The organism is Nocardia amikacinitolerans (assembly GCF_900215415.1).
Taxonomy (GTDB): domain Bacteria; phylum Actinomycetota; class Actinomycetes; order Mycobacteriales; family Mycobacteriaceae; genus Nocardia; species Nocardia amikacinitolerans.
Genome location: NZ_OBEG01000004.1, coordinates 750,252 through 807,922, shown reverse-complemented (window position 1 = coordinate 807,922; position 57,671 = coordinate 750,252). Strand labels below are relative to the sequence as shown.

General features: G+C 68.7%; 52 protein-coding genes (2 of these 52 cut by a window edge). 24 read left to right on the top strand and 28 right to left on the bottom strand.

Going from position 1 to position 57,671, the window contains the following annotated elements; translation table 11 throughout:
* Window positions 1-309, bottom strand: the 5' portion of a protein-coding gene (locus tag CRP45_RS22010) for a DUF456 domain-containing protein (RefSeq protein WP_097246610.1). The gene continues 174 nt to the left of window position 1, outside the view; 309 of the gene's 483 nt are visible here — the first part of the coding sequence; it begins with the start codon at window positions 307-309; its stop codon lies off the left edge, out of view.
* Between the two features lie 868 nt (window positions 310-1,177).
* Between CRP45_RS22010 and CRP45_RS22005 the strand changes: the two genes are divergently transcribed.
* Window positions 1,178-2,278: a CaiB/BaiF CoA transferase family protein gene (locus tag CRP45_RS22005; protein WP_097246609.1), complete on the top strand. Its 1,101-nt coding sequence runs from the start codon at window positions 1,178-1,180 to the stop codon at window positions 2,276-2,278.
* 352 nt (window positions 2,279-2,630) lie between these two features.
* Here CRP45_RS22005 and yczR read toward each other — a convergent pair whose 3' ends face one another.
* On the bottom strand, window positions 2,631-4,127 hold the full coding sequence (gene yczR, locus CRP45_RS22000) for a MocR-like transcription factor YczR (protein ID WP_097246607.1): 1,497 nt from the start codon (window positions 4,125-4,127) through the stop codon (window positions 2,631-2,633).
* Window positions 4,128-4,138: 11 nt separating this feature from the next.
* Between yczR and CRP45_RS21995 the strand changes: the two genes are divergently transcribed.
* From CRP45_RS21995 to CRP45_RS21985, 3 genes are all read left to right on the top strand, one after another.
* Window positions 4,139-4,549, top strand: coding sequence for a hypothetical protein (locus tag CRP45_RS21995; RefSeq protein WP_143861520.1), 411 nt, complete (start codon window positions 4,139-4,141; stop codon window positions 4,547-4,549).
* A gap of 48 nt (window positions 4,550-4,597) precedes the next feature.
* A complete protein-coding gene (locus CRP45_RS21990) occupies window positions 4,598-5,155 on the top strand; it encodes a methylated-DNA--[protein]-cysteine S-methyltransferase (RefSeq protein WP_097246732.1) in 558 nt (185 codons plus the stop codon).
* 654 nt (window positions 5,156-5,809) lie between these two features.
* Window positions 5,810-6,637, top strand: a complete 828-nt coding sequence (locus CRP45_RS21985) for an alpha/beta fold hydrolase (protein WP_097246605.1) — start codon at window positions 5,810-5,812, stop codon at window positions 6,635-6,637.
* A gap of 264 nt (window positions 6,638-6,901) precedes the next feature.
* Here CRP45_RS21985 and CRP45_RS21980 read toward each other — a convergent pair whose 3' ends face one another.
* From CRP45_RS21980 to CRP45_RS21970, 3 genes are all read right to left on the bottom strand, one after another.
* On the bottom strand, window positions 6,902-7,177 hold the full coding sequence (locus tag CRP45_RS21980) for a hypothetical protein (RefSeq protein ID WP_143861519.1): 276 nt from the start codon (window positions 7,175-7,177) through the stop codon (window positions 6,902-6,904).
* Window positions 7,178-7,977: 800 nt separating this feature from the next.
* Window positions 7,978-10,578, bottom strand: a complete 2,601-nt coding sequence (locus tag CRP45_RS21975) for a helix-turn-helix transcriptional regulator (protein ID WP_097246602.1) — start codon at window positions 10,576-10,578, stop codon at window positions 7,978-7,980.
* Between the two features lie 93 nt (window positions 10,579-10,671).
* A complete protein-coding gene (locus CRP45_RS21970) occupies window positions 10,672-11,961 on the bottom strand; it encodes an adenylosuccinate synthase (RefSeq protein WP_097246601.1) in 1,290 nt (429 codons plus the stop codon).
* 271 nt (window positions 11,962-12,232) lie between these two features.
* Between CRP45_RS21970 and CRP45_RS21965 the strand changes: the two genes are divergently transcribed.
* Window positions 12,233-12,892, top strand: coding sequence for a hypothetical protein (locus CRP45_RS21965; RefSeq protein ID WP_067791722.1), 660 nt, complete (start codon window positions 12,233-12,235; stop codon window positions 12,890-12,892).
* Complete coding sequence (locus CRP45_RS21960) at window positions 12,889-13,674, top strand: site-2 protease family protein (protein ID WP_097246599.1); 786 nt, start codon at window positions 12,889-12,891, stop codon at window positions 13,672-13,674. The genes CRP45_RS21965 and CRP45_RS21960 overlap by 4 nt, the downstream gene beginning before the upstream one ends.
* Window positions 13,675-13,963: 289 nt before the next feature.
* Here the strand turns inward: CRP45_RS21960 and CRP45_RS21955 are convergent, their stop codons facing one another.
* Both CRP45_RS21955 and CRP45_RS21950 read right to left on the bottom strand, forming a co-directional pair.
* Window positions 13,964-15,112 carry an FUSC family protein gene (locus CRP45_RS21955; protein WP_084483425.1) on the bottom strand — a complete coding sequence of 383 codons (1,149 nt, stop codon included), beginning with the start codon at window positions 15,110-15,112 and terminating at the stop codon, window positions 13,964-13,966.
* A gap of 7 nt (window positions 15,113-15,119) precedes the next feature.
* Complete coding sequence (locus tag CRP45_RS21950) at window positions 15,120-15,569, bottom strand: DUF3151 domain-containing protein (RefSeq protein WP_067791727.1); 450 nt, start codon at window positions 15,567-15,569, stop codon at window positions 15,120-15,122.
* Between the two features lie 2,900 nt (window positions 15,570-18,469).
* Between CRP45_RS21950 and CRP45_RS21945 the strand changes: the two genes are divergently transcribed.
* Window positions 18,470-19,930 carry an Rv0361 family membrane protein gene (locus CRP45_RS21945; RefSeq protein WP_143861518.1) on the top strand — a complete coding sequence of 487 codons (1,461 nt, stop codon included), beginning with the start codon at window positions 18,470-18,472 and terminating at the stop codon, window positions 19,928-19,930.
* 98 nt (window positions 19,931-20,028) lie between these two features.
* A complete protein-coding gene (locus CRP45_RS21940) occupies window positions 20,029-21,066 on the top strand; it encodes a fused (3R)-hydroxyacyl-ACP dehydratase subunits HadA/HadB (protein WP_245910285.1) in 1,038 nt (345 codons plus the stop codon).
* Window position 21,067: 1 nt separating this feature from the next.
* On the opposite strand, the gene CRP45_RS21935 is transcribed toward CRP45_RS21940, so the two are convergent.
* A complete protein-coding gene (locus CRP45_RS21935) occupies window positions 21,068-22,543 on the bottom strand; it encodes a DUF4185 domain-containing protein (protein WP_097246596.1) in 1,476 nt (491 codons plus the stop codon).
* Between the two features lie 158 nt (window positions 22,544-22,701).
* Here CRP45_RS21935 and CRP45_RS21930 point away from each other — a divergent pair, with 158 nt between their 5' ends.
* The gene (locus CRP45_RS21930) at window positions 22,702-23,010 is read left to right on the top strand and encodes an excalibur calcium-binding domain-containing protein (RefSeq protein ID WP_245910284.1); all 309 of its coding nucleotides are present in this window, start codon (window positions 22,702-22,704) and stop codon (window positions 23,008-23,010) included.
* A gap of 84 nt (window positions 23,011-23,094) precedes the next feature.
* Here CRP45_RS21930 and CRP45_RS21925 read toward each other — a convergent pair whose 3' ends face one another.
* Both CRP45_RS21925 and fbaA read right to left on the bottom strand, forming a co-directional pair.
* Complete coding sequence (locus CRP45_RS21925; protein ID WP_067791737.1) at window positions 23,095-24,213, bottom strand: BTAD domain-containing putative transcriptional regulator; 1,119 nt, start codon at window positions 24,211-24,213, stop codon at window positions 23,095-23,097.
* A gap of 28 nt (window positions 24,214-24,241) precedes the next feature.
* Window positions 24,242-25,276, bottom strand: a complete 1,035-nt coding sequence (gene fbaA, locus CRP45_RS21920; protein WP_067791738.1) for a class II fructose-bisphosphate aldolase — start codon at window positions 25,274-25,276, stop codon at window positions 24,242-24,244.
* Between the two features lie 374 nt (window positions 25,277-25,650).
* Between fbaA and CRP45_RS21915 the strand changes: the two genes are divergently transcribed.
* Both CRP45_RS21915 and CRP45_RS21910 read left to right on the top strand, forming a co-directional pair.
* A complete protein-coding gene (locus CRP45_RS21915) occupies window positions 25,651-26,373 on the top strand; it encodes a DedA family protein (protein WP_372508017.1) in 723 nt (240 codons plus the stop codon).
* A 5-nt stretch (window positions 26,374-26,378) separates the two neighbouring features.
* Window positions 26,379-27,083 carry a DedA family protein gene (locus CRP45_RS21910; protein ID WP_097246595.1) on the top strand — a complete coding sequence of 235 codons (705 nt, stop codon included), beginning with the start codon at window positions 26,379-26,381 and terminating at the stop codon, window positions 27,081-27,083.
* A gap of 61 nt (window positions 27,084-27,144) precedes the next feature.
* Here CRP45_RS21910 and CRP45_RS21905 read toward each other — a convergent pair whose 3' ends face one another.
* The 3 genes from CRP45_RS21905 to CRP45_RS21895 all read right to left on the bottom strand — a co-directional run bounded on the left by CRP45_RS21905 (window position 27,145) and on the right by CRP45_RS21895 (window position 29,783).
* Entirely contained in the window at window positions 27,145-28,233 is a 1,089-nt protein-coding gene (locus tag CRP45_RS21905; protein WP_097246594.1) for a glycoside hydrolase family 76 protein, read from the bottom strand.
* A gap of 154 nt (window positions 28,234-28,387) precedes the next feature.
* Complete coding sequence (locus tag CRP45_RS21900) at window positions 28,388-29,059, bottom strand: TrmH family RNA methyltransferase (RefSeq protein WP_067791742.1); 672 nt, start codon at window positions 29,057-29,059, stop codon at window positions 28,388-28,390.
* A gap of 391 nt (window positions 29,060-29,450) precedes the next feature.
* Window positions 29,451-29,783 carry a hypothetical protein gene (locus CRP45_RS21895; protein WP_097246593.1) on the bottom strand — a complete coding sequence of 111 codons (333 nt, stop codon included), beginning with the start codon at window positions 29,781-29,783 and terminating at the stop codon, window positions 29,451-29,453.
* Window positions 29,784-29,900: 117 nt separating this feature from the next.
* Between CRP45_RS21895 and CRP45_RS21890 the strand changes: the two genes are divergently transcribed.
* Together CRP45_RS21890 and CRP45_RS21885 are read left to right on the top strand one after the other, a co-directional pair.
* Window positions 29,901-31,265 (top strand): sensor histidine kinase, encoded by a 1,365-nt coding sequence (locus tag CRP45_RS21890; RefSeq protein WP_097246727.1) that lies wholly within the window; start codon window positions 29,901-29,903, stop codon window positions 31,263-31,265.
* Window positions 31,262-31,915, top strand: coding sequence for a LuxR C-terminal-related transcriptional regulator (locus CRP45_RS21885; protein WP_218018483.1), 654 nt, complete (start codon window positions 31,262-31,264; stop codon window positions 31,913-31,915). The genes CRP45_RS21890 and CRP45_RS21885 overlap by 4 nt, the downstream gene beginning before the upstream one ends.
* Before the next feature lie 126 nt (window positions 31,916-32,041).
* Here the strand turns inward: CRP45_RS21885 and CRP45_RS21880 are convergent, their stop codons facing one another.
* Window positions 32,042-32,488, bottom strand: a complete 447-nt coding sequence (locus CRP45_RS21880) for a nuclear transport factor 2 family protein (RefSeq protein ID WP_097246592.1) — start codon at window positions 32,486-32,488, stop codon at window positions 32,042-32,044.
* A 436-nt stretch (window positions 32,489-32,924) separates the two neighbouring features.
* On the opposite strand from CRP45_RS21880, the gene CRP45_RS21875 reads away from it, so the two are divergent.
* Window positions 32,925-33,371: a hypothetical protein gene (locus tag CRP45_RS21875; protein ID WP_067791815.1), complete on the top strand. Its 447-nt coding sequence runs from the start codon at window positions 32,925-32,927 to the stop codon at window positions 33,369-33,371.
* A 77-nt stretch (window positions 33,372-33,448) separates the two neighbouring features.
* On the opposite strand, the gene CRP45_RS21870 is transcribed toward CRP45_RS21875, so the two are convergent.
* From CRP45_RS21870 to clpB, 7 genes are all read right to left on the bottom strand, one after another.
* Window positions 33,449-34,186: a lysoplasmalogenase gene (locus CRP45_RS21870; RefSeq protein WP_097246591.1), complete on the bottom strand. Its 738-nt coding sequence runs from the start codon at window positions 34,184-34,186 to the stop codon at window positions 33,449-33,451.
* Window position 34,187: 1 nt separating this feature from the next.
* Entirely contained in the window at window positions 34,188-35,246 is a 1,059-nt protein-coding gene (locus tag CRP45_RS21865) for a beta-ketoacyl-ACP synthase 3 (protein ID WP_097246590.1), read from the bottom strand.
* Between the two features lie 50 nt (window positions 35,247-35,296).
* Complete coding sequence (gene pyrE, locus CRP45_RS21860) at window positions 35,297-35,884, bottom strand: orotate phosphoribosyltransferase (protein WP_067791751.1); 588 nt, start codon at window positions 35,882-35,884, stop codon at window positions 35,297-35,299.
* Window positions 35,885-35,886: 2 nt separating this feature from the next.
* Entirely contained in the window at window positions 35,887-36,699 is an 813-nt protein-coding gene (locus CRP45_RS21855; protein WP_097246589.1) for an SDR family NAD(P)-dependent oxidoreductase, read from the bottom strand.
* 25 nt (window positions 36,700-36,724) lie between these two features.
* On the bottom strand, window positions 36,725-37,762 hold the full coding sequence (locus tag CRP45_RS21850; RefSeq protein ID WP_425436953.1) for a type III secretion system chaperone family protein: 1,038 nt from the start codon (window positions 37,760-37,762) through the stop codon (window positions 36,725-36,727).
* A 121-nt stretch (window positions 37,763-37,883) separates the two neighbouring features.
* Window positions 37,884-38,651, bottom strand: a complete 768-nt coding sequence (locus CRP45_RS21845; protein ID WP_097246587.1) for a DUF5666 domain-containing protein — start codon at window positions 38,649-38,651, stop codon at window positions 37,884-37,886.
* Window positions 38,652-38,764: 113 nt separating this feature from the next.
* A complete protein-coding gene (clpB, locus tag CRP45_RS21840) occupies window positions 38,765-41,320 on the bottom strand; it encodes an ATP-dependent chaperone ClpB (protein WP_067791759.1) in 2,556 nt (851 codons plus the stop codon).
* Between the two features lie 287 nt (window positions 41,321-41,607).
* Here clpB and CRP45_RS21835 point away from each other — a divergent pair, with 287 nt between their 5' ends.
* The 4 genes from CRP45_RS21835 to CRP45_RS21820 all read left to right on the top strand — a co-directional run bounded on the left by CRP45_RS21835 (window position 41,608) and on the right by CRP45_RS21820 (window position 45,731).
* Complete coding sequence (locus tag CRP45_RS21835; RefSeq protein ID WP_097246586.1) at window positions 41,608-42,543, top strand: NADP-dependent oxidoreductase; 936 nt, start codon at window positions 41,608-41,610, stop codon at window positions 42,541-42,543.
* A 28-nt stretch (window positions 42,544-42,571) separates the two neighbouring features.
* Complete coding sequence (locus CRP45_RS21830; RefSeq protein WP_097246585.1) at window positions 42,572-43,438, top strand: LLM class flavin-dependent oxidoreductase; 867 nt, start codon at window positions 42,572-42,574, stop codon at window positions 43,436-43,438.
* Window positions 43,439-43,755: 317 nt separating this feature from the next.
* Complete coding sequence (locus CRP45_RS21825; protein ID WP_067791765.1) at window positions 43,756-44,913, top strand: FAD-binding oxidoreductase; 1,158 nt, start codon at window positions 43,756-43,758, stop codon at window positions 44,911-44,913.
* Between the two features lie 41 nt (window positions 44,914-44,954).
* Window positions 44,955-45,731: an FAD-binding oxidoreductase gene (locus CRP45_RS21820; protein WP_097246584.1), complete on the top strand. Its 777-nt coding sequence runs from the start codon at window positions 44,955-44,957 to the stop codon at window positions 45,729-45,731.
* A gap of 91 nt (window positions 45,732-45,822) precedes the next feature.
* Here the strand turns inward: CRP45_RS21820 and CRP45_RS21815 are convergent, their stop codons facing one another.
* The 5 genes from CRP45_RS21815 to dnaK form a co-directional block, all read right to left on the bottom strand.
* A complete protein-coding gene (locus tag CRP45_RS21815; RefSeq protein ID WP_097246583.1) occupies window positions 45,823-46,992 on the bottom strand; it encodes an FAD-binding oxidoreductase in 1,170 nt (389 codons plus the stop codon).
* Between the two features lie 580 nt (window positions 46,993-47,572).
* Window positions 47,573-47,971, bottom strand: a complete 399-nt coding sequence (locus tag CRP45_RS21810; RefSeq protein ID WP_097246582.1) for a heat shock protein transcriptional repressor HspR — start codon at window positions 47,969-47,971, stop codon at window positions 47,573-47,575.
* Window positions 47,971-49,128, bottom strand: a complete 1,158-nt coding sequence (gene dnaJ / locus CRP45_RS21805; protein ID WP_097246581.1) for a molecular chaperone DnaJ — start codon at window positions 49,126-49,128, stop codon at window positions 47,971-47,973. The genes CRP45_RS21810 and dnaJ overlap by 1 nt, the downstream gene beginning before the upstream one ends.
* A gap of 24 nt (window positions 49,129-49,152) precedes the next feature.
* Window positions 49,153-49,815 carry a nucleotide exchange factor GrpE gene (gene grpE / locus CRP45_RS21800; protein ID WP_097246580.1) on the bottom strand — a complete coding sequence of 221 codons (663 nt, stop codon included), beginning with the start codon at window positions 49,813-49,815 and terminating at the stop codon, window positions 49,153-49,155.
* Entirely contained in the window at window positions 49,812-51,659 is a 1,848-nt protein-coding gene (gene dnaK, locus CRP45_RS21795) for a molecular chaperone DnaK (RefSeq protein ID WP_067791776.1), read from the bottom strand. Before dnaK ends, grpE begins: the two co-directional genes overlap by 4 nt.
* Before the next feature lie 293 nt (window positions 51,660-51,952).
* On the opposite strand from dnaK, the gene CRP45_RS21790 reads away from it, so the two are divergent.
* The 4 genes from CRP45_RS21790 to CRP45_RS21770 all read left to right on the top strand — a co-directional run bounded on the left by CRP45_RS21790 (window position 51,953) and on the right by CRP45_RS21770 (window position 54,955).
* On the top strand, window positions 51,953-52,531 hold the full coding sequence (locus CRP45_RS21790) for a TetR/AcrR family transcriptional regulator (RefSeq protein WP_067791778.1): 579 nt from the start codon (window positions 51,953-51,955) through the stop codon (window positions 52,529-52,531).
* 56 nt (window positions 52,532-52,587) lie between these two features.
* Window positions 52,588-53,382, top strand: coding sequence for an oxidoreductase (locus CRP45_RS21785; protein ID WP_425436952.1), 795 nt, complete (start codon window positions 52,588-52,590; stop codon window positions 53,380-53,382).
* A gap of 265 nt (window positions 53,383-53,647) precedes the next feature.
* Window positions 53,648-53,902: a hypothetical protein gene (locus tag CRP45_RS21775; protein WP_097246579.1), complete on the top strand. Its 255-nt coding sequence runs from the start codon at window positions 53,648-53,650 to the stop codon at window positions 53,900-53,902.
* Window positions 53,903-53,983: 81 nt separating this feature from the next.
* The gene (locus CRP45_RS21770; protein ID WP_218841183.1) at window positions 53,984-54,955 is read left to right on the top strand and encodes an aldo/keto reductase; all 972 of its coding nucleotides are present in this window, start codon (window positions 53,984-53,986) and stop codon (window positions 54,953-54,955) included.
* Window positions 54,956-55,201: 246 nt separating this feature from the next.
* On the opposite strand, the gene CRP45_RS21765 is transcribed toward CRP45_RS21770, so the two are convergent.
* Both CRP45_RS21765 and CRP45_RS21760 read right to left on the bottom strand, forming a co-directional pair.
* Window positions 55,202-55,741: a hypothetical protein gene (locus tag CRP45_RS21765; protein ID WP_143861517.1), complete on the bottom strand. Its 540-nt coding sequence runs from the start codon at window positions 55,739-55,741 to the stop codon at window positions 55,202-55,204.
* Window positions 55,738-56,016: a hypothetical protein gene (locus CRP45_RS21760; RefSeq protein WP_143861516.1), complete on the bottom strand. Its 279-nt coding sequence runs from the start codon at window positions 56,014-56,016 to the stop codon at window positions 55,738-55,740. Before CRP45_RS21760 ends, CRP45_RS21765 begins: the two co-directional genes overlap by 4 nt.
* Window positions 56,017-56,643: 627 nt before the next feature.
* Between CRP45_RS21760 and CRP45_RS21755 the strand changes: the two genes are divergently transcribed.
* A complete protein-coding gene (locus CRP45_RS21755; protein WP_097246575.1) occupies window positions 56,644-57,522 on the top strand; it encodes a helix-turn-helix domain-containing protein in 879 nt (292 codons plus the stop codon).
* Window positions 57,519-57,671, top strand: the 5' portion of a protein-coding gene (locus CRP45_RS21750; protein WP_097246574.1) for a DUF397 domain-containing protein. The gene runs 54 nt beyond the window's last position; only the first 153 of its 207 coding nucleotides appear in the window; the start codon lies at window positions 57,519-57,521; its stop codon lies off the right edge, out of view. Before CRP45_RS21755 ends, CRP45_RS21750 begins: the two co-directional genes overlap by 4 nt.

Here is a 57,671-nt window from a genome sequence, read left to right as displayed (position 1 = left end):
GAACAGGCCGACGACCGGGATGACGAAGAAGCCGACGATGCCGAGTACCGCGCCGAGGAACAGGGCGCGGTTGGAGACGCCCGCGTCCTTCATCTTGCGGCCGGGCCAGGTGTACTTGATGACTCCGGAGAGCACCAGGAAGACCGTGCTTATCGCGAAAATGGTCCACGCCGTCGCGCCGCCGGTCATGATCGCCCAGGCCAGGATGGCGCCGAAGATCAGGATCACGCCGGGCAGGATCGGGATGATGATGCCGAGCAGGCCGACCAGGATCAGCAGGCCGATGAGGACCTCGCCCCCGGCGCTCACGCCCGTGCCTCACTGACGGTCAGCCCCAGCGGCCCTCGGGCACGCCGACACACGATTCGCTCACTCATACCCACACCCCGCTGACATTCAGCCTCAGCGGCCCTCAGGCGCGCCGACACACGATTCGCTCTCATGCGCCCGCACCCGCCGACGCTCGGCCTCAGTGGTCCCGCGGCGCGCCGACACACGATTCGCTCCCTCATACCCACACCCCGCTGACATTCAGCCCCAGCGGCCCTCGGGCGCGCCGACACACGATCCGCTCCCTCATACCCACACCCCGCTGACATTCAGCCCCAGCGGCTTCGAGGCGCGCCGACACACCATTCGCTCACTCATACCCACACCCCGCTGACGCTCGGCCCCACCGGCCCCGAGGCGCACCGACACACGATTCGCTCACTCATGCCCGCACCCCGCTGACATTCAGCTCCAGCGGCCCTCGGGCGCGCCGACGCACGATTCGCTCTCATACGCCACACCCGCCGACGCTCGGCCTCAGCGGCCCCGCGGCGCGCCGACACACGATTCGCTCCCTCATACCCACACCCCGCTGACGCTCGGCCCCACCGGCCCCGGGGCGCGCCGACACACGATTCGCTCGCTCATGCCCGCACCCCGCTGACGTTCAACTCCAGCATGCCCTCGGCGCGCCCGTACACGGTTCTCGCTCACTGATGCTTCCTCCCGTTTCCGCGCATCGGCGCGCTGCTGGGATTCTCACCTACGCCGCGGTCCGGTGCACGACGGAGGGTTCCGATAGAAGGTGGCGGCGTTATTGTCATACTGTCAATACATCCGCGGGCGCTGCCCGGGGGACCGCACCGCCCGGCGGTGCGCAGGGATCAACGACGAACCGAGGTAGGGCGTGACCACACCATCCACCGCCACCAAGCAGGGCCCGCTCGCGGGCATCAAAGTTGTCGAGCTGGCCGGTATCGGCCCCGGTCCGCATGCCGCGCTGTTGCTGGCCGATCTCGGCGCCGACGTGGTGCGGGTGCAGCGGCCGAACATGCTGCCCGGGTTCATGGAGCGTCCGCAGTGGCGCGGGCGGACCATCGTCGAGGCGAACCTGAAGGATCCGGCCGACATCGAGAAGGTGCTCGGGCTGATCGAGAAGGCCGACGTGCTGATCGAAGGCTTCCGTCCGGGCGTCACCGAGCGCATGGGCCTCGGCCCCGACGAGGCGCTGGCGCGCAATCCGCGGCTGGTCTACGGCCGGATGACCGGCTGGGGCCAGGACGGCCCGCTGGCCGACCGCGCGGGTCACGACATCAACTACATCTCGCTGACCGGCGTGCTGAACGCGATCGGCCGCAAGGGCGAGCGTCCGGTGCCGCCGCTGAACATGGTCGGCGACTTCGGCGGCGGCTCGATGTTCCTCGTGTTCGGCATCCTCGCCGCGCTGGTGGAACGGCAGAACTCGGGCAAGGGTCAGGTGATCGACGCCGCGATGATCGATGGCGCGCTTGCCCTTTCGCACATGATCTGGGGCATGCGCGGTGTCGGCCTGTGGTCCGACGAGCGCGGCACCAACCTCCTCGACACCGGCATGGCCTTCTACGACACCTACGAGACCTCCGACGGCAAGTACATGGCGGTTGGCGCGATCGAGCCGCAGTTCTACGCCGAGCTGTTGAAGGGCCTCGAGATCGATTCCGAAGGCCTGCCGATGCAGATCGACCCGAACGGCCAGGACCAGCTGAAGAAGCTGTTCGCCGAGAAGTTCAAGACCAAGACACGCGACGAGTGGGCGGCGATCTTCGAGGGCACCGACGCGTGCACCACCCCGGTGCTCACGCTGACCGAGGCCACCGAGAACGCCCACATCGCGGCGCGCAACGGACTCGTCGACATCGATGGCGTGGTGCAGCACGCGCCGGCCCCGCGGTTCTCGCGCACCCCGGCGGCCATCCCGACCCCGCCGCCGACCGAGGCGACGCCGATCGAATCCGTTTGGGCGGACTGATAGTTCGCTGATGGACGCCCCGCGGTCGACCGGCCGTGGGGCGTTCGCTTCGCTCGCGGCTGGTCGCCCGAGCCCGCGATCACGCCACCGTCCGAGCTGCGGGAGATCGAGCTGGCGCCGAACAGTTTTCAGCGGCGCGACGAGGGTTGGCTCGGCTTCGCTAGGCGACGCGCGCGGAGGCGACGAGGTAGCCCTTGGGATAACGCCAGGTGCGGCGTGGTGGCCGAACTAGTCTTCGACGTCGGCGCTGAGATCGGCGAAGATCGCGTCGCGATCGGGGCCCTTCGCCCGCAGGCGCCGCCGCCGAACAAGCGGGACCGGCCGATCGATGGCGGCGGGAACGAGCGCGAAATCAGTAGCAGGTAAGGGGATTCAGCGGATCGGCCGCGCGTGGGGTCAGCCCTTCATAGGCGGAGGCAACGGCTTTCACCGCCAACCGAAGGTCCGCCTCCTGGTGGGTGAACGGCAACCGCAGGAACCGCTCGAAAGCGCCCTGGACACCGAAACGCGGTCCGGCGGCGAGCAATACGCCGTGGTTGGGTGCGGTGGCGGCGAGCGCGGTGGAGACCGGAGCTGGCAGCTGCGCCCAGACCGACATTCCGCCGACGCCCGCGCTGACCCGCCAGTCCGGCAGTTCCTCGGCCAGCGCGGCGAGCAAAGCCGCACGCTGGCAACGCAATTGGTCGCGGCGGCGATCGAGGATCGTGTCGGCGTTCTCGAGCAGGTGCACCGTGGCGAGCTGGTCCATCACCGGGGTGCCGAGGTCGACGGTGGAGCGGATGCCGAGCAGCTTGGTGATCAGCGTCTGGTTGGTGCGGATCCAGCCGACGCGCAGACCACCCCAGAACGACTTGGATGCCGAGCCGATGGTGACGATCTCGGAATTCTTGGCGAACGCGGCGACCGGCGGCGGCAGAGTATCCACATCCAAACCCAGATCGACCATCGACTCGTCGACGACGACCGTCATCCGGGTCTCGCGGGCGATGGCGGCCAATTCCGCGCGCCCGTCGGCGTCGAGCAGCATGCCGGTCGGGTTGTTGAAGTCCGGCACGAGGTAGGCCAGGGTGGCGGCGGTTTGCCTTGCGGCGCTGCGGATTCCGTCCAGATCCCAGCCCGAATGCGGGCTCTGCGGCAGCAGCGGAACCGGGACGGGACGCGCGCCGACATCGCGGATGGCCTCGATGGCGTTCGGGTAGGTCGGGTGGTCGATCAGCACCCGCGCGGCCGGTGCGGTGAGCACGTTGAGCAGCAGGCGCAGGCCGTGCTGGGCGCCGAGGGTGATGAGGATCTGATCGGGCTCGGTGGGTAGTCCGCGCTCGGTGTAGCGGCGGGCCACCGCCTCGCGCAGCGCGAGCACGCCGACCGGATCCATACCGTGGGTACCGAGATAGGCCGGAAGCCCTTGCAGCGCGGTGGAATACGCGTCCTCCATCTCGCGTGGCGCGGCCATCGCGGCGTAGGTCATGTCGATGGTGGTCAGCTCGGGCTGCGCCATCAGCGCCAGGATGCTGCGCGCCGGTTTGGTGCCGTCGTGCGGCACGGCCGGAGGCAGGGCCACGGTGCTGCGCGAGCCCTGACGGCTGATCAGGTAACCGTGTTCGCGCAGCAGCGCGTAGGTGGATGTGATGGTGGTCCGGCTGACGCCGAGGGTGGCGGCGAGGTCGCGTTCGCTGGGCAGGGCGACGCCGAGCGGCGCGCGCCCGTCGTGGATGAGCAGCCGGATCCCTTCGGCCAGCGCCAGGTAGGCCGGACGCGCCGCGCGCCGGGCCGGATCGTCGTCACCGGCGCTGCGCCAGTTGCCCAAGTCGCGGGCCAGGCTGGCCGCGCCGATCACTCGTGTCGCCATACAGTCCAGTATTGACGGATTGGATATTTATTGGCAAGGCCAGTTGGCGGAAGGTGTCCAATATGACCGCCCTGCTCACCTTCCTCGTCGTCACCGCGTTCTGCTACGCGATCTACCACTACGCGCCGAAAAGGACCAAGGACCTGTTCGAGCTCGAGCGGTTCCGTCCGCTCGGTTCGCTCACCGACGCCGGCTCCTCCCGCTACGAAGAGCTGCGGCAATACTCGGATCTGGTGGCCGTTCACGGCCGTGCCGACGAGCAAGGACCGAAGGTTTCGCCGTCTTCGGCCGACGCCGACGACCGTGCAGGAAAGCCGAAGCCCGAGGTTTCTCCACCGACGACTGCGCAGGTTTCTGTGCTGCGACGAAACCCCGGCGCCTGCCGAAGCGGCATGCAGGCCAGTTCTCGAAAACTGGCCTGATCGATGGCTGGCGCCGGATGTGTCGGTGCCGAGGTGCACACTGGCGGTATGAGTGAGTCCGCTCGCCAGGCCGCCGCGGCGCTGTTCGACACCGCGATCGGCGTCTGCGCGATCGCGTGGCGCGACGACGCCGTGTTCCGCTTCCAACTGCCCGAGGCGGACCAGGCCGCGACCCGTGCCCGCATCACCCGGTGGCGTGCGGGCAGCGAGGTGCCGGAGGGCGAACCGACCGCCGTCATCGCCGAGGCCATCGCAGGGATCCGCGCGCACCTCGCGGGTGAGCTGGACGATCTGCGCTGGATTCCGTTGGACACCAGCACGATTCCGGAATTCCACCGCGCGGTCTACACGGTGACCCGCGCCATCGACCCCGGACACACCCTCAGCTACGGCCAGGTCGCGAACCGCGTCGGCGCGCCCGGCGGCGCTCAGGCCGTGGGACAAGCGTTGGGGCGCAACCCGATTCCCCTCATCATCCCCTGCCACCGGGTGCTCGCCGCGGACAACGCGCTGCACGGGTTCTCCGCGCCGGGCGGGATTTCCACCAAGGAGCGCCTGCTGGAGATCGAACGCACGCCTGGGTTCGGGGAACCGACGTTGTTCTGAGGCAAGGCGGAGGCCAACGGCGCCCGCGCCCTACTCGCGCCATTTGCGGTGCCGTGCCCGTCCGCGCACGAGCCGGTGCCGAGAGGCGCCGACCAGCGCCGCACGCACAGTCGGCCGAGCCCGCGAGCTCCCGGGGGCGTTACGAGGCGTGGGATGCCGGGCCTGCACGTGGATCCGTAGATGACGTCGAACCTGCGGAATTACGCGCCCATCTGATCGGCGACCCGGGCAATCGGAACCGCGACCGCCCGATCATCAGCAGCGCAAACTTTCCGAACCACGCAGCCGCCCGATGATCAGCGGCGACTGGCTTAGCCTTTCGATCGTCGGCTGCGGCCGCATCCCGAATCGGGGAACTGTGTTGTGCACGGGTTCCGGCGCTGATGCGTCGACCCGCGGCGGATAGGTTGCGGATTCGGTAGCGCAGGCACGCTCCGCGCGAGCCGGTGCCGCAGCGCCGACCAGCGCCGTCGATGCGCTGACCAGCACGGGTAGGCGCCAGTCTGCGGGGTTCGCGGACTGTTCGGTGGCGCGACGAGTTATCCCGCGTGGGCGCAGGAAGGTTCCGGCGGCGTCGTTCCCACCCGCGGCGGATAGCGTTGCGGATTCGGCGGGTGCACGCCGGTCCACGGCTGAGCGAAAGGGAGCGCATACATGGAGACGGTCACTTCGGCGGACGGGACGACGATCGCGTTCGATCGCATCGGCGACGGCACGGCCGGGACGGTGATCCTGATCGGCGGCGCGTTCGGGTATCGGACGTTCCCGAAGATGGTGCAGCTCTCGGAGGCATTGGCCGAGAAGTACGGCTTGACCGTCATCAACTACGACCGCCGTGGTCGCGGCGACAGCGGCGACTCGCCCGGCGTCTACGACGTGACCAACGAGATCGAGGACATCGCGGCGCTGGTGCAGGCGGCGGGCGGGTCGGCGGCGCTTTTCGGCTGGTCTTCGGGTGCGGTGCTCGCGCTGCTCGCCGCCGGGTCGGGGCGGGTGCCCGGTGTGACGAAGGTCGTGGCGTTCGAGCCGCCCTTCGTTGTCGATCGATCCGGGCACGTTCCGCCCGCTGACCTGGACGTCCGGCTGCACGAACTGATCGCGGCCGACAAACGCGACAAGACGGTGCGATTCTACATGTCCAAGGCCATGGGGGTGCCGTGGACGATGGTGACGGCCATGCGCGTCACACCGTTCTGGAAGAACCTGAGGGCGACGGCGAACTCGACCGCGCACGACTGGGCGGTGATGCGCCCGTACATGCGCGGCGAGAAGCTGCGCGCGGCGGACTGGTCGGGGGTCACGGTGCCGACGTTGGTCATCGCGGGCGCCGACAGTGCCGCGCTGCTGAAGAACGGCGCCAAGGCCATCGCGGCGGTGTTGCCCGATGCCGAGCACCGCGAGCTGGCCAAACTCAGCCACGATCCGAAGATCGACATCCTCGCTCCGGCTGCGGGTGAATTCCTCACCAGGGCGCGGCGCTGAACAGGGCGCAGCGATCGACACCGCGCAGCCATGAATTCGGCGCGGCGATGAATTCGCGGGCGGCGCTCCGTTTGCACGCGTGACAGCCCGACGCGGCCGAGGCGGACTTCATCACTCGGCCCGACCCGAAATCCGGCACATCTCTGAGCCGGAATGCGACGGACCTGCGCATCTCGGACTTCCGCTCGGCCTAACCGTGCCCGTAACCCGAAGTCCGTCGCGTCCCTGCCGAGCCCGGGAGGCGAGGGACTCCGCGTCTCAGGGTTACCGTACGGGCGGATGCTGCCGGTAGAACTCGCACGCCTCGCCGGCGAGATACCCGTCCATGCAGGCGAAGTACGTCTGGATGCAGCTGTTGGTCGTGCACCCGAGTTCGAGCAGGCGCTCGTGGATGCGCCGATTGCGCTCCTGGTCCGGATTCAGCGCGGGCGCGGTACTCACCACCGCACTCGTCGGCACGGCCTTCCCCGTCTCGCCGCACCCGGACAGCGCCGCGAGCGCGACCGCCGCCCCCACCGCCAATATCCACCGCGCCCTCATCGACAACCCTCCTCGCTCGAGTGCTGACCGTACCCCCTCACCTCACACCACTCGATCCGACAGCGGGCCGACCCCAACCACCATTTCTCTATCGACCGTAGTCAAATGGAAAAATGGTGGCTCTGGGTGGGGTTGGAGCCACCATTTCTCTCCCGTCGATTCGAGCGCCACGGATATGCCACCGGAGATTGCGGCGACCGGGCCGGTCAGGGGCAAGCGCACACTGCCCGAGCAGGCGGCAATAGGTACCCCCGGTGCTCGGAACCACGGCACAGCGGCCGACAGCCGGACCACATGCCACGACGCCGGTGCCGGTGCCACAAGCAAACCGAAGCATCCGAATGTGGCGGTCCCGCCGAGACGATCGACGCAGCCGCGGCTCGGCCACCGCATCGCAATGCACGCCGAGCGGCGGCCGCCGTGATCACCGCCGGGCTTGCCGCCGTGGCACGATCAGCCCGGCCATCGCCGCAGCGCCCCCAGCACAACGCGGCGCGGAAACCTTTGGCCGACAACTCACCCGCATCAACGCCCCAGCAGCATTGTGCTGGCCGCTTCAACACCGCCTCGATGCAACCACGCCGCCTCGATGCAACGCAGCCAGCGCGACCGACGCCTCGCCGCAAACCGAAGCACCCGAATGTGGCGGACACGCCGGGACGATCGACGCAGCCCGGCCGCCGCCATCGCCATGCACGCCATCGGCCGCCGTGATCACCGCCGGGCTTACCACCGTCGCTCGATCAGCCCGCTGTCACCGCTGCGCCCCAACTCGGCCAGCACAACGCCGCCCGAAACCCTCAGGCCGACGACTCCCCCCGCATCAACGCCCCCAGCGACTCGCGGTCGGTGACGTCCATCTTGATGCAGGCGCGGTAGAGGTGGCCCTCGACGGTGCGGACCGACACGGTGAGGCGGTCGGCGATCTGGCGGTTGGACAGGCCCGCGGCGACGAGGTTCGCGATTTCGCGTTCGCGGGCGGTGAGGGGTAGGGGTTGGGCTGCCTTGCGCAGGGCGGGGGTGGCGGCGCCGCCGCAGGCCGCGGCGAGGCGGTTGGCAGCGGCCGCGGATTCGAGGAGGCGGCGGCGGTCGCCCGCGCGCTCGTGCGCGGACGCGGCTTGGGCGGCGGCGTCGGCGGCCGAGAGCACCGCGCCGATGGCCTCGAATTCGCTTGCGGCGGCGTCGAGTCCGGGTCCGTCGTGGGCGGCGAGCGCCACCGCGTGTTTGGCTTGGATCTGCACGAGGCGGCCGTCCACCCGAGCCGCGAGGTCCGCGAGCCGACCGGCCACGGAATGGTCGCCGAAGCGGGCCGCGGTGTGCAGCGCCATCGCCTCGATCGCGTGCTGGTGCGAGCGGGCGGCCGAATCGGCGGCGCCGATCGCCAAACGGACGGCCGGGGTGACGGTGCCCTCGGCGCCCGCGACGCAAGCCTTGGCGATCTCCAGCTGCGGCTCGTAGACCGCGCTGTGCCGACCGCCGCGCCGCGCCGCTTCGGCCACCGACTCGGCGGCATCCTGCGCGCGACCCAATGCCGAATACGCTTCCGCCAGACGGATTCTCGCGGGGAACAACCACGCCGCCGCGCCTTCGGTGGTCAACGCGGCGAGTGCCTGCTCCAAGTGCTCGATGCCGTCGATGAAACGCCCCTGCGCCACGTCGACGGTGCCTTGCAGGATCTTCGACAAGCCCCACGCCAGATACTGTCCCGGCGCGGTGTACCCGAAATACGGTGTGGCACAGCGCCTCGCGGCCTCGAACTCACCGCTGTAGATGAGCGCGAGCACCTCGCCGTGGGTGGATATGAACCGGTTGAGCCCGTCGATCTCGCGCTCCACCTCGTGCCCGCGCGCGGCGTACTGCCTGGCCGCCTCGGCCTTGCCCATCAGCGCCAGTGCCAGCCCGCCACCGAAGGAAGCCCACCAGACCGCCCACGGCGGAGCGCCTTTCGTGGTCATCACCGCTTCCGCCTCGGCGAACGCGTCCTCGATGCGGTTCTCGTTCACCGCGCACGCCGAGGCGAGTCCGCCAAGCGTGGCGATGATCTTCGGATGACGCACCCTGGCCCGGATATCGGCGAGCACCTCGTCGGCGCGATCGGCATCGCCCATGGCCCACAACAGGTTCGACACCCGGGTGCTGCCCCAGCGGGCCAGTTGCACCTCGTTGAGCTGATCGGCGTCGAAGCTGGCCAGCGTGCGCTCGGCTTCGATCCGGTGCCCCTGCCACAGCAGCGCCCTTGCCAGCAGATCGGCCGACTCGACGCCGCCGCGCCGCTCCACCGCTGCCCTGGCGAACCGCTCGCCGAGCGGCAGGTTGGCCAAGTTGATGGCATCGGCGGCGGCCGCCTCGAAGAGTTCCAGATCGGCGGATTTGTCGCTGTCCAAGGCCAATTCGGCCAATCGGATGCGGTCGGCGGCGGAGTTGATGCGCCGCTCCTTGAGCGAGGAGTACAGCTTGCCGCGCAGCCGCCTGGCCGACGCGATACCCAACCTGCGCCGGATGACCTCACCGAACAGCGGATGGTTGTAGCGCACGATGAGCTGGTGCGAGTTCTCCACAACTCGGATCACACCGCGGCTTTCAGCGGCCTCCACCGCGTCCTCACCGGCCAGTTCCGCGAGCACGTCGAGATCGATCGGCTCGCAGAAGGTGAGCAGTTCCAGCACGCGCAGCACCTGCTCCGGCAGCTGCTCGACCCGATCCTCCAGCAGCGCAGCCAATTCCGAGGTCACGGCGGCGCGCCCACGCAGCTGCCAGACGCCGTTCACCTGGCGCAGGGTGCCCGCCTCCAGCGCTCCCTCCACCAAATGCCGCAGAAACAGGGCGTTTCCGCCGGAGGACTCCCACATCAGATTGGCGGTGAAACCCTCGAGCTGACCGCCGAGCATCGACTCGACGAGAGCCACGCTCTGCGGCTGGGTGAACGGGTTGAGGTCGACGCGAAGCAGGTGCCCGTCCTTCCACAGCGAGGTCACCGCGTCGGGTACCTGGACCCCGCTGCGCACGGTGGCGACGATGTGGGCGGCCTTGTCGATGGCCAACTGCAACAGCAAGGTTGCGGACAGTTGGTCCAGAAGATGAGCGTCGTCGACACCGATGATCGTGTGCCCGTCGGCGAGCAGCGCCTCGCGCGCGGCGGACATGAACGTCACCGGATCGTGTGCCGTGTAGACACCGACCATGTGCGCGAACACGCCCAGCGGGATACTGCGGGCCGACTCCGTGCCCGCTACCCACCGAATATTTCCGCCGACCGCCGCGGTCGCCTGTCTCGCCAGCGTCGTCTTACCCACTCCGGCATCGCCGGTCAGGACAGCACCCACGTACGTCGAACCGGTGAGTGCGGACCGGATCGCTTCGAACTCGGTCTCGCGCTCGATCATCGGCCAGTTCCGAGCCATGCCTCAACTGTAGTTCTTCACAGTTCATGATCGAAGATGAAACTGCGAATGGCGGACGTGCTCAGCGCGTCGCGAAACGGAAAACGCTGTGGTTCAGCCGAGGACGTCGTGCCGAACGATCGTCTGGTCACGTCCGGGACCGACGCCGATGCAGGAGATTCGCGCGCCGGAGAGCTCCTCGAGCCGCCGCACGTACGCCTGCGCGTTGGCGGGCAGATCCTCGAAGGTTCGCGCCCCCGAGATGTCCTCCCACCAACCGGGCATTTCCTCGTAAATCGGCTTGGCGTGATGGAACTCGGTCTGGGTGGTCGGCATCTGGTCGACGCGCTTACCATCGATTTCGTACGCGACGCAGATCGGTACCCGGTCCAAGCTGGACAGTACATCCAGCTTGGTGAGGAAGTAGTCGGTGATGCCGTTGACGCGGGTCGCGTACCGGGCGATCACTGCGTCGAACCAGCCGCAGCGCCGCGCGCGGCCGGTCGTGACGCCGACCTCACCACCCTGCTTGGCGAGGAATTCGCCGTACTGGTCGAACAGTTCGGTCGGGAAGGGGCCCGAACCGACGCGGGTCGTGTAGCACTTGAGGATGCCGAGCACCGTGTTGATTTTGTTCGGTCCGATGCCGGAACCGACGGCCGCGCCGCCCGAAGTCGGGTTGGACGACGTGACATACGGGTAGGTGCCGTGATCGACGTCGAGCAGGGTGCCCTGAGATCCCTCGAGTAGCACGGTTTCTCCGCGCTCGAGGGCCTCGTTCAGCTGCAACCGGGTATCGGCGATGCGGTGCTTGAAACTCTCCGCCATGGAAAGCACTTCGTTCACCACCTGCTGCGGATCGAGCGCGCGGCGGTTGTAGATCTTCACCAGCACCTGGTTCTTGAACTCCAGGGCGGCCTCGACCTTCTGGGTGAGGATCTTCTCGTCGAGCACGTCCGCGACGCGCACGCCGACGCGCGCCACCTTGTCCTGGTAGCAGGGGCCGATGCCGCGGCCGGTGGTGCCGATCTTCTTGTTGCCGAGGAAGCGTTCGGTGACCTTATCGATGGCCACGTGGTACGGCATGATCAGGTGCGCGTCGGCCGAGAGCAGCAGGCCGGAGGTGTCGACGCCGCGGTCCTCCAGTCCGGCCAGTTCGGCGAGCAGCACACCGGGATCCACCACGACACCGTTGCCGATGACGTTGCGCACACCGGGAGTCAGGATGCCGGAGGGGATGAGATGCAGCGCGAACTTGTCGCCGTTGGGCAGCACCACGGTATGGCCCGCGTTGTTGCCGCCTTGGTATCGGACCACCCATTGCAGTCTGCCGCCGAGCAGGTCGGTCGCTTTGCCCTTACCCTCGTCGCCCCACTGGGCGCCGATGAGGACGATTGCCGGCATGGTGGTGTCTCCTACGGTTCGACGCGCAACACACCCGTGTTGCAGCTACCTGCCGTACTGAGGCGGTGGCCGGAAGCACAGTTTACCGAATGGCCTAGGGCACCCCGGCGGGAAGGCACCCCGCGCCGGTCACAATGCCGACTCGGCCCGGGCGCGGCGGGTTGAACACGGCTATGGTTGCTGCGGGCGGACCGGGGCAGCGTGCCCGCCCGAAAGGTGCGAGGGAGCCGGTGGGGTGTGCCGGCAGGATTCGAGGAGGGTGTACGGCCGTTTGAGTACCCATGTTCTCCGCTGCGATGGCGCGCCGGTCCCGATCGCCCTCGCCGCACTACCCACTACTCAGACTGCCGCAATCCCGGACACCGCGGTGATCGATGAACTGCTTCCCGTGCTCGCCGCCGACAGCCTGCCGCGTCTGATCGTGCTCGGCGAGGACGCCGCGCTGGCCGCGGTGCTGACCCATCTGATGCGGACCGAGCGGCTGCACGTCGAGATCGGTTACGTGCCGATCGACAAGACCTACGGCTCGCGCGCCTACCAGACCGGCACCGGCAACGCCGCGGCCAAGCGCGCGATCGAGGGCAAGGCGCGCGAGACTCCGCTGATCCGCGACGACACCGGAAAAGTGCTGGTCGGACGGGCAACCATCACAGGTCCCGAAGGCGGCAAGCTGGAGGGCGAGGCCTACGTGGACGACACCCAGCTGTTCTCCGGCAAGGTCACCGCGATGCACATCTCCCCCACCCTGCACATGCCCGGCGTCCGGGCGACCGTGCGGAAGGGTCTGCGTAAGCGCCGGTGGGTCGAGGGCAGGGCCGCGCAACTGGGGACTCCTGGCGCGGTGGTGACCCGCGACGGCATTCTCACCGAGCGCACTGTGCCGCGCTCGACCTTCTACCGGCACAACGAAACCTGGCTACTGGTGCGATGAATTACTCCTTCCCGCAGCGCCGAACGGGTCTCGGCGCGGTTCGGCCGAGTCCGGTCTTCCTGCTCGTCGTCGCGATCACCGTCGCGGGCGGCGTGCTGGCCTGGGCCTCCGACTACGGTTCGACGCGGGCCAAGGTCGGCGTCTTCGTGCTCGTTGTCGCGGGTTGGATCGTGACGCTGTGTCTGCACGAGTTCGCGCACGCGTACATGGCTTGGCGCGCAGGCGATCACGAAGTGGAGCTGCGCGGGTATCTCACGCTGAATCCGCTGAAGTACTCGCATCCGCTGCTGTCGATCGTGTTGCCGGTGGTGTTCATCGCGCTCGGCGGTTTCGGTCTGCCAGGCGGCGCGGTGTACGTGCACACGCACAGCGTCAGCCCGCGGATGCAGCGGCTGATCAGCGGCGCGGGTCCGGCGGTCAACGCGGCGTTCGCGGTGCTGCTGCTCGTCGTCGTGGAGGTGTTCGGCAGCCAGACCTCGCATCCCGCGTTCTGGTACGGGCTGGCGTTCCTCGCCTTCCTCCAGGTCACCGCGGCGGTGTTGAACCTGTTGCCGATTCCGGGGCTCGACGGGTACGGAATTCTCGAACCGTCGCTGAGTTACCAGACCCGGCGTTCACTGGACCAGCTCAAGCCGCTGGGCATGCTGCTGCTCTTCGCGCTGATCCTGACGCCCGCGGTCAACGGACCGTTCTTCGACGCCATCTACACCATCTGCGAGGTGTTCGGCGTCGAGTCGTCCTGGATCGCGAGAGGCGCTGGGCTGGTGCGTTTCTGGCTCTGAGAACGATGGTCGCCCGGCCTTCGCCGAGACCGGGCGACCTGCTCCGCCCGACGCCGATATCGTCCCTACCCGCCCCGGCCACCACACCATATCGGCCGGTGAGACGCGTCGTCGTGCGAAGTGTCCGACCGTGACACCCCTCGTCGTCGCGGTCATGAAAGAAGGTTATGGAGCGGGGTGCGCGATGACGCGAGTAGTGCGCTACCCGAAGATCATCGCGTCGGCGTCGCGATGGCGTCGGAAGGGTTCGCGGACCGCGTCGGTGACCGAAATCCGCTGAGTAGCCGGGTCAATCCTCCGGGCGCACATAGGGATTCGGCACCGTCGGCGGCAAAAGCGCGATCGCCGAGATGCGCTTCATGCCGCAGACCTGCATCAGATCGACCACGATCGAACGCACCTGCGCGAACACCACGTGCGCCGAGAGTCCCGCGCCCGCAACGAGTTCCGGACGCGCGCCCTTGGCGACGGTACGCAGCACCCTGGCCGCCTCCGCCTGATCGGGCTGCTCACCCGGATCGGCGAGCATCATCTTGCGCACCACCTCGACGGCCTGGGCGAGCCGCTCCACCTCGTCGACGAGCCGCGGGTCCAGGATCTCGTCGTCGCGCACCAAAGTGAGCGAACGGCGCAGCAGCACTCTGGTATTGCGGACCGCGTTGTCGAGCGGGTCGGCGGTGGCGCGGATGCGCTCGAGGCGGGCGCGCGAGTTCCAGTACAGCGGGGAAATGCGGCTGATCTCCCGTCCGCCCTCCAAAGTGGAGCGCAGCGAGTCGATCTGCGACTGCGTCGCGCGGGCGGCGGACAGCGCCTCGCGGATCTTCTCCTGATCCTGTTCGATCAGGCCGTCGGCGCACGCGGACAGCGATTTGCTCATCACCGCAAGGATTTCCCCCGCGTGCTCGCGGGCGCGGCGCACCGGATGCAGCGGGATCGCGGCCACGATCACCACGCCGACCAAGCCGCCGACCAGCGCGTCGATCATGCGGTCGAAGCTGCCGCCCGCCGAAGGGGGCATCAGGGTGGCGACCAGCACGGCCGAGCCTGCCGCCTGCATCGTGATGATGGAACCGCCGTCGAGGAACACCGCAAGCGCCATGGCGACGCCGACCACGAGCGCGATCTGCCAGACGCCGGTGCCCGCGTTGGAGATGAACAGGTCGCCGATGCCGATGCCGACCGCGACGCCGACGACCAGCTCGATGGCGCGCTTGAGCCGTGCGCCGAACGAGATGCCGATCGAGACGACCGCGGCCGTCGGCGCGAAGAACGGCTGCGGATGGCCGATGACGTTGTGTGCGACGAACCAGGCCAGCGCCGCACCCAGCGCGCACTGCACGATCGGCAGCGCCGAGAGCCGCAGGCGCGCCCACGCGCCGCGAAGTCGCTCCGCGCCGCCTGCCTTGGCGACGCGGATGCGCGCTTGAGGATCGATCAATGACGACTCAGTCGAGGCCGAGCTCGGCCGCCGCGCGCGGGTCGCAGTCCTCCAGCAGGTCCAGGCAGCGTGCGTATTCCTCGGTCTCGCCGATCGCCTTGGCGGCCCTGGCCAGCGCGCCGACGCTGCGCAGGAAGCCGCGGTTGGGCTCGTGGCTCCACGGCACCGGGCCGAAGCCCTTCCAGCCGTTGCGGCGCAGCAGGTCGAGACCGCGGTGGTAGCCGGTGCGGGCGAAGGCGTAGGCGGCGACGATGTCGTGGTTCACCACTTCGTCGGCCGTCGCCGCGCCGCCCCGTTCCAGCGCGGCCTCGGCGAGATGCGCCCAGGCGATCGACGCCGCCGGGTGCGCGGCCGCGACCTGCACCGGATCGGCGTTGTCGAGCAGCGCGTCCTCCGCCTCAGTGTTTTCGGGTAGCAGTACCGGTTGCGGGCCGAGCAGATCACCGAACGAGGTCATGCGGTCAATTGTGCACTCCGGCGGGGGCGGGGCGCCCGCGGGCCGGTCGCCGCGGCTGGGACGCTTCCGCGAGCGCTGCGGGCGATCGGCAGCCCAGTGCGCCAGCCGATGTAGTTCGGCATTCGGTACGGCCGTGGACGCCGGTTCGATGCGTGCCGCTCGACTGCGCCGATTCGCAGTGCGCGATCGCCCCGGCCGGCTGCGGGTTGTGCTGGCAGTAGCCCGTGCGGCCATTTGGCGTAGCTCCGGATTCACTCCGCCGTGCGCGGGGTCTCGCCCGCATTCGCCTGTTGAGTGGACCTCCGCATTCACTCCAGCCATGCGCGGGCGATCGGCAGCTTGGCGCGTCGAACCTCGACAGTCGGTGCGGCCACCACGTGTTCGATGTCTACCGCCCGGCCGCGCCGATTCGCGGTCATCCGCGTTCGCTCCGACCCGTGCACGGGATTGCGCTGGCAGGCGGCCCGTGCGCCCCTCGGGCGTAGCTCCGGATTCACTCGAGCCGTGCGCGGGTTGTCGACGACCTTCGTCCGGCTGCGTCTATCAGGCGTACCTCCGCATTCGCTCCGGCCGTGCGCGGGGCTTTTGACGGCCTTCGTCCGGCTGCGCCTATTAGGCTTGCGTCGACTTCACAGATCCGCAGGAGCGAGGGGTAGTAGGTGTCCGACCCGAACGACGAGAAGAACCCGGCACGCGACGCCGGTTCCGCCGATCAGGCGGGAGCGCGGGACCCGCGCGACCAGCGTCCCGTCGTGCCGGAACACCCCCGGGGCACCGTTCCTACCCAGCCCGTGCCCGCCGCCTCGCGGGACACGGAATCGACCTCGGCCACCCCCGATTCGGCGGGCGACGCTCGGGACACAGCGGATGCGGGTCAGTCGCGGATCATCACCGGTGGAGGTTTCGGCGCGGCCTGGGATCAGGACGAGACTCCCGCCCCCCAAGCGAGCGGAACGACCTCCGGGACAGCGAACGCCGGCCGCCCCGGACCAGCGGACGCCGCGACGACCGAGATTCCGCAGAGCGCGAACGCCCTCAGCGGAGGAGCACAGGACGCGGCGGCTGCGTCACAAGGCGTGGCCCACGGTCGTCCTGGCACCGGCGGCGAACGGTCTGGCTTGCTCGACGCGGCGACCACCGAGATTCCGCGCCGCGACTCGGCCTCGTCCGAGCCGGGACGATCGACCGGCTCGGGAGCGGCAACAGCTGCCGCGGGAGCTGGAGCTTCCGCCGGAGAGCAGGGTGTGCCCGCTTCCGCACCCGGCGCAACCAGCACCGCTTCGGCAAGCACGCCCGCGGAAGCCAACGCGCAGCGCGGCGCTGCCACTGACGCGACCGAGGCCGCTACCGCGCGATCGAACGCTCCCACCGCAGGCGGACCCGCTCAGCCCGGCGCAACAGGTGCTGCCGGGCGCGGCGCAGTCGGCGGAGCCGTGACAGCACAGTCGGGGCCAGCTGGCACGGGCACTCCTTCCAGTCGGCCGAATGCCGCCGCGCAGCAAGGTGAGTCCGGCGGCCGACCGAGCGCGGCCCAGGGCCAGCGCGATACCGCCGCTGCTCAGCAGGCCGCCCCGGCTCAGGCCGGCGGCAATCAGAGTTCGGGCGCGGTGGGCTCCGGCCAAGTTGCGGGCAGCGGTGCCTCGCCCGCCCAGCATGGCGGGCTCGCCGGACAGCAGGGCCATAGCGCGATCCGTCCGGACGACGCGGCCGCCGGAGGCGGTCAGCCCGGGCAGGGCTCGCGACCGCACGGTACTGCCGCCGCCAATCAGCAAGGCGGCTTCGGCGGCCGGAGTGACGCAGTCGATCAGCGGGGCGCGCCCGTCACCCAGCGCGGAGTTACCTCGGCGCAGCAGGCGGCCGCCAGCCAGCAGGGCGCACCTTCGTCGCAGGAAGGCGCGACTGCCGCGCAGCAGGGCGCACCCGCCGGACAGCAAGGTCCGGGCGCAGGCGGCCTGGGTGAAGCGGCGGCTGCTGCCGCTGGTTCGGGCGCGGCTGGGTCCGGCGCGAGTTCGGAACCGCAGGGTGGCGCGCAGCAGGGCGCGGCAGGTCGAGGCGCGACCTCCGCGCAAGGCGGTGATGCTCAGCGAGAGACGATCGCTGGTCAAGGCGGGGTTTCCGCGCAAGGTGGGGCTCGGCAGGGAACCGCTGCCGGACAAGGCGCGTCTGCGCAGGGCGCTTCCATTCAGCAGTCGGCGGCGGCCGGACAGGGAGCGTCGGCGCAAAGCGCGGCCACTCAGCAGCCGACGGCGACCGGACCGACGCAAGGCGCGGCCACTCAGGGGACAGCGGCTGCCAGGCAAGGTGCGTCCGCGCAAGGCGCTTCCACTCAGCAGACGGCAGCCGGACAGGGCGCGTCGGCGCAAGGCGTTTCTCCCCAGCAGACGGCGACAACCCGACCCGGAGCGCCAGCGCAAAGTGCTAGCACGCAGCAGGCGGCCGCCGGACAGGCCGCGTGGGGACAAGGCACGTCCGTCGGGGAGACGGCGGCAGCTGGACAAGGCGAGTCCGCGCGGAGCGCTTCCGCTCAACAGGCGGCGGCCGGACAGAGCGCGTCGACGCAAGGCGTTTCTCCCCAGCAGACACCGGTAGCCGGACAGGGCACGCGCGCACAAGGCGCTGCGCCTCAGCAGACGGCCGCGGCCGGACAAGGCGCGCCCGCGCGGAGCGCTTCCACCCAGCGGACGGCGGCCGGACAAGGCGCATCCGCGCAAGGCACCCCCACCCAGCAGACGGCGGCCGGGCAGGGTGCTGAAGCGCAGGGTGCTCCCGCGCAAGCCGGTGCGGCCGATGCCAAGACCACGGAGATTCCGCGGGATCGGGGGGCGGCGCAGGCCGCGGCGAATCAGCGGCAGGAGGTCGCGGGTGGGCAACCGTCGAGTGCCGACTACGAGACCATGGTCATGCGGCGGGTCGATCTCGTCGGGCAGGACGACGAGGATGAGCCGGAGTCGGGTGGGGCCGACGCCCAGACCGTGGTGATGCGGCGGGAGCCGCAGGTCGAGCAGGACGATATCGCCGGGGCGGATGCCGCGACCATGGCGATGCCGATCGTTCCGCACGCGGGCGACGACGACGCGAAGACGATGGCGCTGCCGATTCAGCGGCCCGCGGGCACCGATCGGGTGCAGGGGCAGCGGCCGCCGCTGTCCAAGCCGCCGACCACTCCGCGTCCAGCGCCTGGACCGAAACAGGCTGGTCAGCAGGGTCCTTCGGGTCCGCTGGCGAGCGGGCCCGCAGCGGGCGACGATGTCGAGGACACTCGGCCGTCGCCGCAACGACCGACGGCTCAGCCGCGTCAGGCCGCGTCCGCGCCGTCGCCCGCCGATATCAACGCGACCAGGCCCGCGCAGTCGCTGGCGGACGGCCCGGGTCAGCGCGCGCCGCAGCAGGGTGAGCCGCAGCCGCAAGGAAGCGCCTACCCGCAGGCGCAACCCCCATCGCAGGCGCCGAAGGCACCGGGACAGCCGCAGCCTTCTTCCCACCCGCAGGCGCAGGGTAAGGCCCCGACCCCTCCGCAGGCCCCGGGTCAGCCACAAGCCCAGCCGCAGGGCACAGGCCAACCGCAGGGTCCGGGTCAGCCACAGGCCTCGGGCCACCCGCAGGCCCAGCCCATGGCCAAGGGCTCCGCACAACCACAGGCGCAGGGCAAGGCCCCGGCCCAGCCACAAGCACAACCGCAGGGCACAGGGCAGCAACAGGCTCCTGGCCACCCGCAGGCGGCCACCGGCCAGCCCTACGCACAACCGCAGGCTCAAGGCCTCACCAAGGGCCCCGCCCAGCCACAAGCACCGGGCAGCCCCACGCATGCCCCGCTCAACAAGGGCCAGGCCCAACCACAGGCCAACGCCCCGGCCCAACCGCGCCCGATGGCCCAACCCCAGCGCGTCTCCCCGACCCCCACGCCGTCCACCGACGAAACCCCCACCCCCCGCTCCAAGCGCTTGCTACTCGCGGCGGGCGCGGCAGTCGCCGTGCTGGTACTCGCGGTGGTCGGTCTGTTCGCGCTCACGGGCAGCGAAACCGAGGAGGACAAGGTCCGCAACGCCATCGGCGACTACACGAGCGCGCTGCGCGACGGCGATCTCGCGTCGCTGCGCGGCAGCACCTGCGGACCGCTGCACGACTTCTACAAGAACATCCCCGACGACCAGTTCGCCGGTGTGCATCAACTGTCCAAGGAGCGCAAGAACATCCCGGTGGTGGACAGCATCGACGCGATCAGGATCACCGACGACACCGCCATCGCTCAGGCCACGGTCTACACCGAGGCCGATCCGAGCAAGCGTTCCGCGCGTACCTTCGATTTGGAGCGAACCGACACGGGTTGGAAGGTCTGTGATCCGCCCGCGGGTACTCCGTAGGCGTCAAACCGGGTAAGCGGTGCCAGTGATCACACTTACCTGGTCAACGGACCGATACGGCCAGTAGCATGGCCCGGATCATGGGCAGGGAGCAGACGATGGTGGAGCCGCGAGCCGTGGACACGGTGGCGCTGGCGGGACGACGATTCCAGGTTCGCGACCACTACGAGGTCGGCCGGGAAAAGGTGCGTGAGTTCGCGCGCGCGGTGCAGAACTACCACGACGCGCACCACGCGGAACCGTACGCGCGCAAGATCGGCTACGACAGCATCGTCGCCCCGCCCACCTTCGCCTCCGTTGTCGGCACCGCGGGCACCAGGGCCCTGCTCGACGAGGTGCTCACCGACTACGAGCTGACCCAGATCCTGCAGACCGACCAGACTTTCGAGATCCACCGGCCGATCCTGGCCGGTGACACCATTCGCACCCAGATCCTGATCGAGTCGGTGCGGCAGTTCGGCGACAACGACTTCGTCACCGCGAGGTTCGAACTGGTGAACCAGGACGACGAGATCACCCAGATCGGCTCGACCACGATCGTGGCCCGCCGCGGCGCCGAGGTGGACCCGAACCTGGTCGAGGCGGTCGACAAGATCTTCATGCACTCGCGTCCCGAGCACCGGACGGGCGAGCCCTCCGACAACAGCGCGCTCATCCCGATCGAGTCCGAGGCGAACGAGCACCCACCGGTGGCCCCGCCGCGGCCCGTGCACACCGTTCAGGACTTCGATCGGCTGTCCGTCGGCGACCAGCTGCCCGCCGGGACCGCCACGCTGACCCGCGGCGACCTGGCCAACTACGCGGGCGTCGCGGGCGATCCCAACCCGATCCACTTCAGCGAGCGAGCCGCGGAGCTGGTCGGTCTGCCGACCGTCGTCGCGCACGGCATGCTGACCATGGGCTTGGCCGCCGAGTACCTGACCTCCTGGCTCGGCGATCCTACGGCCTTCGAGAAGTTCAGCGTCCGCTTCTCCGGTTTCGTTCCGGTGCGCCCCGACGCGGCGAGCACGATCGAGTTCACCGGCAAGATCAAGTCGCTCGATCCGGAGCGGCGCGCGGGCACCATCGTGCTCGGCGGCACCTCGGACGGCCGCAAGCTGTTCGGCCGCGCCGTCGCCGAGGTCCGCTTTTCCTGAGCTACTCCTCGATGGCGGCGTGCATCAGGTAGACGTTGTAGTCGCTCCAGGTCGTGATGTTGACGTACAGGTCGGAGCCGGTCGACCACGGGTGGAGGAAACCGCCGTACAGCTCGGGATAGTCGAGCACGGTGACCGTCGGCGCCGCAGCGGACCACATGCCCTGCGGTGAATCCGCTTCGCGCACAACGATGGCGGCGCGCGAGGTGTCGAGGTAACTCATCTGCCAGACGTCACGGGACGCGTCGTAGCGGACGGAGAGTTCGCCTGCGGGCGCGTCGACGATCGGTGTCGCACCGCCCGATCCGCCGACCGGCGTCCACTGCCCGTCCCGCCAGTACTGGTAGGCGGTGGTGTTGAGGATCTGGTCCTTCGCGACCCTGGCCAGGCCGACGGCGCCGAGCCGGGTGTTGGGCGTGCCGAACACGTACACGTGGTCGCCGTGCGGAACCATCGCGCTCACTTGGAAATTCGCCAGCCCGAAGATGTTGTCCCAGCGTGCGTGCGGGTCTTTGGTCCAGGTCTGGCCGTGATCGTCGGAGTAGGCGATGCCGCCGTAGTTGGTGTAGAAGGTGCCGGGCAGGCTGTGCCAGGTGCGAATCGACATGTAGCTCAGGTACTGCCGGTCGCCGAGCGCGAAGCCGGAGGTCGGGATGGTGGTGATCTCGACGTTGTCGAGCTTGCGGCTGGACAGCACCTCGGCGGCGTGGCAGCGGTCGTCGGTGACCATCCGGTCGTAGACCATGCCGTCGGAGAGTTCGCGATCGGTGCTGAAGGCGAGCACGTTGCTGCGCCAGTCGCCGCCCATGCCGCCGGGCGGATGGAAGCCTCGACCGACCGTGTCGCCGAACGCGACCGCGATCTCGCCCGGCGCGCTCTCCCACATGATGCCGAGATCGGTGCCGTCCACCTGCCAACGCTTGTCGGTGCGGTTCACCGAGTTGGCGCCGGTCTGCTTGGCGACCTCGCGCACGGCGGTGATGCGCGGCGCCGGACGCGCCGGCGACTGCGCCGCGGGTTCGACAGGCGGATCGACCCGCGGCGGTGGCGGCGGGACCGGACCTGGATCGGGTCCCGGACCCGGCACTCCGAAATGGAAAGGCTGGGGATTCAACAGGATTTCCGGAATGCCGAGCTGCGTGGCGAGGCCGGGCGGAGGCGGCGGGCCGTCGGTGAGATCGGGGCACGGGTTGACGCAGGGGTCTTCGGGCAGCGCCATGTCGGTGCGCACCGGCGCGGGATCGGGCTGGCGCGGCGGCAGCACGGTGATCACCGGATACGGGATCGGCACCTCGAGCGTCTTGGGGATCAGCGGCTCGTGCACGGGCCGTGGATCACTCGCGCACGGCCCACTGCCCGGCACACCCGCCGCGACCCCTGGCTCGGGCGCCGCCAGAGCGAGCGACCGATCGCCGTACATCAACGCGCCGGCGCCGAACACCACGGCACCCACCGCGGCCACCAGCCGCCTGGCCATACACAACCCCTCGACGTCTCTGCAAGATCGGATCGACCCTACCGGCCGACCCCCACAGACCAGGCGGTATTTTCCGAAACCCCCTGCATGGACAGGAGTGTCGGACGAGGGTTGACGGACTCCGTCCGGCGGCGCAGCTTGAATACGTGAGGAATTCCGTGATACGCCGATGCGCCGCCGCGACCTTCGGCGCCATGTCCATGCTGGCGATGGCCGCACCCGCCATCGCCGAATCGCCGCCGTTCTCGGTGGTCTCCGGTCCGAGGGACGCCGATCCAGGGCCGACGTATCGCCCGGGTCCCAAGGGCAACAACGTCCCGCCCCCGAAGGACGACGACGAGCGCCCGCGCCGGTACTACGCCAATTGCGATCAGGTGCGCGCCGAGGGCGCTTGGCCGCTGTACCGCGGCGAACCCGGCTACGCGTCGTACCTCGACTTCGACGGCGACGGCATCGCCTGCAACTGAGGTCTCCGCTCCGGACGTGCGTGGGGACGAACCCGGGTCCGGCCGCACCGCGATTCGGGGGCCGTCGAACGTCAGTCGATGCCCCTACTGCAACGCCTGGAACGTCAGAATGGTGGCGCCGATGCGGATGACGTCGCCGTCGGCGAGCAACGCGCCGCTCTCGATCGCCTCCTCGTTGATGTACACGCCGTTGGCCGAATGCAGGTCCTTGATCAAGAGTCCGGCCCGGCTCGGCATGATGTGCGCGTGGTAGCGGCTGGCCTTGGGGTCGTCGAGCACCAGATCGTTGTCGGTCATCCGGCCGATCCGCATGCCGCCCAACGCGATCGGCTGCACCCGCCCGTCCGGCATGCGCAATTGACCGCTGCGCACCGAGCGCGGGAGTTCGGTGACGGTCTCGGTCATCGCGGCGGCCAAGCGTTCGGTGCGCTTGAACTCCATGGTGTTCAACGGTTCCTGGCGCAGCACCCGCTGCTCCAGCTCGACCAGCGCGGGCCCGGGATCGATGCCGAGTTCGTCGGCCAGCACCGTGCGCACCCTGCGGCACGCGTCGAGCGCGTCGGCCTGACGTCCGGAGAGGTAGAGCGCGGTGATCAACTGACCCCACAGCGGTTCCCGCAACGGATGCTCGTTGGTGATCGAGACCAGCTCGCTGATCACCGAAGACGCTCGCCCGCAGGCGATCTCGGCGTCGATACGGGCCGAGACGGCGAGCAGCCGCTCCTCGTCCATCGCGGTGGCGAAGCCGTCGGCGAATTGGAGACCGGCCAGGTCGGACAGCGCCCGGCCGCTCCACTCGCGCAGCGCGTTACCGAACAACTGCGATGCGGCCGAATGATCGCCGACGCCCGCGGCTTTAGCCGCGGCGTCCCTCGTCGCCTCGAAACGGCCGATGTCGCAAGCCTCTTCGGGGATCTCCAGGCGGTAGCCCGAGGACTCGGTGCGCAACACCTGCGCCGGGTCGACACCCGAATTCCGCAGCGCCTTGCGGATATTCGAGACGAACACCTGCAGACTCGCCGCGTAGGAATCCGGCGGATCCTCGTTCCACACCATGTCGGCCAGTGCGGCCGAGGCGACCGCGCGCCGCCGATTGACGGTCAACGCGGCAAGCAACGCTCGCGGCTTGGGCCCGCCGACCGCCACCGGCTCACCACCGACGAGCAGCCGGACGGGCCCGAGCACACGCACATCAAGACTCATGAGCTCGGGCCCCCGAAGAGAAAAGGGGTCAGGCGCTGATCGACCGCCCCGCAGACTTCAGATCATTGCACGCCTCGAGCACGCGCGCCGCCATCGAGGTCTCGGCCTTCTTCAGGTAGCTGCGCGGATCGTAGGTCTTCTTGTTGCCGACCTCGCCGTCGATCTTCAGCACACCGTCGTAGTTGGTGAACATGTGCGCGGCGACCGGACGGGTGAACGCGTACTGGGTGTCGGTGTCGACGTTCATCTTCACCACGCCGTAGCGCAGCGAGTCCTCGATCTCCGACTTCAGCGAACCCGAGCCGCCGTGGAAGACGAAGTCGAACGGCTGCGCGTCCGAGCCGAGGCCCAGCTTGGCGGCCGCGACGCGCTGGCCCTCGGCGAGCACCTCGGGCTTGAGCACCACGTTGCCCGGCTTGTACACGCCGTGCACGTTGCCGAAGGTGGCCGCGAGCAGGTACTTGCCGTTCTCACCCGAACCGAGGGCGTCGATGGTCTTCTCGAAGTCCTCCGGCGAGGTGTAGAGCTTCTCGTTGATCTCGGCCTCGACGCCGTCCTCTTCACCGCCGACGACGCCGATCTCGACCTCGAGGATGATGTTGGCCGCCGCGGTCGCCTTGAGCAGCTCCTTGGCGATCTCCAGGTTCTCGTCGATCGGGATCGCGGAGCCGTCCCACATGTGCGACTGGAACAGCGGGAGGCCGCCCGCGTTGACCCGCTCCTGGGAGATGGCGATCAGCGGACGGACGAAGCTGTCCAGCTTGTCCTTGGGGCAGTGGTCGGTGTGCAGCGCGATCGTCACGTCGTACTTCGCGGCGACCACGTGCGCGAACTCGGCCAGCGCGACGGCGCCGGTCACCATGTCCTTGACGCCGAGGCCAGAGCCGAACTCCGAACCGCCGGTGGAGAACTGGATGATGCCATCGCTGCCCGCGTCGGCGAAGCCCTTGATGGCCGCGTTGATGGTCTCCGACGACGTGCAGTTGATGGCCGGGAAGGCAAAGGAGTGCGCTTTGGCCCGACCGAGCATCTCGGCGTAGACCTCCGGAGTCGCGATGGGCACTGTGAAGACCTCCGTGTTCGTGCGGCAAAGGACAATTGTGTCAGGCCACACCATAAGGCAGGGGAGTTTCTACGCCTTCCGCTGGTCGGCGGGCACTGCGCGCAGCACCGATCAGCGGGCCCCGGCCGCAGCACCGATCAGCTGGCACTGGCCGCAGCAGCGACGTCCGCGCACCACGGGCCCGCACGGAGCGAGTCTTACGAGCGACCGTTCGTGGCCAGCGCGCCAACAAACAGAGTTAATCGGGGGTAATTTCTCGCTGGACGGTGGTTTCTCAGCCCGACCCGGTACTGTGGGCCGGGTAATTGCGCTGGCAGCTTCCGACGCGGTGGCAAGCAATCCATGGCCAGCCGCACCCCGGGACAGGAGGCCGCGTGATTCTGCAGGCAGCGACCGAATCGGTGTCGACCAACCTCGCACTGACCCAGTTGCTGGATCCGGTGTACCTGCTCACGGAGTCGTGGCTGAAGAACGCGGTGCTGCCCGCGATCCTCGCGATCGTCTTCATCGAGACCGGTCTGCTGTTCCCGCTTCTTCCCGGCGACTCACTGCTGTTCACCGGCGGCCTGCTGGCCGCGCAGGACAACCCGCCGGTTTCCATCTGGGTGCTGGTGCCCGCCGTCACGCTCGTCGCCTTCGCGGGCGATCAGTGCGGTTATTGGATCGGCCGCGCCATCGGACCGGCGATCTTCCGTAAGGAAGACACCCGATTCTTCAAGAAGTCCTACGTGACGGAGACGCACGAGTTCTTCGAGAAACACGGTCCGAAGACCATCATCCTGGCCAGGTTCGTGCCGATCGTGCGTACCTTCATGCCGGTGCTGGCGGGCGTGTCCAAGATGGATTACCGCAAGTACGTCGCGTTCGACATCGTCGGCGCCATCCTGTGGGGCGGCGGCGTGACGATCCTCGGCTACTTCCTCGGTGGCGTCGGCTTCATCCGCGACCACGTCGAGGCGATCTTCCTGCTCATCGTGTTCGTCTCGATCCTGCCCGGAATCATGGCGGTGGCGAAGAAGGTGCTCAACCGCGGCGCCGAGCAGCCCGAGGTCGTCGAGCCCGAGCTGACCGCTTCGACGAACGAGACCACCCGCTGAGGCCGGTGTCCAGCGCGTCGTCGCCCCTCGCGGTGGGCAGTTTCGATCCGCTGATCTCGGCGGGCCCCGCGCTCGTCTGGACGGTGGTGCTTACTTTCGTCTTCCTGGAATGCGCCCTGATCGTCGGGCTGTTCCTGCCCGGTGACTCGATGCTGATCACGGCGGGCATCGTGATGGCCTCGCACGCCACCGGCGAAGCGCAGGTGTGGGCGCTCTCGGTGGGCGCCATGATCGCCGCGATCACCGGCAATCAGGTCGGGTACGTCATCGGGCAACGCACCGGCCACCGCTTGGTGGCGCGCAAGGACGGCCGATACATCAACACCCGAAACTTGCAGCGGGTGTCCGAGTTGCTCCAGCGGCACGGGTTCCTCGCGGTGTTGGTGGCCCGCTGGATCCCGTGGGTGCGGACGCTGTGCCCGATGGTCGCGGGCGCCGCGCAGATGGATCACCGCAAGTACACGATCGCCAGCACCATCGGGGCCATCATCTGGGCGCCGGTGCTGCTGCTCATCGGCTTCTACGCGGGCAACTTCCTGGAGCGCGTGCCGTGGCTGATGCCCGCCGTGATCTGCACGCTGGTGCTCGGTCTCGTCATCGGCACCATCCTCGGCATCCGGCACTACCGCATGGAGATGGCGAAGCCCGCGGAGGAGTTCGACGTGGATGTGGACGCGCCGACCGTGGTGCTGCCGAGGGTCGAGTACTGAGGCGGATGCCGGATCGCGGGTCCGATGCTTCGGCGCGGACGTTGGGGCTCGCGGCCGAGGTTCAGAGTCCAGCCGCGGTGACCTGGTAGGCCGCCTCCATCAACATCCATCCGGACAGCTGCACCGACAGGTCGCGTTCGGGAACCTTCGACGAGGTCACCGAGCCGCCCGAGGTGAAGTAACCCGCCCCGGTCGTGCCGCCGGGCAGCTGAGCGGGTCTGCTCCAATCGGCCCCGAACAGCGGCTCGCCCTCGACCTCCAGGCGATTCGCCCAGGCCGCCGTTGCCGACGCCCGGACGATCGCGGCCGCCGCCCGCCGATCCGCGACCTGCTGGCGATCGTCGCCGGGCAGCATGACCGCGACGTACGCGAGGTAGCGGGCGAGGATGCCGTTGAACAGTCCGCCGTCGCCACCACCGCCGCCCCTGATGACGCCGCCCGCGGTCATGTGTTCCTCCACCGCGACCAGCAGCCGGTGCACCCGGTCCAGGTGACGTTCCTCGCCGGTGTGCATCGCCAGCTCGGCCTCGACACCGAGCACGACGCCCTGGCAGTAGGTGAACGTCGGGCGTTCGATCACCCCGGACGGCAGGTGGATGCCGTCGAGAATCAGGCCGGTACCCGGATCACGCAGGGTCGCGTCCAGCCAGTCCGCCATCTCCTGCGCGCGGGTGTGCCTGCCGAGGCGGCTGAGCGCGATCGCCGCGGGACCGTTGGCGGGCGCGTTGTAGTAGTCCGAACGGACGCGCCACGGGATGCCGCCGCCCACCTCCGGATTCCACGCCTCGTACAGCTTCTTCTCCAGCGCGACCAGCGCGCCGCGCGCCTCGGTGATGCCCTGTGTTCGCTCCGCCCGCTCCAACGCGATGGCGAGCCAGGCCATGTCGTCGTAGTAGTTGTTGGTCCACCCGGTGATGTTGCGGATGCGATGGGAGCGCACGAGTTCGCCGATTCGCCTGCGCCGCACCGGCATCGGCGACCGGTTCGCCGCGTCCACCGCGCAGTCGATCAAATGCGCCTGCCACCAGTAGTGCCAGGACACGAAAGCACGCTCACGCTTGGTGGCGGGCCAGCCGACGACGCCGAGTTCCGTTCCGGGACAAGCCCATAACGCTCGCAGATGCCGAGAGACGATCGCGGACTCCGCCATATCCGCCCGCTCCGACCAGAGCGCGGGCGTCGGTGCAGCATCCTGCCCAGTCCGTGGGCTCCGCGAGGTCATACCTCAATGGTGCCAGTTGGAAGCCGTTTCTCGCCGCCGAATTGTTACCCAGCCGACGCCTGATCGTGCACCGCGGAACCGTTCACCACGCGGTCGCGAGATCGGCGTGCTCGCGAATCCACGCGTGCATGGCGATGCCCGCGGCCACGCCCGCGTTGATGCTTCGGGTGGAACCGAATTGGGCGATCGAGACCGTCATCGCCGCCGCGTCTTTCGCGTGCGCGGTGACGCCGGGCCCTTCCTGGCCGAACAGCAGCAGACAGTTCCTCGGCAGCCGCGCGGTCTCCAGCGGCACCGAGCCGGGGACGTTGTCCACCGCGACCACGGTCAGGCCGGCGCGCTCGGCGAAGGCGAGCAGCTCGGCGATGTCGGTGTGGTGCTCGATGCGCTGGTAGCGGTCGGTGACCATCGCACCGCGACGATTCCACCGGCGCCTGCCGACGATGTGCACCGCGGCCGCGGCGAACGCGTTGGCGGTGCGGACCACCGTGCCGATGTTCGCGTCGTGCCCGAAGTTCTCGATCGCGACGTGGAAGGGGTGCCTGCGCGCGTCGATGTCGGCGACGATCGCGTCGCGCGACCAGTAGCGGTAGGCGTCGACCACATTGCGGCGGTCGCCGTGCGCGAGGAGTTCCGGATCGAGTCGCGGGTCGTCGGGCGGCGGGGTGCCGTGCTCCTGCTCCCACGGCCCCACCCCGTGCGGATGCTCCCCCCACTCGGTAGGCCCTGGCACATGCTGATCCGACTCGCTCACCCCGACATGCTAGGTCGTAGCCCACCTACCCCCACCCACCCGACCGAACGTCACCTTCAGCAGGCCACACCCGGTCGCGACCACCTTCAATCCGCCCGAACCGGCAGCCGACCGAAAGCCACCTTCAGCAGCCCACTCCCGGTCACGGCCACCTTCGGCGGGACACCCCCGGTCGTGGTCACCGTTGGTCAGCCGAACCGGTTAGCCGACCAAACGTCACCTTCAGCAGGCCACACCCGGTCACGGCCACCTTCAATCCGACCGAACCGGTAGCCGATCGACGGTCACCTTCAGTACGCCACACCCGGTGTCACCTTCGCGCGGCCGGACTGTTGGCCGACCGGAGGTCACCTTCAGTGGGTCACGGCCGGTTGGGGTCACACTCGGTCGGTCAGTACGACGACGAGGAGTTCGCGGCGACGATCGAGATGATGATGACGGCGATGATGCCCACCAGGTAGGCGAGCATGATGAGGGTGCCGACGATGCCGCAGACGTAGCCCGCCTTGACGTTGCCGCGCCCGCCGAGCGCGCCGCCCGACGCGTCGATCTCGTCGAGCGCCCGCTTGCCCATCACCCAGGCGAACGGCGCGCACAGCTGGCACAGCACCAAGCCGAGAATGCCGAGGACCAGGATGGTGGTGGATTGCGGGTGGTCCGGCGGCGGACCGTACGGGTTACCGTAGGGCTGCTGCGGATAACCGTACGGCGGTGGGTAACTCATGCGGGTGATGCTAGTTCGACAACCCGCCGGGCGGACCCGATGGTGTAGCTGTCCACACCCTCGATTCGGCGGTCAGCTCCATCGAGAACGCCGCGGTCGGCGAGAAACATGGAGCTCATGACCGAGACGCAAGCCGAACCCACCCTCGTGCTCGACAAGCCGACCGCGCCGCCAGCCCCATCGGTGCTTTCGGCCGTCCTTCGCGCGCCGATCCAGGCCAGGACCTGGAAGGAGCTCGCCTACCTGATCACCGCGTTCGTGCTCGGGTGCGTCGCCGTCTGCTACCTGTTCTTCGGCTTCGGCGGCGGGCTCTACGCCTCGGTCTTCCTGATCGGCATCCCGCTGCTCGCGCTCGTGCTGCTCGGCGGCCGCGTCTGGGGACGGATCTACCGCGCGCTGTGCCACCACCTGCTCGGCACCCCGGTCGAGGCGCCGCCCGCGTTCACACCGCAGCGCGGGCTGTTCGGGTTCCTGAAGAGCGCGTTCACCGACCGGGCCAGCTGGCGGGCGGCACTCTTCCTGCTCGCGCAGTTCGTGCTCGGTGTGGTGATCGGCTATCTGACGCTGGTCACCGTGGCGGTGGTGGTGTTCACCGCGATCTCGCCGATTCCGTGGGCGCTGTTCGATCCGGTAAACATCGACGAGAACGGGGTCGAGCGCCATTCGCTGATGCAGTTCGGTTCGTTCTACGTCGACACCTGGCCGCGCGTGCTCGGGGTTTCCGCGGTGGGCATCATCGGCTGCTTCGCGCTGCCCTGGTTGGTGCGCGGCGTCTGCCACCTGCACCGGCTGCTCACCGTGTGGCTGCTCGCGGCCACCGTGCGGGATCGTCAGCTGGTCGAGCTGCGGGCCAGCAGGCGCGCCGCCGTCGAGGACGCGGCCGCCACCTTGCGCCGCGTCGAACGCGATCTGCACGACGGCACGCAAGCTCGGCTCGTCACCATCGCCATGGCGCTCGGCCGGGCCGAGGAACGCATCGCGGCGGGCGGCGACGCCACCGACCTGATCGCCGACGCGCACGCCAGCTCCAAGGAGGCGCTGACCGAACTGCGCGAGCTGGTCCGCGGCATCCATCCGCCCGCGCTCGAGCTCGGCCTCGCGCCCGCGCTGGAGACGCTCACCGCACGCAGCGCGGTGCCGGTGGAGCTGCGGGTGCACCTGCCGCAGCGGCCGAGTCCGGCCATCGAGGCGATCGCCTACTTCTCCGTCGCCGAGCTGCTCACCAACGTGGTCAAGCACGCGCACGCCGACCGCGCGTGGGTCTCGGTGCTGCCGGACAGCGTCCGCACCATCGCGGTCACCGTGCGGGACAACGGAATCGGCGGCGTGCTACCACCCGCCGAAGGCGAGCGGGCGGTGGGCAGCGGGCTCGCGGGTCTCGCGGCGCGTGCTCGCGCAGTGGACGGCACCCTCACCGTGCACAGCCCGACAGGCGGGCCGACCGTGGTGACCATCCTGCTGCCCAAGGGAGATCCGCAGTGAGCACGCCGTTGCGCATCGTCATCGCCGAGGACAGCGCCATCCTGCGCGATGGACTGGCGGGGCTGCTCGTCGAGCGCGGCCACGAGGTGGTCGCGATGGTCGGCGACGCGAGCACGCTGAGCGACGTTGTCGGCGAACACAATCCCGATGTAGCCGTGGTGGACGTGCGGATGCCGCCCACCTTCACCGACGAGGGACTGCTCGCCGCCATCGAACTGCGCAGGAAGTACCCGATGACGGGCGTGCTCGTGTTCTCGCAGTGGATCGAAACCCGTTATGCCACCGAGCTTCTCGCCGGTGGTGCGAGCGGCGTCGGCTATCTGCTCAAGGACAGGGTCGCCGACGTGCGCGACTTCGTCGACGCGCTGTACCGGGTCGCGACCGGCGGTACGGCGCTCGATCCCGAGGTGGTGAGTCAGCTGATGGGCGCGTCCCGCCAACAGGATTCGCTTGCCCGTCTCACCCCGCGCGAGCGCGAGGTGCTCGAGCTGATGGCACAGGGCTTGTCCAACAACGCGATCGCCGACGCGCTCACCGTCACCGAGCGTGCGGTCGAGAAGCACATCGGCAATATCTTCGCGAAACTCGATCTGCCGCCGTCGGATACGCATCACCGGCGGGTGCTGGCGGTGTTGCGGTTGAAGGGTTGAGACCCATCCCCGCGTCCATTCCAGGCCAGATCATCAGAGGCCAGACATCGCGCAGACCAGGTCAGGCACCTGCCTTGCGGAGTACGCCGACGAGCACTTTGCCAGCCGCGTCGGCTTGGCTTCGGGCTAGCGCGCAATCGTGCACGCCGCGGCGATTTCCTTCGTATCCCAGTAGAACGGGCGGATTTCGGTGATCCGGCCGTCTTCCACGCGGAGCATCTGCAAGATCGGGAAGCGCAGCTCGCGTCCGGTCGCTCGGGCCCGCGCCCGCACCTCGGTGTGTACGACGGCCGTCTCTCCCGTCGCCAAGAACTGCTGGTCGACCAGCTCGAACACCTCCCACACCGCCGCCATCGTCGCGAAGAACCGCTCCAGCCCCGCGTGGCCCCGCCAGATGCCGCCGTACGGCATGCCCTCGGCCTGGTAAAGGACCACGTCCTCGGCGAAGAACGAGGCGAGGGTGGTGAACGAGGCGCGGCCTGGGCCGCCTGCGGCGAAGTAGGCCGCCTCCGCGGCATACATTCCGGTGAGGACGTCTGTGGTCGTTGCGTGTGTGGTCGGTGCGCTCGGCATGGAGACAGCGTGACGCGGGAGGCCGGGTGGGCGCTGGCGGAGATCGGACAGAGCGTTGGGGGTGCGGTTGCTGACCGTGGGTACCGAGTTCCGGAGAAGATCCGGCCCGATATTCGCAAGGTACCGAGTCGGAGGTCGGTGGCCGCTTATGCTTGAAAATGCGAGGTCAGTCGGGGTGTAGGCCGACCGACCAAGCCGGACGAAGTCCCCCGGGCGCTGCCGGAGCGAAGGCGGAGGCACGTGCCGAAGGCGCCGCCGGGCTGAGTCCGTGCGAAACCGGAACGGACCAAGCGAAGGCGTGTCGCGCCCCGGCGGCACCGCCGAGCGAAGTCCGCTCACAGCCGCGGATGGAGCGAAGCGGAGGTACGCCCGCGAGGCGCCGCCGAACGAAGTCCGTCCAGAGTCGCGCACGGCCGGAACGGAGGTCGAGGTACGCATGGACCACGCACGGATTCTGCGGGCGATACTCGGCGTCACCGCCGTGTACCTGGTGGTGCTGTGCTTCTGGCTGGGTTGGCTCGTGCACCGCACGCCGCCCGGCACGGTCCCGTTCCAGGTCGTCGCCCTCGTCGGACTCTTCGGTTCCTGCGTCGGCATCGGCATGCTGCTCGCCGCGCGCCCCTCCCGCGCCGACCGCAAACTCTGGCGCCACGGCCTCGAAGGCTGGGCCACCATCGAAGGCGTGCACCCCCTCGAGCGCACCGACCACTACAGCGAACTCACCGAACTCGACCTCGAACTGACCGTCCCCGGTTCCGAGACCTACCACGGCTCAGTCGTTTTCGACGTCATGCCCGCCGACAAACCGAAACTCGCCCTCGGCGAGACGATTTCGATCCGAGTAGATCCCGCGAACCGAGACCGCATCATCCTGGTGCTGTAGAAGCCCACCCGACCCCTGCCGCGTCGAGCCGGGCGGTTCCATCGAAATCGGTGAGTCGACGTCGGGAGGGCAGGCGGTCAGCGGCGGGTGTGGGCGTGGGGGTCGGCGAGGAGGTATTGGGCCGCGGCGTAAGTCGCGAGGATGACGCCCTCGGTGGTGTGGCGGGAGCGGGGGGTGTGGGCGAAGAGGCGGCGGAGGACGATGAGGCCGTCGGAGAGGGTGAAGAGGAGGGCGCCGAGGCCGAGGCGGCTGCGTGGGTCGGCGTCCGGGATGTTCAGGCCCGCAACGTTTTTCGCGCCGGGGGCGAGACCGGGGTCGGAGGCGAGGACGGCGGCCGTTCCGAGGGTGACGCCGTAGGCGGTGAGCGGGGTGGCGACGGTGGGCGCCTTGGCGCGCAGCAGACCGGCGGCGCCGAGCCAGGCGGCCGCCCGGGGCAGGGCGACGGCGGCGGCGGGTCGAGCCCCGCGCCGCCACCACAGCGTCGAGTAACCGGCCTGCATGACAGCGAAGGAGGACGCGCCCGCGATGAGGCGGCGGTCGTCGTCGGGGTCGATGAGCAGGATGTCGCCGACGGTCGCCGCGCCGAGCGAGCCGAGCAGGATGGTGCGCTCGGTGGGGTCGATGTCGACGCCGCTGGTCGCCACGTCGGCGGCGAGCAGCGGCATCATCAGCGGCTTGGCGACCCACTGGAGCCGGTCGCGTCCGGTGAGCGCGCCGTAGACGGTCACGGCCGCGGCGGCGAGGAATCCGGCGCGAAACGGCCGCGCCGAGCCCGGGAACGACCCCTTCCGCGCCCGGGATCCAACAGAACTCATGTCAGAAGCTCGCCTCGGTCGGCGCGGGCGGCAACGTCACGACCTGGCCCGCGTAGCTGAGGCCGGCGCCGAAGCCGAGCAGCAGCGCCAGCTGGCCGCCCTTGGCCTTGCCCGTGACCAGCATTTCCTCCATGGCAAGCGGGATGGAGGCGGCGGAGGTGTTGCCGGTGTTCTCGATGTCGTTGGCCATCGGGATCTCGTCGGCCAGGCCGAGGTTCTTCTTCATCAGGTCGTTGATGCGGGCGTTGGCCTGGTGCGGGATGAAGACCTCGATGTCCTCCTTGGCAACGCCGGAGGCCTCCAGCGCGTCGGACAGCGCGCGCGGCAGGGTGACGGCGGCCCAGCGGAACACCCGCGGGCCCTCCATGCGCAGCGACATCCGGCCGATCGGCTCGACCTCGGGATCGGTGCCCTGCATGGCCTGGGCCTTGTTCATGAATTCCAGGAAGTCGACGTCCTGGGCGATCGCTTCGGCGTTCTCGCCGTCGCTGCCCCACACCGTCGGGGAGATGCCGTTCTCCTCGCTCGGGCCGACGACGACCGCGCCCGCGCCGTCGCCGAAGATCATGGCGGTGCCGCGGTCGGTCGGGTCGAGTCCGACGGTCATCGTCTCCGCGCCGATCACCAGCACGTAGTCGGCCGAGCCCGCGCGGATCAGGTCGGCGGCGACGCCGAGGCCGTAGCCGAAGCCGCCGCAGCCGGAGGTCAGGTCGAAGGCCGGGATGCCGTTGATGCCCAGGTCGGCGGCCACGGTGGGCGCGCCGTGCGGGGTGAGCTTCAGCCAGCTGGACGTGCACAGGATGAGCGCGCCGATCTTGGACCGGTCGATGCCGGTGTTGACCAGCGCGCGTTCGCCCGCGGCCGCCGCGATCGACCGCAGCGTCTCGTCACCGCTGATCCAGCGCCGGTTGCGGATACCCGTGCGCTCGTAGATCCACTGGTCGGTCGAATCGAGAACCTCGCACACCTCGTCATTGCTGACAATGCGCTGCGGTCGGTAAGCACCGATTCCGAGCATCGCAACATTTTCGCGACTCTTGTTTACTGCAATGCTCACCACAGGTGACTCACACGTCCTCTAACTGTCGGACAACCAAACCGTCGTCCAGGCTAACCCAGGGCAAGATCCTTCAGCCCGAGGATGGAGCGATACTCCAGCCCCTCGGCGGCGATCACCTGGTCGGCGCCCGTCTCCCGGTCGACGACGGTGGCGACGCCCACCACGGTCGCGCCCGCCTCGCGCAGCGCGCGCACCGCGGTGAGCGGGGAGTTTCCCGTGGTCGTGGTGTCCTCGACCACAAGCACCCGCTTGCCGACGATGTCGGGTCCCTCGATCTGGCGCTGCATGCCGTGGCTCTTGGCGGCCTTGCGCACGACGAACGCGTCGATGGGACGGCCGGGCGCGTGCAGCACCGCGAGCGCGACCGGGTCGGCGCCCATGGTGAGGCCGCCCACGGCGTCGAAATCCCAGTCCGCGACGAGCTCGCGTAGCAGTTTGCCGATCAGCGGTCCGGCGCGATGGTGCAGCGTCGCCCGCCGCAGGTCGACGTAGTAGTCGGCCTCCTTGCCGGAGGAAAGCGTCACCTTGCCGTGCACGACGGCGAGCTCGCGCACCAGCGCGGCCAGCTTCTCGCGGTCGGTCGCGGCTTCGCGGTCGGCGCCGAGCACGGAATCAGTGGTTGTCGCCTCGTCGATCATGTCTAAGTCCTTCCGCGTGAATTGAACAGGCCCCGATTCATTCGGACCTGCAGGGTTCGCGGGATGAGTCCGGCCACCGCGGTGATCGCTTTGTACTGCGCTCCGGGCACGCTGATCACCCGGTCCTTGTCCAGATCACTCAGCGAACCGGCGACGACCTGCTCGACGGAAAGCCACAACGGTTTCGGCAGCGAGGACATCTCGATACCGGCTCGCTCATGGAATTCGGTGTGGACGAATCCGGGGCACAACGCCTGGATCCGAACACCGGTTCCGGCGAGACCGCCCGCCAACCCTTCCGTGAAGGATACGACGTAGGACTTGGAGGCCGAGTAGGTCGATCCCCGACCCGGCACCAGACCCGCGACGCTGGCCACGTTGACGATCGAACCTTTCGCCGCGGCGATCATCGACGGCAGCGCCGCGTGGGTGAGCTGGAGCACGGAGGTGACGTTGACGTCCAGCTGCGCCTGCAACTGCTCGTAGGGCAGCGTCCAGAACTCACCGGAATGCGCGAAACCCGCGTTGTTGACCAGGAATTCGATGCCCTCGGCGGCGCGGGCGGCCACCTTCTCCCGATCGGCGGCCTGCGCGAGATCGGCGACGAACACCTCGGAGCGGGTGTCGAATTTGCGCTCTAGTTCGGCCGCTAGTTCCCGTAGCCGCTCCTCGTCCCTGGCGACCAACACCATGTCGTAGCCGAGCGAGGCGAGCCGCAGCGCGAAGCCGTGGCCGATGCCGGAGGTCGGTCCGGTGATCAGCGCTACGGGGCGGGTGGCGCCGGGCAGGCGCGCGGGAACAGAACTGTCGGTCATCGCGGTGTCGATCCCATCGAGCTGGTCACTGCGGCACGGGGCCCTGATACGGACGGAATCCGGGGTGGAACGGGCCGCCGGGGCGGTCCTGCTCGTCGGCACGGGAGGCGGGCGGCTCGTCGTCCCAGTCGTCGCCGCGGCGCGATTCCGGGCGCCAGTCGTCGTCGGCCTCGTCGTCGGACCAGCGGTCCTCGCGCGTCCTCGCCCTCGCGTCGGGGACGACGGCCAGCGAGGGGCGGCGCGACTGCTCGCCCGCGGGCTCCCGCTCGTCCGGTTCGTAGTCCTCGTCGTAGCGGGGCTCGTCGTCGTCGAAGTCGCGGTCGTCGTCCGCGCCGGGCGGCAGCACGCGGGAGGCGCCGCGCACCGGCTCCGAACGCGCCTCCTCGGCACGATCGCGGGTGCGCGGGTGCGGACGGCCCGGGTCGTGCTCGGACTTGTTCGTTCCGCGCGGGTCGCTGACCGGAGGCAGCACGTGCAGCAGACCGGACAGGCGCAGCACCGCGTCGATCGCGGACTCCCAATCCTTCGCCACCGTACCGACATTCAGCATCCCGAGGGTCCAGTTGCCCTCGCTCCAGAGCATCTGCACGGTGTCGGGCAGCGTCTCGATGAACGCGACCATCCGCTGATCGACCGCGTGCCTGGCGATCTCCGGATTCGTCGCGAAGACGACCCGGTCGCCGATGGCGCCGAGCAGCTCCAAGTCCGCGTCCTTCGGCGGGGACGCGGTCTTGAGCCGCATGTCGACGTCGATGTCCGAACCGATCTGGCGGCGCACCGCGACCAGCGTCGCGGCGTCCTCCAGGTCGAACAGAACGAACTTCTCGCCCTTGCGGATACCGGAGACCACGTCGACCGCCGACAGGTAGCCGAGTTTGGCCAGCGCGCCGCGCCGCCACGTCGACGGAAGTGCCGGTTCCACCGACACGTAGGTGTACCCCTGGGCCTTGGCCCAGACCTGGCGCGCGTGACCGGTCCGCTGTCGCTGGACCCGATCGAAATACAGCAGCACGACCGCACCCACGAGTGCGATCGCCGCCAACCCGAACCACATAGCCGTCATCGCGGTCTACCCTAATAGGCCCGGCCGGTGGAAGGCCGCCTTTGGTACCGCGACGAGCCGCCCGTCTTGCGCCGCCCGACCTCCGCCACCGCGCCGCGGCGAGCGGAGGTGTGATCCCGGCTCATCTTCCGCCGCCGGGCAGCGCGGTGCTGATGATGATCCTGGCGCGGATCGATCCGTCCTGACCCTTGTCGCCCTGCACCACGACCATGTCGCCGACGGGCAGGTCGGCGGGCTTGGCGCCGGAGAGCGAGATCACCTGGGTGAGTTCGTCGGTCGAGACGTTCACCGTGTTGCCGGAGACGGTGTCGATGGTGAGCTGGCCGCCGTTGTTGGCGCTGATGGTGCCCATGGTCGCGCCCAAGTCGTCGATTCCGGGCAGGCCGGGCAGACCGGTCGGGGACGGGTCACGCGGGGACGGGTTCTCCGTCGGGAACGCGCGACCGGTCGGGAACGGCGCGGTCGTCGTGCCGCCCGCCGTCGTGGTCGACGAATCACGGCCGCCGAGCACCAGTCCGGCGACCACCCCGGCCACCGCGACGAGCGCGACGACGCCGAGCGCGAGCGCGATCCACAGACCCGTATTGCGTTTGGGCGGTGGCTGATCCATCGGCGGGCCGCCCGGCGGCGCACCCGCGGACGGGACGCCGACGGGCTGGCCCGGCTGCCACTGCGTGCCGTAGGGGCTTTCGTAAGCGCCCCACTGCTGCTCCATCGGCGGGAGCTGTTTGGTGGCGTTCGCGGGCGGCGGACCCCACTCGAACTGCTCGGTCGACGGGTACCTCGTGGTATCTCCGGACGGGTCGTAGCCGGACGCACCCGGCGAACCGAGGTGCTCGGTCGGCGCATCCTCCGGCCGCTGCCCCCAAGGATCCTTCGGGTTCGTCATGCCATCCAGAGTATGCCCGTCGACCGTCACGTCCAGGTGACCGAGCCGATTCGGCGAGCCACCCGAACACGCGAACGCCCCGGCCCGCACAGGGCCGGGGCATCCGATTGCACTCACCTGCCGACGATCAACCCGTCGCCGTTGCCGCTGACGCCAACCTTTACGGTGTCGCCGTCGGTGACCTCGCCGGCGAGCAGTTCCTTGGCGAGGGTGTCGCCGATGGACTGCTGGATCAGGCGGCGGAGGGGGCGGGCGCCGTAGACCGGGTCGTAGCCGCGGACGGCGAGCCAGAACCTGGCCGAGTCGCTGACGTCCAGCTTCAGCCTGCGCTGAGACAGCCGCTTCTGCAGCTGGTCGAGCTGGATGTCGACGATCTGCTCGAGCTGCTCCTCGTCGAGCGAGTGGAACATGACCACGTCGTCGAGCCGGTTGAGGAACTCGGGCTTGAACGCCGAGCGGACCGCGTTCATGACGAAGTCCTTGTCGCCGCCAGCGCCCAGGTTCGAGGTGAGGATGAGGATGGTGTTGCGGAAGTCCACCGTGCGGCCCTGGCCGTCGGTGAGCCGTCCCTCGTCGAGCACGGCGAGCAGGATGTCGAACACATCCGGGTGCGCCTTCTCGATCTCGTCGAACAGCACCACGGTGTACGGCCTGCGCCGCACCGCCTCGGTGAGCTGACCGCCCTGGTCGTAGCCGACGTAGCCGGGCGGCGCGCCGACCAAGCGGGCCACCGAGTGCTTCTCGCTGTACTCGCTCATGTCGATCCGCACCATGGCGCGTTCGTCGTCGAAGAGGAAGTCCGCCAACGCCTTTGCCAGCTCGGTCTTGCCGACGCCGGTGGGGCCGACGAACATGAACGAGCCGGTCGGCCGGTTCGGGTCGGCGACGCCGGCGCGCGCCCTGCGCACCGCGTCGGAGACGGCCTGCACGGCCTCCTGCTGTCCGACGACGCGACGCCCGAGCTCGTCCTCCATGCGCAGCAGCTTCTGGGTCTCGCCCTCCATCAGCCTGCCCACCGGGATGCCGGTCCACGCGGACACCACCTCGGCGATGTCGTCGGGGCCGACCTCCTCCTTGAGCATCACCTCGCCGTCGGGCGCGGCGCCGTTGACCTTCTCGGCCTGCGCCAGCTCCTTCTCCAGCGTCGGGATCCGGCCGTAGCGCAGCTCGGCCGCCTTGCCGAGATCGCCGTCGCGTTCGGCGCGCTCCGACTCGCCGCGCAGACTCTCCAGCTGTTCCTTGAGCGAACGGACCTGATCGATGGCCTTCTTCTCGTTCTGCCACCGGGTGGTCAGCTGGTTGAGCTTTTCCCGGTCGTCGGCCAGTTCCTGGCGCAGCTTCTCCAGGCGCTGCTTGGAGGCCTCGTCGGTCTCCTTGGTCAGCGCGACCTCTTCGATCTCCAACCGCCGCACCGCGCGCTCGACTTCATCGATCTCCACCGGACGCGAGTCGATCTCCATGCGCAGCCGCGAGGCCGACTCGTCGACCAGGTCGATCGCCTTGTCCGGCAGGAACCGCGAGGTGATGTAGCGGTCGGAGAGGGTGGCCGCGGCCACCAGCGCGGAGTCGGTGATGCGCACGCCGTGGTGCACCTCGTAGCGCTCCTTGATGCCGCGCAGGATGCCGACGGTGTCCTCCACCGACGGCTCGCCGACCAGCACCTGCTGGAAGCGGCGCTCCAGTGCGGCGTCCTTCTCGATGTGCTTGCGGTACTCGTCCAGCGTGGTCGCGCCGACCAGCCGCAGTTCGCCGCGGGCCAGCATCGGCTTGATCATGTTGCCCGCGTCCATCGCCGATTCGCCGGTCGCACCGGCGCCGACGATGGTGTGCAGCTCGTCGATGAAGGTGATGATCTGTCCCGCGCTGTTCTTGATCTCCTCGAGCACGGCCTTGAGCCGCTCCTCGAATTCGCCGCGGTACTTCGCGCCCGCCACCATCGCGCCGAGATCCAGTGCGACAACGGACTTTCCGCGCAGCGACTCGGGGACGTCCCCCGCCACGATGCGCTGGGCCAGACCCTCGACGATGGCGGTCTTGCCGACGCCGGGCTCGCCGATCAGCACCGGGTTGTTCTTGGTGCGGCGGCTCAGCACCTGGACGACGCGCCTGATCTCGGTGTCGCGCCCGATGACCGGGTCGAGCTTGCCGGAGCGCGCGGCCGCGGTGAGGTCGGTGGAGTACTTCTCCAGCGCCTGGTAGCTGCCCTCGGGATCGGGGTTGGTCACCCTGGCGCTGCCGCGCACGGTGGTGAACGCCTCGCGCAGCGCGTCGGCCGTCGCACCGTGCTTGGTGAGCAGCTTGGTGACGTCCGAATCGCCCCCGGCGAGACCGACGAGGACGTGCTCGGTGGAGACGTACTCGTCGCCGAGTTCGGTGGCCAGCCGCTGGGCCGCGGTGATGGCGCCGAGCGCCTCGCGCCCGAGGTTCGGCGTCGTGGTAGCGCCGGTCGCCCTCGGCAGCCGGTCGACGATGTCCTGTGCCTCGCGCCGAACCGTCGCGGGGTCGACGCCGACGGCCTTCAGCAGTGGGGCGGCGATGCCGTCGGTCTGATCGAGCAACGCCACCAGCAAGTGCGCCGGACGAATCTCCGGGTTGCCCGCGGCCGACGCCGCCTGGAGGGCAGCGGTCAGCGCCGCCTGGGTCTTGGTGGTGGGATTGAACGAGTCCACAAGTCACCTTCCTCGAGTCGATTCCGCAGCATCGATTGCCCTTCCCGCACGCGATCACGCGCGGGCTCGTGCTGTTCCAATCGGTCCAACGTGCGAGAGGTTGAGTCTGTTCCGCTCAAGTTTAAAAATTTTCCGGCCCGCCACCCGGCCGATTCCGCGGCTCAACGCTACGCCGCGCCATCGCCGAATGCGATGAATCACGGCGTCGGTGGTGTAGGGATGCATACGAGCACCACAAAACGGTTAGTTGATGCATCACCCTTCAGCCGAACCGAGGAGCGGAACCGATGCGCGCGATCGTGATACGGAAGTTCGGAGAACCCGTCGAGCCTGCCGAGATGCCGGAACCCGAGCCGGGCGCGCAAGCGGTCAAGGTGCAGCTCGACGCCGCGGGCGTCAACCCCTTCGACCTGAAGATGGCCAAGGGCATCCTGGAAGGCAGGATGCCGCACGACTTTCCGGCGATCCTCGGCGTGGACGGTGCGGGCAGCGTCGCGGCGGTAGGCCCCGGCGTCACCAAGTTCGAGATCGGCGATCGGGTGGTCGGCAAGTTCCTCGTCCCGCCCGCCGGGCACGGCAGCTTCGCCGAGTTCTCGGTGCTCCCGGAGGACGCGACGCTGGTGCCCATCCCGGAATCGGTCACCACGATGGCGGCCGCCGCGCTGCCGACCGCGGGCGTCACGGCGCAGGACCTGGTCGACGCGGCCCAGATACGGCCCGGCCAGAAGGTGCTGATCGTCGGCGCCACCGGCGGTGTCGGGTCGTTCCTCGTGCAGCTGGCCAATATGGCGGGCGCGCACGTCATCGCGACGGCGCGCGGCGACGCGGCCGACCAGATGGCCAGGCTGGGCGCGGCGGAGACGGTGGACTACACCCGCGCGTCCGTCGCCGATTCGGTGCGGTCGACCGAACCCGACGGCATCGACGTGCTCTTCGATCTGGTCAGCGCGCCCGAGGCGCTCGCGCCGCTGACCGAACTCGTGCGCGCGGGCGGCGCCGTCTACACCACCGTCTTCTCGGCCGACGAGGCCGCGCTGCGTGAGCGCGGGCTACGCGGCGGGAACTTCGAGTCCAAGGGCCGGGCGCCGGAACTGACCCGGCTGCTCGATCGCGTCGCGGCGGGCGACGTGGTGGTGCCCATCGACGCGACCGTCCCGCTGGAGGAAGCGCCCGCCGTGCTCGGCGCGACGGGCGCGCGCGGCAAGACCGTCCTGGCCATCTGAGCCGCGAAATGAGCGCTCGTCCGGTCGAATTCGGCCTCTTCTGATCCCCGACGCCGACGACTACCGCCAGCTCACCGAGCTGGCGGCCTACGCCGAATCCGCCGGGCTCGACCTCATCGGCATCCAAGACCACCCCTACCAGCGCCGCTTCCTCGACACCTGGACCCTGATCACGGCGCTCGCCGTGCGCACCGAACGGATCGCCTTCTTCCCCGACGTCGCGAACCTGCCGCTGCGCAACCCCGCGGTGCTCGCGAAATCCGTTGCCTCCCTGGACATCATGACGGGCGGTCGAATCCAGCTCGGGCTCGGAGCCGGCGCGTTCTGGGACGCCATCGCGGCCATGGGCGGTGAGCGGCTGAGCAAGGGCGAGGCGGTGCGGGCGCTGGCCGAGGCGATCCACGTCATCCGCGCGATGTGGAGCGACGAGCGCGCGGTCCGGGTGCCCGGCGCGTTCCACCGGCTCACGGGTGCGCACCCCGGCCCGCGTCCGCGGCACGATCCCGGCATCTGGCTCGGCGCGATGGGACCCCGCATGCTGACGTTGACCGGCACGCTCGCCGACGGCTGGCTGCCCTCGGCCGCCTGGGCGCCGCCCGAGTTCCTCACCGAGGCGGGCAAGCGGATCGACGACGCGGCGGTGGGCGCGGGCCGGAACCCACACGCGATCCGCCGTGTCTACAACGTCTCGGGCACCATCACCGACAACGGCGTCGACCACGGCTTCCTGGAGGGTCCGGCGAGCCGGTGGGTGGACGATCTGACCGCGCTGCACGCCGAGCAACGCATCGACGGCTTCGTCTTCTGGCCCACCGAGGGCGACCCGGCCGAACAGATCCGCCGCTACGCGGAGCAGGTAGCCCCCGCCGTTCGCGCAGCCGTTGCGGGGACCTAGGCCTACTACCTCGTCACATCCGGTCGTCGCACTCGCCGAGCTTGGTTATTGTGGTCGGTGGCCCAACGATGGGGCCGAGCGCAGCGAGGCAGCAGCGGGCGCGTGAGCGCCGCGAGAGCAGGCCGGGCCGACATCCCGAGCTGCCGACTTAGCCGAGGGATAACTCGGAGCGGTCGAGAGCAAGCTGCGCATACCCACACGACCATGGACTTTTCGGGGATACTTGTACCCCGAAGGACCGCCGGTTACGGCCAGTCCCTGCGCAGCAGTCGAATAGCGGATGCGCAGCTACAAGCGGGAAGGAAGGGAATCTCGTCGTGGATGCGCGTTCGGCAGCGCTGGTCCGCGCCAATTTCCGTTCGGTGAGCGAGTCACCGGGCGGACCCGAGCGGTTGATCAGTGCGTTCTATGGTCATCTGTTCGCCGAGAACCCGCGTTTGCGCGAGCTGTTCCCGCCCGCGATGGACATGCAACCGAAGCGGCTGGCCACGGCCATCCAGTTCGTGCTCGACCACCTGGAGGACTGGGACCGCGCGCAGAAGTTTCTCGAGCAGCTGGCGCGCGACCATCGGAAATACGGCGTCGAGGCCGCACACTACGACCAGGCGGGCCGCGCGCTGCTCGCCGCGTTCCGCGTGTACAACGGCGCGATGTGGAACCGTCAGCTCGAAGAGGGCTGGCGCGACATCACCATCCTGATCTCGGCGTCGATGGCCATCGGCGCCAACTCCGACAAGTCCCAGCCGTACTGGGAGGCGACGGTGGTCGGCCACCGCAGGGTGCTCGAAGACCTGGCCATCGTGCGTTTGCAGTCGGATTCGCCCGTGCCCTACCAGGCCGGGCAGTACGTGCCCGTCGCCGTGCCGCAAAGGCCGAAGATGTGGCGCTACTTCTCACCGGCGATCCCGTCGAATCCTTACGGCGAGATCGAATTTCACGTGCGCAAGATCCGCGGCGGCTGGGTGAGCCCGGCCATCGTCAACGAGACGCAGGTGGGCGATCGCTGGCTGATCGGCGGCCCGCTCGGCGGCCTGCACGTCGACCGCGACGCCGGGCGCGACGTGCTGCTGATCGGCGCGGGCACCGGCATCGCCCCGCTGCGCGCCCAGCTCATCGAGATGAGCCAGCGCGGTATCAACCCGCGCGTGCACTTCTTCATCGGCGGCCGCTACCCGTGCGATCTCTACGACGTGGAGAACATGTGGCAGCTCTCGCAGAGCAATCCGTGGCTCACCATCGTCCCGGTCTGCGAGCAGAAGACCAACCCGTGGTGGTACCCGCACCCCGCCGCCGACGCGCCCTACGGCATGCACCGCACGCTGGTCGGCAATCTGGGCGCGGTGGTGGCCAGCTTCGGCGCATGGGCCGACCGTCAGATCCAGATCGCGGGCTCGGCGCGGATGATCGCCGACACCCGCAGGGCACTCATCGCGGTCGGGACGCCGGAGCACGTCATCAGCTGCGATCCCGTCTGATCCACCGCGGCCCGCGCCGCACAACTACAAAAGGAGTTCTCATGACGGAGCCGGGCGCGCTCGGCAACGGAGTCGCGCAAGCGGAGTGGACCTCGACCGTCGTCGGCCACCACCGCTTACGCCACGACGTGGCGGTCATCCGCCTGATCGGCGAGTTCGTGCCGTTCGTCGCAGGCCAATCCGTCGAGGTCAGGGTTCCGCAGCAGCCCGGAGTTCGCCGCAGGCTCTCCCCCGCGCTACCGCCCTCGCTGGACGGCAAGCTGGAGTTCCACGTGCGCACCGTGCCCGGCGGCTGGCTCAGCGGCTCGTTGGTCGCCGACACCCAGCCGGGCGACGAGTGGCGCATCGCCGCGCCACAGGGCGCCTTCACCGTCGACCCGGAGGGCGACGAGGTGGTGATGATCGCGGGCGGCACCGGCTTGGCGCCGATGCGTTCGCAGATCCTGGAACTGGCGAGGGTGCCGGAGCCGCCGCGCACCTACCTGTTCGTCGGCGGCAGTTCCCCGCGCGACCTGTACGCCGCCGACATGCTCTACCTGCTCGCCGAGGAGCTGGACTGGCTCACCGTCGTGCCGGTGGTGGAGAGCCTGGAGGACCCGAACTGGGAAGACGAGTGGTACGAGCAGACGCGCGTCGACATCGGCTTCCCCGCGGACGACCTGCTCGAGGGCACCCTCGCCGACGTGATCGCCTCGCACGGCGCCTTCGATCACCACCAGGTGCTCGTCTGCGGTTCCCCCGCGATGACGCGGGCCACGCTGGATCGGCTGGTCGAGACCGGCACCCCCGCCGAACGCATTCAGTACGAAGGGCTTTGACAGCCATCGTTCCGGCGAAGGCCGGGATCCAGTCGCAGACCCGCGGATAGTCGTCACCCGCTTGGATCCCGACCTTCGCCGGAACGACGACTCAGAACAGCGGATCGTGCCGGATGTTCTTGGTCTGGGTGCCCGCCGCCATCAGGCGGAACTTGGTGGTCTGCACCATCGAGGGCGAGCCGACGATCTGCACGTCGCGATCGGCCCACGGCCCGTAGCTGGCGACGACCTTGCCGATCTGGCCGGTCATGCGCGGCTCCAGGCCGGGCCATATTCGCTCGACCTCCCCGGCTTCGTAATGCCACCAGGGGTTTTCGTCGCTCTCGCTGACCGGCGTGACGGTCAGCCAGCGGTTGGCCATGGCCAGCTTGCTCAGCGTCTCCAGATCGTAGAGATCGCACGGGTGATGCCCGCCGACGAACAGGTGCACCTTCGGATTGGTTCGCCGCAGCGCCATCTGCATGAGCTGGGCGCGCAGCGGCGCGATACCGGTGCCGCAGCCCACCATGAGCATCTTGCGTTTGGTGTTGCGCGGCACGCCGAGTCCGCCGAGCGGCGAGCCGATCAGCCACTGATCACCCACCTGCGTCTGGCCGACGATGGCCGGGCTGACCCAGCCGCCGAGCACGCCGCGCACGTGGAACTCGATCTCGCCGTTGGCATTCGCGGGGACGGCGGGTGAGAGGTACCGCCACATCCGCGGACGCGACGGGATCTGCACGCTCATGTATTGGCCCGCGGCGTATTGCATCGGCTGGTCGAGCTGTAATCGCACGATGGCCAGATTGCGTAGGACGAGCCGGTTCTCCAGCACCCGGCCGGACCAGACGGCGGGTGTCGCCTCCTTCTCGGCGGCGCCCATCATGGTTTCGCCGATGACCGTCAGGCCCTCGTCCCAGGCCCTTTCGACCTCGTCGGTCCACATCTCGGTGCCCGCGAAGCGCCGCATCGCGGTCTTCAGCGAAGTGGCCACCGCGACGTAGTGTTCGGCTTGCACACCGTATTTGCGGTGATCGCGGCCGAGTTGGGCGAGGAACGGCAACAGCTTGTTCGGTTCCTCGAGCCGGTCGAGCGCGTAACCGATGGCTTTGACCAGACGGTCACGCTGCGAATCCATTGCGGCGGGGAAGAAATCGCGGACCTGCGGATAGTCCGAGAACAGGATCGCGTAGAACGACCTGGCTAGTCTTTCCGGCCCCCCTTCCTCCGCAGCAACCGCCTTGAACGTCGTTCTGATCAAAGCGACAGTCCGCGAATCCATTTGTGTCACAACCCCATTTCGCACTAGAACACAATGCGCGCCGGCGAGTGAGGTGCTGCGGGACACTCGACAGCAGCCGATGCCAAGGAGTGTAAGCGAGGTTAGCCAGCAACGGAATGCCACCGTCGAACATCACGCGTGTAATTCCACCAAAACAAGAATCGGAAGAGCAAAACTCGCAAATAACAGACCGAAAGACTGCGCTAGAGCGGCTAATTCGGTCATATCTCCACCGAATTCGCGCGCCCCGCTTTGCAAGACTCGTCCAGTTGACCCGAGCCGAGCGATCCTGCGGCAACCCTTTGTGCGCCATCGAAGTTCGCGCGAGAGCAACTTCCGCGCATCCCGGCGGGCAAGAAAGAAGAGAACCGCTCGGTTCGATACACCGTACGAATTCGACCGCGAAAATACTTGCGCGCCAGCAAACTCGGGCACTTTTCAGCAAACTTGCACTGATAATCGCGCAGAGCGTCCTGCGCATTTCGCACACAGGGCGAACTACTGATCAATTGACCAGAAATATCGAAGGGCCCCGCTCCGACCGGAAAGAGTCGGCAGCGGGGCCCGAGAACCCTTCGCCTCAGCGCTTGTTGCGTGGCTTCCAGACCACCAGCGCCGTACTGCGCTGCGGCGGAGAGAGATCCGGACGGTAGCCCGCCCGCAGCCGCTCCAGCTCCGCACGCGTCTGGGCGAGTTGCTCGCGCAATTCCTCGACCTGATTGGTCAATTCGATGATGCGTTTGATGCCCGCCAGGTTCACGCCCTCGTCTTGGGACAGCCGCTGCACTTCGCGCAGCAGCTCGACGTCCCGCGCCGAGTAACGTCGCCCGCCACCCGAAGTGCGTTGCGGCGTCACAAGTCCGAGGCGGTCATAGGTGCGCAGGGTCTGCGCGTGCATGCCCGCCAGCTGTGCCGCCACCGAGATCATGAAGAACTCGGTTCGCGACCCACCGGACGCATTCTTCGGATCAGTGGACATCACGCACCTGCCCATCCCGCACGAGGATCGAATCCGCTGGACTTCTCCGCCTCCTGGTAGCGCTTCAGCGCGTCGACGGCATCGCTGTCCAGTTTCTGCGGCACCGCGACCTTGACGGTGACCAGCAGGTCACCGGCGCCGCCGCCGCGCTTGGGAACGCCGCGGCCGCGCACCCGCAGGATCCGGCCGTCGGCGGTGCCCGGCGGCACCTTGACGCCGACGCGCCCTTCCAAGGTGGGCACGGAAACCGTTGTGCCGAGCACCAACTCAGCGTAACTGACCGGCAGCACCAGAGTCAGGTCGTCGCCGTTGCGGCCGAAGACCTTGTCCTGGCTGACGTGCACGGTGACATACAGGTCGCCCGAAGGCGCACCGCGCAGTCCCGCCTCACCCTGTCCGGTCAACCGGATCCGCTGGCCGTCGCTGACACCGGGCGGAATCCGCACCGTGATGGTGCGGGTGCGGTTCTGGATGCCGTTGCCGTGGCAGTCGGCGCACGGGTCGTCGATGATCGAGCCGGAACCCCGGCACTCGTCGCACGGCTCGCTGAAGCCGAACGCACCCTGGTTGCGGCTGACCACACCGGTGCCGTTGCAGATGGGGCAGACCCGGGGACTGGTCCCCGGCTTCGCGCCGCTGCCGTGACACGTGGTGCACGGCGACGGACTCGTCATCCGCAGCGGAACGGTGACGCCCTGCGCGGCCTCACGGAAACCGAGGGTCGTCTCGGTCTCCACGTCGGCGCCCCGCCGGGGACGACTCGTTGTGCGCGAGCCGCCCCGGTTGAACAAGCCACCGAGCAGGTCGCCGAGTCCGCCGTCGCCCGTGGTCGCGCCGCCGAAGATGTCGCCGATGTTGAAGTCCTGCGAGAAACCGCCCCCGCCACCGGTTGTGAACCCGCCGCGCGGATAACCGCCGCCCGCGAAGAGCTTTCGCGTGTCGTCGTACTCTTTGCGCTTGGCCGGATCCGACAGCACGGCGTGCGCCTCGCTGACGGCCTTGAAGCGCTCCTCGGCCTTGGTGTCACCCGGATTGGCGTCCGGATGCAGGTCGCGGGCGAGCTTGCGGTAGGCCTTCTTGACCTCGTCCTGCGAAGCGCTGGAGGAGATACCCAGCTCCTTGTAGAAGTCCTTTTCGATCCACTCCCGTTGGCTCACCGAGTATCTCCTCCTTTCGCAGTGTTAATTGTCGTCCGCATTGGCATCTACATCCGATGCCTCGTTCGCGGCCAGATCGGCCACGCCATCGGTTACCCCGACGAGCGCGTGCCGAAGCACCCGATCGCCGAACCGATAGCCCTTGCGCATCACGACACCGAGCACCGGATCCGCGCCGGAACCCTCGTGCTGCACGGCCTCGTGCAGGGTCGGGTCGAAGGGCTCGCCCTCCGCGCCGAACTCCTCGAGGCCTTGCTTGCGCAGCGCGTCGACCAGCTTGTCCGCCACCGACTTCAGCGGTCCGGACTCCAGGTCGCCGTGGGCCCTCGCGCGATCCAGATCGTCGAGCACGCCGAGCAGTTCGGTGACGACGGCCGCCTTGGCGCCGTCGATGGCGGCCTTGCGGTCGCGCTCGACGCGGCGCCGGTAGTTGGCGTATTCCGCGGTCAGCCGCTGCAGGTCGGCGGTGCGCTCGGCCAGCTCGCCACTGATGGTGTCGGCCAGCGTCTCGGCTGCCTCGGGAGTCCCGACGCCGTTGCCTTCCGCACCGTTCCCGCCCTCGGGGCCGGGCCCGGCCGCGGTATCCGCGACCGGCTCCCGAACCTCACCGGTGGCCGGGTCGACCTTGCGCTTGTCGACGAAGGTGATCGGCTCCTGTGCCGAATCGCCCTGGTTGTCCTCGGTCACTTCTTCTCCGTGTCGACCGGCTCGTCGACGACCTCGGCATCAACGACCTGGTCGTCGTTCGCGGAGCTGGACGCGCCGTTGCCGGACGCGGCCTGCTCGGCGGCAGAGGCCTCGTAGATGGCCTGGCCGAGTGCCTGCGACTCGGTGGCGAGCTTCTCCACCGCGGACTTCACTGCCGCGATGTCGGTGCCCTTCAGCGCCTCGTTGGCCTCGGCGATGGCCGCCTCGACCTTGGACTTGACGTCCGCGGGCACCTTGTCCTCGTTCTCCTTGATGAACTTCTCGGTCTGGTGCACCAGCGACTCGGCCTGGTTGCGGGTCTCCGCCTCCTCGCGCCGCGCCTTGTCCTCGGCCGCGTGCGCCTCGGCGTCCTTCACCATGCGGTCGATCTCCTCCTTGGACAGGCCGGAGCCGTCCTGGATCTTGATCGTGTTCTCCTTGCCGGTGCCCTTGTCCTTCGCGGTGACGTGCACGATGCCGTTGGCGTCGATGTCGAAGGTGACCTCGATCTGCGGCACGCCGCGCGGGGCCGGGGGGATGCCGGTCAGCTCGAAGGAGCCGAGCAGCTTGTTGTGCGAGGCGATCTCGCGCTCACCCTGGAACACCTGGATTTGCACCGACGGCTGGTTGTCGTCGGCGGTGGTGAAGGTCTCCGAGCGCTTGGTCGGGATGGTGGTGTTGCGCTCGATGAGCTTGGTCATCACGCCGCCCTTGGTCTCGATGCCCAGCGACAGCGGGGTCACATCGAGCAGCAGGACGTCCTTGACCTCACCCTTGAGCACACCGGCCTGCAGGGCGGCGCCGACGGCGACGACCTCGTCCGGGTTCACGCCCTTGTTGGGCTCCTTGCCGCCGGTCAGCTCGCGGACCAGGTCCGAGACGGCGGGCATACGGGTCGAACCGCCGACGAGGACCACGTGGTCGATGTCGGCGACGTTGATGCCCGCGTCCTTGATCACGGACTGGAACGGCGCGCGGGTGCGGTCGAGCAGGTCCGAGGTGATCTTCTGGAACTCGGCGCGGGTCAGCTGCTCGTCGAGGAACAGCGGGTTCTTGTCCGCGTCGACGGTGATGTAGGGCAGGTTGATCGAGGTCGACTGCGACGACGACAGCTCGATCTTGGCCTTCTCGGCGGCCTCGCGCAGCCGCTGCATGGCCATCTTGTCCTTGGTCAGGTCGATGCCCGAGCTGCCCTTGAACTTGTCGACCAGCCACTTGACGACGCGCTCGTCCCAGTCGTCACCACCGAGGTGGTTGTCACCGGAGGTGGCGCGGACCTCGACGACGCCCTCGCCGATCTCCAGCAGCGAGACGTCGAAGGTGCCGCCACCGAGGTCGAAGACCAGGATGGTCTGTTCCTTGTCGCCCTTGTCCAGGCCGTACGCCAGCGCGGCCGCGGTGGGCTCGTTGACGATGCGCAGCACGTTCAGACCGGCGATCTGACCGGCTTCCTTGGTCGCCTGGCGCTGCGAGTCCTCGAAGTAGGCGGGCACGGTGATGACCGCGTCGGTGATCTCCTCACCGAGGTAGGCCTCCGCGTCGCGCTTGAGCTTCATCAGCACGCGGGCGCTGATCTCCTGCGCGGTGTACTTCTTCTCATCGATCCCGACGGACCAGTCCGTGCCGATGTGGCGCTTGACGGAGCGGATGGTGCGGTCGACGTTGGTGACGGCCTGGTTCTTCGCAGGCTGACCGACCAGCACCTCGCCGTTCTTCGCGAAAGCGACGATCGACGGGGTGGTGCGCGATCCTTCCGAGTTGGCGACGACCACCGGCTCGCCGCCTTCGAGAACGGCGACGACCGAGTTCGTGGTCCCGAGGTCGATTCCGACCGCACGAGCCATGTTGTTTCCTCCTGATTGACGTTCTTGCTTGTGTCGGTGCCGGGCGAGTCCGGCCCGCCCTACGGCGTGTCTTGCGACCGCCGCGAGACCTCGCCCCTAGCACCTCACGGAGCACGATCCCAGCAACGCTGAGCGTGGTCGGCTCAATCCTGCACCGATCCGCACCGGGCGTCAACTCAAACTTGAGTCCGACGCGCTCAACGTCGTCGACAAGCTCAACCGCCGACCTGCGCGACCTATTCCCGGAATTCCTAAATTGACCTACGGGTACAAAACTGGCTAGGCTCGATCGCGTGGGCAGGCCGAAACAGTTCGATCCGGACGCCGCCGTCGCGCGGGCGACCGAGGTTTTCTGGCGCAAGGGCTATGCCGACACGACCCCGCAGGACCTCGTCGACGCGCTCGGTATCGGAAAAGGCAGCCTCTACAACACCTTCGGCAGCAAGCACGCGCTGTTCGAGCGGGCGCTCGAGCACTACCGGGACAACCAGTCCGCGACCGTCACGGGACTGCTCGAGCAATCCGGACCGGTCAAGGAGCGGCTGCGCGACGCGTTGCGGCTGGTCGCGGAGGCCAATCTCACCGATCCGGATCGCCGCGGCTGCCTCGCGGTGAACACGGCGGCGGCACTCGGTGGCGTGGACGCGGAGGCCACCGCGCTGGTCGGGCGGATGTTCGACCGCACAGAGGCGGCGTTCCAGGCCGCCATCGAGGAAGGGCAGCGCGCCGGGGAGATCGACCGGGGCCGGGATCCGCGGGCGACGGCGAGCATGCTGCTGAGCACGTTGGTCGGGATGCAGGTGTTGTCCAAGACGGCCGACGGGCCGGACCGTTCGATGCGCACGATCGACGCGGTGATCGACTCGCTCTGAGCTCCCTGTTTCGGATGCGCTTTCGCGCGCCCAAGTTTTGTACCTCTAGTTAAAGAATGGAAGGCAACATGGATCTCCAGCTCAACGGCAAGACCGCGGTCGTCACCGGCGCCAGTCGGGGCATCGGGCTCGCGACGGTGCGCCGGCTGACCGCCGAGGGCGTGCGCGTCGTCGGCGCGGCGCGCAAACCCACCGCCGAACTCGAGGCGGCGGGTGCGGTGCCCGTGGCGGTCGACCTCGCCGCGCCCGAGGGGGCGGCCGAACTGGTGGAGCGCGCAACTGCCGAGCTCGGCGGCATCGATCTGCTGGTCAACAACGTCGGCGGCGGCGACGCGGTGGACATCGGTGGATTCGCCGATATCGACGACGCGCACTGGCGAGAAGTGTTCGACCTCAATCTCTTCGCCGCTGTGCGGGTCACCAGGGCGGCACTGCCGTTCTTGACCGATGGCGGCGGCGCGATCGTGAATGTGTCGTCGATCGGCGCGCGCCGCCCGGCCGGACCGCCGCTGGCCTACCACGTCGCCAAGGCCGCGCTCACCGCGTTCGGCAAGGGGCTGTCCGAAGAGCTTGGACCGCAAGGGGTTCGGGTCGCTACCGTGTCCCCTGGTCCGGTGCGGACCGATATCTGGGAGGCGCCGGACGGTTTCGGCGGAAAACTGGCGGCGGCTGTCGCGCTGGAGCAATCCGAATTCTTGAATCACGTGCCCGCGCGGATGGGGATGGTGACGGGGCGGATCACGGAGCCGGACGAGGTCGCGGCGCTGATCACGTTCCTGCTTTCGGATGTGGCCGGCAGCATCACGGGGTCGGATCATCTGATCGACGGGGGGATCGTCAAGTCGGTCTGAAGGGCATGCTGGCATACCATGAGGCGGACGGCGCCACGGCCGAACGGCGGAACCTGACGCAGATAGCCACCACAGATGGACGCCATTTTTCCGTAGTTCGCCCGAGACACACCGACATCTTCACGCTGCTGCCCTAGCGTCGGCAGGCAGTGCATGCCGCCTGTCGACGCAGTAGGCAGCGTCGTGGTCCCGCTTCGACTGTGTAACAAGCATTTCCAGCGGGCCGATGCAGGCAGGTCAGCACGAAGCTCGGGGATGAGGACGGATGCGGGTCGTAATCGGGATCGCCATGATCGCTTTGGTCGGCACGCTCGCGTACAAGAAGGGGCTGCAACCGTTGGCGTGGTTGCTGGCGGCCGGCCCGATCGGGTTCATCGTGTTGTTCTTCCTGCCGTCGGCGAAGGAGGAAGGGTTGGACCGAGCGGCCCGGGCGTCGCGGGTCCGGTTGGGAAACACTGTGGGATGGGTCATGTCGGGGCTCGTTGTGCTGGGGTCGATCGTTTTGTTCGCAGTGCGTTGACATGGAGCGCACTCCAGCTCATAGCGTTCTGTGCCGGAACGTTTTTCGAGCACAGGAGGTAGCACCATGATCGACGGCCGCATCCGGCATCTCGGCGAACTCGCGGTCTCCGCGCAGGGTCTGGGGTGCATGGGCATGAGCCACGCGTACGGCGCGGCGGACGACGATGAGTCGATCGCCACGCTGCACCGCGCCCTCGACCTCGGCGTGACTCTCCTCGACACCGCCGACTTCTACGGCTCCGGCCACAACGAGGAGCTGATCGGCCGGGCCATCGCCGGACGCCGCGACGAGGCCGTGCTCGCCACGAAGTTCGGCTTCGCCAACCGTCTCGGCGAACCCACCTCGATCCGCGGCGACGCCGCCTACGTACGGCAGGCGTGCGACGCGTCGCTGCGCAGGCTCGGCGTCGACCACATCGACCTCTACTACCAGCATCGCGTCGATCCGCAAGTGCCGATCGAGGAGACCGTCGGCGCCATGGCCGAGTTGGTTCGGGCCGGAAAGGTCCGCCACCTAGGACTTTCCGAGGCGAGCGCGTCGACCATCCGGCGGGCGCACGCGGTGCATCCGATCGCCGCGCTGCAGAGCGAGTGGTCGCTGTGGACCCGCGATCTGGAGGCCGAGATCGTCCCCGTCTGCCGCGAACTCGGGATCGGTATCGTCCCGTTCTCCCCGCTCGGCCGCGGCTTCCTGACCGGCAGATACAACTCGGTCGCCGAACTGGCGGAGAACGACATGCGCCGCAGTCAGCCGCGTTTCGCCGACGGCAACCTGGAACAGAACCTGGCGATCGTCGCGAAACTCGACGAACTCGCTACGGCCAAGGGCGTCACCGCGGGGCAACTCGCCCTGGCCTGGGTGCAGCACCGGGGCGACGACGTCGTCCCCATCCCCGGCACCCGACGTCAGCGCTACCTCGAGGAGAACCTCGCCGCCCTCACCGTCGACTTGTCTCCCGAAGACCTCATCGCCATCGAATCCGCCGCTCCGCCCTCCCAAATCGCCGGCCACCGCTACGACCCGACCAGTCTCACCTTCGTCAACGGCTGAGGCGCGAGGAGTTCGGGGCCTCGTGGTGCCGTCGTCACGGCACCACGAGAACCGGGCGTCCTCAGTCAGCGGTCGTCGTGCCGCAACGACGCCTCCGGGGACAGCACAACCGACGACGCAGCCTAGGTCGGGTGGCGAAATACCCTGCGGCGGACGAGGAGCCGATACGAGGCTTGTATCGGCGACGACGCCAACGCGGCCGAGCGGTGATCCGGGCCGCGGAGGCGCCGCGAGGTTCTGGAGGCTTCACACGGACCGGAGCCGGGCTATCGCGGCGTGGTTGGCCCAGGGGTCCAGGGTGATCGCGGCCGCCCAGGCATGTGCGGCGGGTGCGCGGCGGTCGAACAGGTCGATCCAGGTTTCAATGGCTTCGCGGGTGTCGTGCACGCGGGTTGGGGTCTGGCGGAGTTCGCCCAGGTGTAGGTAGCTCAGTGTCGTGTAGGCCCGGGCGCGAGCATCGAAAATCGTTGCGGCGCAGAGGTCTGAGCCCTCGGCATCCGACCCGCGCTCCGCCGTACCGGCTTCGGCGACGAGCCCACCACTCGTCCGGTGCGCCAGTCCGAATGCCCACAGCCGCCCGCCGAACCGGCGCAGCAACCATTCGGCGGATTCGAGGATCGGCGACCGCGCGGCATCGGGATCGAGGACGACCGCGGTGTGCGCCATGTCGTGGGTGGCGGCGTCGGCGGCGCGGGCGAAACCCCAGAAGTGGACCGTGCCGGAACCGGACGCGGCCGGGTCGGTGCGGCATTCGGTCAGCATGGCCCCGAGCATCGCGTCGATCACGGCGCGCGGTGGATATCGCAGGACGGGGCCGGTCGCGGACGCGCTGGTGCGCCGACCCGCGCCCATGTGCTCGGCGGGCATACCGTCTCCAGATCGAAGTTCTCGCAGATCCGCGCGGGCCGGTCGTCGACGTGGGCCAGGTCGTGGACAACGATCGCGACGATCCCCGCCGCCGCCGCGAGCCCGAGCACGAACCCGACCGGATCGGTGCAATCGTCGGGCGGCCGCACCGTATACACGTACCGATAGCCCATGGCCCGCGCATGCCTCCGCACAGCGACCTCGTGCCGAGCGGCGGCCTGCCCCGACACCCCGCCCCGCACGAACCCCAACGCCGTCGGCCTGGCGTCCGAAACAGGTTGTACCCCCGCAGAATTCAATCCGGTGGTCAGTTCATTTCGCTGTCGCTGCGTCATAGGGTCATGCTGCGCAGCGCACGCGACCAGGGCGGTACGAAACACTCGACTCCCAGCGATCGCCCTATCACGCCAGCATGATTCCCGACTCGACTACCCAGGAATTCTCGCGGTGGGATAACGCCACGCACACCGTGGGAGCACGGACGGACAACTCCGGCAACGGAGCTTCGGGCCACATCCACGAAGAAGCCGTCTCCAACCTGGATTGCGTCGGGACTCGGCGGCTCCATTCTCCTTCGAAGTGACGTCCCCCATATCCGTTCGGCGGGTGCGCATTCCGTCGCCGGGAGACGTTCGCGCTGGTCGCGCGTTTCTTTCCGCGTGGCACGTCTTGTGCATAAGCTACGCAGCGTGCTCCACGCGGCAGTTCGACGACCTCGAGGGTCGGCGATACGACTCGGAACCCTGTTGCGACGGGCGCACAACGATTCTCGCCGTGAGTAACCATCGATCGCACCGTGCGGGAGCAGGGGAGGACGCAGGATGGTGAGCGCCAAGAAGGGCGCGAGCAGGACGACGACACTGCCGCGCCGCCAACTGGGCCGAGCGCTGCGCGACGCGCGCCAGGCCAATGGGTACACCCTCGAAGAGGTCGCCGAAGTGCTGGAGATCAGCCGATCCTCGCTGGGGCGGCTGGAACTCGGGCAGAACGAGCGGGTGAAGGTTCGGGACGTCGAGTACATCTGTGAGTACTACGGGGTGCCGGAGGAGCGGACGGAGTACCTGAAAATTCTTGCGGCACAGGGCAATGCTCGGGTCTGGTGGGAGGACTTCAGGGATGTAATCCGGCCCGGGTTCAATACGTACCTGCATTTGGAGGCGGCAGCGGCGGGGTTCCACTTCTTCCAGTCACTCGTCATACCGGGGTTGTTGCAGACTGCCGGCTACGCGCGGCGCGCTGTGGCTTCCCCAGGTCCTTGCACACCCGAGGAGATGGACCGGCGGGTCGCTCTACGCATGAGGCGATCCACAATTCTTACTCGGCGTCACAAACCATTACGAGCCGAATTTCTTCTGCACGAGTCGGTGCTGCGCACCGTGGTCGAGTCTGAACGCACGATGGCCGCACAGCTGCGCCATATCGCCGATATGGGGACACGCGACAACGTATCCGTGCGGGTCGTCCCATTCTCCGCTGGATTCCCTGCCGGTTTGGCGATACCGCCATACATCGTCATCGATTTCCCACAGCATGAGCCATCGGTTGTCTATACCGAAGGCGCGATCGGGAACGCGATTTTCGAGAGAGGCGACGAAGTAGCGCGCTTTCAGGAGATTCACGGTGCCCTCCAAGGTGCGGCACTCGAGGAACGACCATCGAGAGATCTGATCCGTACCATGGCAAGGAGTTACGAACGGTGAACGAACTGTCCAGCGCAATCTGGTTCAAGTCGAAGCACAGTGGAGATGGCGAGGCGTGCGTCGAGGTGGCATGGCTCGATGCCGGTCGGGTCGGTGTTCGTGATTCGAAGGACCCGACCGGTCCGGCTCTGGCCTTCACCGCGGAGGAG

Bases quoted from the DNA above. Each gene is read 5' to 3' on its own strand.
- CRP45_RS21985 (WP_097246605.1), top strand. From the start codon at position 5,810: ATGGAGACGGTCACTTCGGCGGACGGGACGACGATCGCGTTCGATCGC.
- CRP45_RS21895 (WP_097246593.1), bottom strand. From the start codon at position 29,783: ATGAGTTACCCACCGCCGTACGGTTATCCGCAGCAGCCCTACGGTAAC.
- CRP45_RS21905 (WP_097246594.1), bottom strand. From the start codon at position 28,233: ATGGCGGAGTCCGCGATCGTCTCTCGGCATCTGCGAGCGTTATGGGCT.
- CRP45_RS21990 (WP_097246732.1), top strand. From the start codon at position 4,598: ATGAGTGAGTCCGCTCGCCAGGCCGCCGCGGCGCTGTTCGACACCGCG.
- CRP45_RS21870 (WP_097246591.1), bottom strand. From the start codon at position 34,186: ATGAGTTCTGTTGGATCCCGGGCGCGGAAGGGGTCGTTCCCGGGCTCG.
- CRP45_RS21970 (WP_097246601.1), bottom strand. From the start codon at position 11,961: ATGCCGGCAATCGTCCTCATCGGCGCCCAGTGGGGCGACGAGGGTAAG.
- CRP45_RS21960 (WP_097246599.1), top strand. From the start codon at position 12,889: ATGAATTACTCCTTCCCGCAGCGCCGAACGGGTCTCGGCGCGGTTCGG.
- yczR (WP_097246607.1), bottom strand. From the start codon at position 4,127: ATGGCGACACGAGTGATCGGCGCGGCCAGCCTGGCCCGCGACTTGGGC.
- CRP45_RS21875 (WP_067791815.1), top strand. From the start codon at position 32,925: ATGGACCACGCACGGATTCTGCGGGCGATACTCGGCGTCACCGCCGTG.
- CRP45_RS21950 (WP_067791727.1), bottom strand. From the start codon at position 15,569: ATGACCTCGTTCGGTGATCTGCTCGGCCCGCAACCGGTACTGCTACCC.
- CRP45_RS21815 (WP_097246583.1), bottom strand. From the start codon at position 46,992: ATGGATTCGCGGACTGTCGCTTTGATCAGAACGACGTTCAAGGCGGTT.
- dnaK (WP_067791776.1), bottom strand. From the start codon at position 51,659: ATGGCTCGTGCGGTCGGAATCGACCTCGGGACCACGAACTCGGTCGTC.
- CRP45_RS21775 (WP_097246579.1), top strand. From the start codon at position 53,648: ATGCGGGTCGTAATCGGGATCGCCATGATCGCTTTGGTCGGCACGCTC.
- CRP45_RS21820 (WP_097246584.1), top strand. From the start codon at position 44,955: ATGACGGAGCCGGGCGCGCTCGGCAACGGAGTCGCGCAAGCGGAGTGG.
- CRP45_RS21980 (WP_143861519.1), bottom strand. From the start codon at position 7,177: ATGAGGGCGCGGTGGATATTGGCGGTGGGGGCGGCGGTCGCGCTCGCG.
- CRP45_RS21850 (WP_425436953.1), bottom strand. From the start codon at position 37,762: ATGACGGCTATGTGGTTCGGGTTGGCGGCGATCGCACTCGTGGGTGCG.
- CRP45_RS21940 (WP_245910285.1), top strand. From the start codon at position 20,029: ATGGTGGAGCCGCGAGCCGTGGACACGGTGGCGCTGGCGGGACGACGA.
- CRP45_RS21935 (WP_097246596.1), bottom strand. From the start codon at position 22,543: ATGGCCAGGCGGCTGGTGGCCGCGGTGGGTGCCGTGGTGTTCGGCGCC.
- CRP45_RS21835 (WP_097246586.1), top strand. From the start codon at position 41,608: ATGCGCGCGATCGTGATACGGAAGTTCGGAGAACCCGTCGAGCCTGCC.
- CRP45_RS21755 (WP_097246575.1), top strand. From the start codon at position 56,644: ATGGTGAGCGCCAAGAAGGGCGCGAGCAGGACGACGACACTGCCGCGC.
- CRP45_RS21890 (WP_097246727.1), top strand. From the start codon at position 29,901: ATGACCGAGACGCAAGCCGAACCCACCCTCGTGCTCGACAAGCCGACC.
- pyrE (WP_067791751.1), bottom strand. From the start codon at position 35,884: ATGATCGACGAGGCGACAACCACTGATTCCGTGCTCGGCGCCGACCGC.
- CRP45_RS21855 (WP_097246589.1), bottom strand. From the start codon at position 36,699: ATGACCGACAGTTCTGTTCCCGCGCGCCTGCCCGGCGCCACCCGCCCC.
- CRP45_RS21880 (WP_097246592.1), bottom strand. From the start codon at position 32,488: ATGCCGAGCGCACCGACCACACACGCAACGACCACAGACGTCCTCACC.
- CRP45_RS21925 (WP_067791737.1), bottom strand. From the start codon at position 24,213: ATGAGTCTTGATGTGCGTGTGCTCGGGCCCGTCCGGCTGCTCGTCGGT.
- CRP45_RS21785 (WP_425436952.1), top strand. From the start codon at position 52,588: ATGGAAGGCAACATGGATCTCCAGCTCAACGGCAAGACCGCGGTCGTC.
- CRP45_RS21810 (WP_097246582.1), bottom strand. From the start codon at position 47,971: ATGTCCACTGATCCGAAGAATGCGTCCGGTGGGTCGCGAACCGAGTTC.
- CRP45_RS21945 (WP_143861518.1), top strand. From the start codon at position 18,470: ATGCGGCGGGTCGATCTCGTCGGGCAGGACGACGAGGATGAGCCGGAG.
- CRP45_RS21845 (WP_097246587.1), bottom strand. From the start codon at position 38,651: ATGACGAACCCGAAGGATCCTTGGGGGCAGCGGCCGGAGGATGCGCCG.
- CRP45_RS21975 (WP_097246602.1), bottom strand. From the start codon at position 10,578: ATGGCTCGGAACTGGCCGATGATCGAGCGCGAGACCGAGTTCGAAGCG.